General features: G+C 43.2%; 51 protein-coding genes and 12 pseudogenes (2 of these 63 running past the window's edge). 34 read left to right on the top strand and 29 right to left on the bottom strand.

Translation table 11 applies throughout. The features are described from left to right. Positions 1-610, top strand: partial view of a helix-hairpin-helix domain-containing protein gene (locus G7Y90_RS04615; protein WP_250163514.1) — the end only. Its footprint begins 1,937 nt before the window's first position; 610 of the gene's 2,547 nt are visible here — the last part of the coding sequence; its start codon lies off the left edge, out of view; it ends in the stop codon at positions 608-610. Between the two features lie 175 nt (positions 611-785). Here the strand turns inward: G7Y90_RS04615 and G7Y90_RS04620 are convergent, their stop codons facing one another. The 4 genes from G7Y90_RS04620 to G7Y90_RS04635 form a co-directional block, all read right to left on the bottom strand. Further along, positions 786-929 (bottom strand): hypothetical protein, encoded by a 144-nt coding sequence (locus G7Y90_RS04620; RefSeq protein WP_250163515.1) that lies wholly within the window; start codon positions 927-929, stop codon positions 786-788. A gap of 22 nt (positions 930-951) precedes the next feature. Further along, the gene (locus tag G7Y90_RS04625; protein ID WP_250163516.1) at positions 952-1,176 is read right to left on the bottom strand and encodes a hypothetical protein; all 225 of its coding nucleotides are present in this window, start codon (positions 1,174-1,176) and stop codon (positions 952-954) included. Between the two features lie 450 nt (positions 1,177-1,626). Next, positions 1,627-2,418, bottom strand: a complete 792-nt coding sequence (locus G7Y90_RS04630; RefSeq protein ID WP_250163517.1) for a hypothetical protein — start codon at positions 2,416-2,418, stop codon at positions 1,627-1,629. A 475-nt stretch (positions 2,419-2,893) separates the two neighbouring features. Continuing rightward, positions 2,894-4,216: a saccharopine dehydrogenase family protein gene (locus G7Y90_RS04635; RefSeq protein WP_250163518.1), complete on the bottom strand. Its 1,323-nt coding sequence runs from the start codon at positions 4,214-4,216 to the stop codon at positions 2,894-2,896. 643 nt (positions 4,217-4,859) lie between these two features. Between G7Y90_RS04635 and G7Y90_RS04640 the strand changes: the two genes are divergently transcribed. The 4 genes and pseudogenes from G7Y90_RS04640 (at position 4,860) to G7Y90_RS04650 (ending at position 5,842) form a co-directional block, all read left to right on the top strand. Beyond that, positions 4,860-5,156: an IS630 transposase-related protein gene (locus tag G7Y90_RS04640; RefSeq protein WP_349773400.1), complete on the top strand. Its 297-nt coding sequence runs from the start codon at positions 4,860-4,862 to the stop codon at positions 5,154-5,156. A 40-nt stretch (positions 5,157-5,196) separates the two neighbouring features. Further along, the gene (locus G7Y90_RS17725; RefSeq protein ID WP_284143830.1) at positions 5,197-5,430 is read left to right on the top strand and encodes a transposase; all 234 of its coding nucleotides are present in this window, start codon (positions 5,197-5,199) and stop codon (positions 5,428-5,430) included. A 5-nt stretch (positions 5,431-5,435) separates the two neighbouring features. Next, positions 5,436-5,651, top strand: coding sequence for a transposase (locus tag G7Y90_RS17730; protein ID WP_284143831.1), 216 nt, complete (start codon positions 5,436-5,438; stop codon positions 5,649-5,651). 39 nt (positions 5,652-5,690) lie between these two features. Continuing rightward, positions 5,691-5,842 (top strand): annotated as a pseudogene (locus G7Y90_RS04650) (DUF1328 domain-containing protein). Between the two features lie 87 nt (positions 5,843-5,929). Here the strand turns inward: G7Y90_RS04650 and G7Y90_RS04655 are convergent. The 8 genes and pseudogenes from G7Y90_RS04655 to G7Y90_RS04690 form a co-directional block, all read right to left on the bottom strand. Then, a pseudogene (locus tag G7Y90_RS04655) lies at positions 5,930-6,249 on the bottom strand (4a-hydroxytetrahydrobiopterin dehydratase). Positions 6,250-6,625: 376 nt separating this feature from the next. Then, entirely contained in the window at positions 6,626-6,787 is a 162-nt protein-coding gene (locus tag G7Y90_RS04660; RefSeq protein WP_250163519.1) for an N-acetyltransferase, read from the bottom strand. Positions 6,788-7,246: 459 nt separating this feature from the next. Continuing rightward, the gene (locus tag G7Y90_RS04665; protein WP_250163520.1) at positions 7,247-7,453 is read right to left on the bottom strand and encodes a fatty acid desaturase; all 207 of its coding nucleotides are present in this window, start codon (positions 7,451-7,453) and stop codon (positions 7,247-7,249) included. Then, a complete protein-coding gene (locus G7Y90_RS04670; protein WP_250163521.1) occupies positions 7,428-7,889 on the bottom strand; it encodes a hypothetical protein in 462 nt (153 codons plus the stop codon). The genes G7Y90_RS04665 and G7Y90_RS04670 overlap by 26 nt, the downstream gene beginning before the upstream one ends. A 5-nt stretch (positions 7,890-7,894) precedes the next feature. Then, positions 7,895-8,263: a fatty acid desaturase family protein gene (locus G7Y90_RS04675; RefSeq protein WP_250163522.1), complete on the bottom strand. Its 369-nt coding sequence runs from the start codon at positions 8,261-8,263 to the stop codon at positions 7,895-7,897. Positions 8,264-8,646: 383 nt separating this feature from the next. Continuing rightward, positions 8,647-8,772, bottom strand: a complete 126-nt coding sequence (locus tag G7Y90_RS18860; protein ID WP_250163523.1) for a 2Fe-2S iron-sulfur cluster-binding protein — start codon at positions 8,770-8,772, stop codon at positions 8,647-8,649. A 65-nt stretch (positions 8,773-8,837) separates the two neighbouring features. Continuing rightward, the gene (locus G7Y90_RS04685; protein ID WP_250163524.1) at positions 8,838-9,065 is read right to left on the bottom strand and encodes a hypothetical protein; all 228 of its coding nucleotides are present in this window, start codon (positions 9,063-9,065) and stop codon (positions 8,838-8,840) included. A 276-nt stretch (positions 9,066-9,341) separates the two neighbouring features. Further along, the gene (locus G7Y90_RS04690; protein ID WP_250163525.1) at positions 9,342-9,785 is read right to left on the bottom strand and encodes a ferredoxin reductase domain-containing protein; all 444 of its coding nucleotides are present in this window, start codon (positions 9,783-9,785) and stop codon (positions 9,342-9,344) included. 433 nt (positions 9,786-10,218) lie between these two features. Here G7Y90_RS04690 and ettA point away from each other — a divergent pair. Beyond that, positions 10,219-11,879 (top strand): annotated as a pseudogene (ettA, locus tag G7Y90_RS04695) (energy-dependent translational throttle protein EttA). 154 nt (positions 11,880-12,033) lie between these two features. Here the strand turns inward: ettA and plsB are convergent. Continuing rightward, positions 12,034-14,826 (bottom strand): annotated as a pseudogene (gene plsB, locus G7Y90_RS04700) (glycerol-3-phosphate 1-O-acyltransferase PlsB). Between the two features lie 255 nt (positions 14,827-15,081). Between plsB and ybaK the strand changes: the two are divergent. After that, positions 15,082-15,568, top strand: a pseudogene (gene ybaK / locus G7Y90_RS04705) (Cys-tRNA(Pro) deacylase). A gap of 107 nt (positions 15,569-15,675) precedes the next feature. Further along, complete coding sequence (locus G7Y90_RS04710) at positions 15,676-16,050, top strand: 5-carboxymethyl-2-hydroxymuconate Delta-isomerase (RefSeq protein ID WP_250163526.1); 375 nt, start codon at positions 15,676-15,678, stop codon at positions 16,048-16,050. 37 nt (positions 16,051-16,087) lie between these two features. On the opposite strand, the gene G7Y90_RS04715 is transcribed toward G7Y90_RS04710, so the two are convergent. The 3 genes and pseudogenes from G7Y90_RS04715 to G7Y90_RS04725 all read right to left on the bottom strand — a co-directional run bounded on the left by G7Y90_RS04715 (position 16,088) and on the right by G7Y90_RS04725 (position 18,569). After that, positions 16,088-16,339, bottom strand: coding sequence for a hypothetical protein (locus G7Y90_RS04715; RefSeq protein ID WP_250163527.1), 252 nt, complete (start codon positions 16,337-16,339; stop codon positions 16,088-16,090). Beyond that, positions 16,302-16,517 (bottom strand): hypothetical protein, encoded by a 216-nt coding sequence (locus tag G7Y90_RS04720; RefSeq protein ID WP_250163528.1) that lies wholly within the window; start codon positions 16,515-16,517, stop codon positions 16,302-16,304. The genes G7Y90_RS04715 and G7Y90_RS04720 overlap by 38 nt, the downstream gene beginning before the upstream one ends. A 232-nt stretch (positions 16,518-16,749) precedes the next feature. After that, positions 16,750-18,569 (bottom strand): annotated as a pseudogene (locus G7Y90_RS04725) (acyl-CoA dehydrogenase C-terminal domain-containing protein). Between the two features lie 396 nt (positions 18,570-18,965). On the opposite strand from G7Y90_RS04725, the gene G7Y90_RS04730 reads away from it, so the two are divergent. Continuing rightward, positions 18,966-19,487: a hypothetical protein gene (locus G7Y90_RS04730; RefSeq protein WP_250163529.1), complete on the top strand. Its 522-nt coding sequence runs from the start codon at positions 18,966-18,968 to the stop codon at positions 19,485-19,487. Next, complete coding sequence (locus G7Y90_RS04735; RefSeq protein WP_250163530.1) at positions 19,405-20,094, top strand: FUSC family protein; 690 nt, start codon at positions 19,405-19,407, stop codon at positions 20,092-20,094. The genes G7Y90_RS04730 and G7Y90_RS04735 overlap by 83 nt, the downstream gene beginning before the upstream one ends. Before the next feature lie 95 nt (positions 20,095-20,189). Here the strand turns inward: G7Y90_RS04735 and aroE are convergent, their stop codons facing one another. After that, on the bottom strand, positions 20,190-21,050 hold the full coding sequence (gene aroE / locus G7Y90_RS04740; protein ID WP_250163531.1) for a shikimate dehydrogenase: 861 nt from the start codon (positions 21,048-21,050) through the stop codon (positions 20,190-20,192). A gap of 441 nt (positions 21,051-21,491) precedes the next feature. Between aroE and G7Y90_RS04745 the strand changes: the two genes are divergently transcribed. Both G7Y90_RS04745 and G7Y90_RS04750 read left to right on the top strand, forming a co-directional pair. Beyond that, positions 21,492-22,160: a hypothetical protein gene (locus G7Y90_RS04745; RefSeq protein ID WP_250163935.1), complete on the top strand. Its 669-nt coding sequence runs from the start codon at positions 21,492-21,494 to the stop codon at positions 22,158-22,160. Between the two features lie 15 nt (positions 22,161-22,175). Continuing rightward, complete coding sequence (locus tag G7Y90_RS04750) at positions 22,176-23,168, top strand: aminotransferase class IV (RefSeq protein WP_250163532.1); 993 nt, start codon at positions 22,176-22,178, stop codon at positions 23,166-23,168. A 39-nt stretch (positions 23,169-23,207) separates the two neighbouring features. Here the strand turns inward: G7Y90_RS04750 and G7Y90_RS04755 are convergent, their stop codons facing one another. Continuing rightward, positions 23,208-23,405 (bottom strand): hypothetical protein, encoded by a 198-nt coding sequence (locus G7Y90_RS04755; RefSeq protein WP_349773413.1) that lies wholly within the window; start codon positions 23,403-23,405, stop codon positions 23,208-23,210. Positions 23,406-23,429: 24 nt separating this feature from the next. Continuing rightward, complete coding sequence (locus G7Y90_RS04760) at positions 23,430-23,972, bottom strand: DpnI domain-containing protein (protein ID WP_250163533.1); 543 nt, start codon at positions 23,970-23,972, stop codon at positions 23,430-23,432. 167 nt (positions 23,973-24,139) lie between these two features. Here G7Y90_RS04760 and mltG point away from each other — a divergent pair, with 167 nt between their 5' ends. Both mltG and tmk read left to right on the top strand, forming a co-directional pair. Then, positions 24,140-25,432 (top strand): endolytic transglycosylase MltG, encoded by a 1,293-nt coding sequence (mltG, locus tag G7Y90_RS04765; RefSeq protein WP_055123616.1) that lies wholly within the window; start codon positions 24,140-24,142, stop codon positions 25,430-25,432. Positions 25,433-25,530: 98 nt separating this feature from the next. Continuing rightward, the gene (gene tmk, locus G7Y90_RS04770) at positions 25,531-26,271 is read left to right on the top strand and encodes a dTMP kinase (RefSeq protein WP_250163534.1); all 741 of its coding nucleotides are present in this window, start codon (positions 25,531-25,533) and stop codon (positions 26,269-26,271) included. 150 nt (positions 26,272-26,421) lie between these two features. On the opposite strand, the gene G7Y90_RS04775 is transcribed toward tmk, so the two are convergent. Both G7Y90_RS04775 and G7Y90_RS04780 read right to left on the bottom strand, forming a co-directional pair. After that, positions 26,422-26,733 (bottom strand): hypothetical protein, encoded by a 312-nt coding sequence (locus G7Y90_RS04775; protein WP_250163535.1) that lies wholly within the window; start codon positions 26,731-26,733, stop codon positions 26,422-26,424. 156 nt (positions 26,734-26,889) lie between these two features. Next, positions 26,890-28,793 (bottom strand): annotated as a pseudogene (locus tag G7Y90_RS04780) (cation:proton antiporter); the annotation flags it as partial. Between the two features lie 998 nt (positions 28,794-29,791). Here G7Y90_RS04780 and G7Y90_RS04785 point away from each other — a divergent pair. From G7Y90_RS04785 to purC, 6 genes and pseudogenes are all read left to right on the top strand, one after another. Then, a pseudogene (locus G7Y90_RS04785) lies at positions 29,792-31,127 on the top strand (Do family serine endopeptidase). 296 nt (positions 31,128-31,423) lie between these two features. Beyond that, the gene (locus G7Y90_RS04790; protein WP_250163537.1) at positions 31,424-32,446 is read left to right on the top strand and encodes a hypothetical protein; all 1,023 of its coding nucleotides are present in this window, start codon (positions 31,424-31,426) and stop codon (positions 32,444-32,446) included. Continuing rightward, positions 32,443-32,583: a hypothetical protein gene (locus G7Y90_RS04795; protein WP_250163538.1), complete on the top strand. Its 141-nt coding sequence runs from the start codon at positions 32,443-32,445 to the stop codon at positions 32,581-32,583. Before G7Y90_RS04790 ends, G7Y90_RS04795 begins: the two co-directional genes overlap by 4 nt. Positions 32,584-33,014: 431 nt before the next feature. Continuing rightward, a complete protein-coding gene (dapA, locus tag G7Y90_RS04800) occupies positions 33,015-33,950 on the top strand; it encodes a 4-hydroxy-tetrahydrodipicolinate synthase (RefSeq protein WP_250163539.1) in 936 nt (311 codons plus the stop codon). A gap of 57 nt (positions 33,951-34,007) precedes the next feature. Continuing rightward, positions 34,008-34,265 carry a hypothetical protein gene (locus G7Y90_RS04805; protein WP_250163540.1) on the top strand — a complete coding sequence of 86 codons (258 nt, stop codon included), beginning with the start codon at positions 34,008-34,010 and terminating at the stop codon, positions 34,263-34,265. 126 nt (positions 34,266-34,391) lie between these two features. After that, positions 34,392-35,103 (top strand): annotated as a pseudogene (gene purC / locus G7Y90_RS04810) (phosphoribosylaminoimidazolesuccinocarboxamide synthase). Between the two features lie 256 nt (positions 35,104-35,359). On the opposite strand, the pseudogene G7Y90_RS04820 reads toward purC, so the two are convergent. Further along, a pseudogene (locus G7Y90_RS04820) lies at positions 35,360-36,714 on the bottom strand (short-chain fatty acid transporter). 244 nt (positions 36,715-36,958) lie between these two features. Here G7Y90_RS04820 and G7Y90_RS04825 point away from each other — a divergent pair. Together G7Y90_RS04825 and G7Y90_RS04830 are read left to right on the top strand one after the other, a co-directional pair. Further along, on the top strand, positions 36,959-37,555 hold the full coding sequence (locus tag G7Y90_RS04825; protein WP_502937397.1) for a DNA-3-methyladenine glycosylase: 597 nt from the start codon (positions 36,959-36,961) through the stop codon (positions 37,553-37,555). 53 nt (positions 37,556-37,608) lie between these two features. Then, positions 37,609-37,920 (top strand): YqfO family protein, encoded by a 312-nt coding sequence (locus G7Y90_RS04830; protein WP_045452700.1) that lies wholly within the window; start codon positions 37,609-37,611, stop codon positions 37,918-37,920. A gap of 9 nt (positions 37,921-37,929) precedes the next feature. Here the strand turns inward: G7Y90_RS04830 and G7Y90_RS04835 are convergent, their stop codons facing one another. From G7Y90_RS04835 to G7Y90_RS04845, 3 genes are all read right to left on the bottom strand, one after another. Beyond that, positions 37,930-38,301, bottom strand: a complete 372-nt coding sequence (locus G7Y90_RS04835; protein ID WP_250163541.1) for a hypothetical protein — start codon at positions 38,299-38,301, stop codon at positions 37,930-37,932. A gap of 318 nt (positions 38,302-38,619) precedes the next feature. Further along, on the bottom strand, positions 38,620-39,255 hold the full coding sequence (locus G7Y90_RS04840; protein ID WP_250163542.1) for a hypothetical protein: 636 nt from the start codon (positions 39,253-39,255) through the stop codon (positions 38,620-38,622). Between the two features lie 746 nt (positions 39,256-40,001). After that, a complete protein-coding gene (locus tag G7Y90_RS04845) occupies positions 40,002-40,205 on the bottom strand; it encodes a CsbD family protein (RefSeq protein ID WP_045443240.1) in 204 nt (67 codons plus the stop codon). A gap of 503 nt (positions 40,206-40,708) precedes the next feature. Here G7Y90_RS04845 and G7Y90_RS04850 point away from each other — a divergent pair. The 4 genes from G7Y90_RS04850 to G7Y90_RS04865 all read left to right on the top strand — a co-directional run bounded on the left by G7Y90_RS04850 (position 40,709) and on the right by G7Y90_RS04865 (position 43,850). Continuing rightward, positions 40,709-41,398: a TetR/AcrR family transcriptional regulator gene (locus G7Y90_RS04850; RefSeq protein ID WP_250163543.1), complete on the top strand. Its 690-nt coding sequence runs from the start codon at positions 40,709-40,711 to the stop codon at positions 41,396-41,398. Positions 41,399-41,638: 240 nt separating this feature from the next. Next, positions 41,639-42,601, top strand: a complete 963-nt coding sequence (locus G7Y90_RS04855; RefSeq protein WP_250163544.1) for a molybdopterin-dependent oxidoreductase — start codon at positions 41,639-41,641, stop codon at positions 42,599-42,601. A gap of 14 nt (positions 42,602-42,615) precedes the next feature. Next, complete coding sequence (locus G7Y90_RS04860; RefSeq protein WP_250163545.1) at positions 42,616-42,801, top strand: hypothetical protein; 186 nt, start codon at positions 42,616-42,618, stop codon at positions 42,799-42,801. Beyond that, on the top strand, positions 42,780-43,850 hold the full coding sequence (locus G7Y90_RS04865; protein ID WP_250163938.1) for a molybdopterin dinucleotide binding domain-containing protein: 1,071 nt from the start codon (positions 42,780-42,782) through the stop codon (positions 43,848-43,850). Before G7Y90_RS04860 ends, G7Y90_RS04865 begins: the two co-directional genes overlap by 22 nt. Positions 43,851-43,955: 105 nt before the next feature. Here the strand turns inward: G7Y90_RS04865 and G7Y90_RS04870 are convergent, their stop codons facing one another. After that, positions 43,956-45,269 (bottom strand): D-amino acid dehydrogenase, encoded by a 1,314-nt coding sequence (locus G7Y90_RS04870; protein ID WP_250163546.1) that lies wholly within the window; start codon positions 45,267-45,269, stop codon positions 43,956-43,958. A 74-nt stretch (positions 45,270-45,343) separates the two neighbouring features. Beyond that, complete coding sequence (gene ygfZ / locus G7Y90_RS04875; protein WP_250163547.1) at positions 45,344-46,117, bottom strand: CAF17-like 4Fe-4S cluster assembly/insertion protein YgfZ; 774 nt, start codon at positions 46,115-46,117, stop codon at positions 45,344-45,346. A 323-nt stretch (positions 46,118-46,440) separates the two neighbouring features. Here ygfZ and G7Y90_RS04880 point away from each other — a divergent pair, with 323 nt between their 5' ends. The 3 genes from G7Y90_RS04880 to G7Y90_RS04890 all read left to right on the top strand — a co-directional run bounded on the left by G7Y90_RS04880 (position 46,441) and on the right by G7Y90_RS04890 (position 50,243). Further along, positions 46,441-46,794 carry a zinc ribbon domain-containing protein YjdM gene (locus tag G7Y90_RS04880; protein ID WP_055123598.1) on the top strand — a complete coding sequence of 118 codons (354 nt, stop codon included), beginning with the start codon at positions 46,441-46,443 and terminating at the stop codon, positions 46,792-46,794. Positions 46,795-46,905: 111 nt separating this feature from the next. Beyond that, entirely contained in the window at positions 46,906-48,207 is a 1,302-nt protein-coding gene (gene hemL / locus G7Y90_RS04885) for a glutamate-1-semialdehyde 2,1-aminomutase (RefSeq protein WP_250163548.1), read from the top strand. 287 nt (positions 48,208-48,494) lie between these two features. Then, positions 48,495-50,243 (top strand): AMP-binding protein, encoded by a 1,749-nt coding sequence (locus G7Y90_RS04890; RefSeq protein WP_250163549.1) that lies wholly within the window; start codon positions 48,495-48,497, stop codon positions 50,241-50,243. 19 nt (positions 50,244-50,262) lie between these two features. On the opposite strand, the gene G7Y90_RS04895 is transcribed toward G7Y90_RS04890, so the two are convergent. Next, positions 50,263-50,598, bottom strand: coding sequence for an Mpo1-like protein (locus G7Y90_RS04895; protein WP_250163939.1), 336 nt, complete (start codon positions 50,596-50,598; stop codon positions 50,263-50,265). Between the two features lie 471 nt (positions 50,599-51,069). Between G7Y90_RS04895 and ppx the strand changes: the two are divergent. The 3 genes and pseudogenes from ppx to tilS all read left to right on the top strand — a co-directional run bounded on the left by ppx (position 51,070) and on the right by tilS (position 55,277). After that, positions 51,070-52,597 (top strand): annotated as a pseudogene (gene ppx / locus G7Y90_RS04900) (exopolyphosphatase). Between the two features lie 227 nt (positions 52,598-52,824). Then, positions 52,825-53,628, top strand: coding sequence for an acetyl-CoA carboxylase carboxyltransferase subunit alpha (locus G7Y90_RS04905; RefSeq protein ID WP_201539471.1), 804 nt, complete (start codon positions 52,825-52,827; stop codon positions 53,626-53,628). 230 nt (positions 53,629-53,858) lie between these two features. Continuing rightward, complete coding sequence (gene tilS, locus G7Y90_RS04910) at positions 53,859-55,277, top strand: tRNA lysidine(34) synthetase TilS (RefSeq protein ID WP_250163550.1); 1,419 nt, start codon at positions 53,859-53,861, stop codon at positions 55,275-55,277. Positions 55,278-55,482: 205 nt separating this feature from the next. Here the strand turns inward: tilS and G7Y90_RS04915 are convergent, their stop codons facing one another. Next, a complete protein-coding gene (locus G7Y90_RS04915) occupies positions 55,483-55,995 on the bottom strand; it encodes a GNAT family N-acetyltransferase (RefSeq protein WP_250163551.1) in 513 nt (170 codons plus the stop codon). A 218-nt stretch (positions 55,996-56,213) separates the two neighbouring features. Between G7Y90_RS04915 and proC the strand changes: the two are divergent. Both proC and G7Y90_RS04925 read left to right on the top strand, forming a co-directional pair. Beyond that, positions 56,214-57,049 (top strand): annotated as a pseudogene (proC, locus tag G7Y90_RS04920) (pyrroline-5-carboxylate reductase). Positions 57,050-57,188: 139 nt separating this feature from the next. After that, positions 57,189-57,671: the 5' portion of a YggT family protein gene (locus G7Y90_RS04925; RefSeq protein ID WP_250163553.1), read on the top strand. Its footprint extends 84 nt past the window's final position; the window shows 483 of its 567 coding nt (coding positions 1-483); its start codon is at positions 57,189-57,191; the stop codon falls past the right edge of the window.

A 57,671-nucleotide genomic window follows, 5' to 3' on the forward strand; every position in this document is an offset into this window, starting at 1 on the left:
TGTAACTGCTATCATCGAGGAGCTAGTCAAACCAGCACGCGACCCACGTCCTGAATTTAAGACTGCTAACTTCCGTGAAGACGTTAACAGTATTAAAGACTTGAGCGAGGGCATGCAGCTTGAAGGCGTAGTGACTAATGTTACAGCCTTTGGTTGCTTCGTTGATGTTGGCGTCCATCAGGACGGTTTGGTACATATCTCTCAGATGGCCAACGACTTCGTTGCAGACCCGATGAATCGCGTCAAGCCGGGCGATATCGTCTCGGTACGTGTCATCTCTATCGATGAAAAACGTGGTCGTATTGGCTTTAGTATGAAGCCAGAATCTGAAAAGCCTGCGCGCCCAGCAGCGAAATCGGCTGAAAGTACTGGTAATGATGAGAAAGTCAGTCGTCCACGTAGCGATCATACAAATAGCAAACGCCCAAACAGTAGCCGTCCAGCGACTGATAAGCGCCCGTCGAAATCTCGCGGTAATCGTCAGGATAAAGACAATGCTAATAACGATCGTAGCAAAGCGCCAAGGGCTGATAAAGCAGAAGCACCTAGCAAAATGGGTACGTTTGGGGCGCTGTTACAGGAAGCTGGCGTGACTAAAACCAAAAAATAGTTAATATCAATAGTGATAAAAAAGGCAGCCATTAGGCTGCCTTTTTTATGGAATGTATCTAAAAATAAAAATTGTTAATGAACACTAATAACTACTCAAAACTTAACTCGCTGAATAACCTCTTCTGCGTGATTTCAGTTAACAGCGGGGTTCATATCGTACTTTATTTCATATTCTATAATTCTTCTGTGGCTTCTTCAGCTTCTTGTAATTCTTCTTGTGTGTCTAACGAGTCTTCTTGCATCGCTTCTTCAGAATCTTGAATCAGCTCTTGCTCGGCAGCCATTGCTTCTTGCTCAGCTTGAAGCTCAGTAGTCATCGGCTGTTGCTCAGCACTGTTGTTAACGCTTGCTCTTGATAATCTGTGTCTCACTAATCTGAAATGGGCTAGACTGATTGTCTGCTGATGCATTATTTGTATTGTCACCTTCCGTCTCAAGTGTGGTGGCGGTAGCCGCTGCTTGCACATCTACTGCCGCAGTATCAGCAGGTGCTGCCATAGCCAAACTTGGGATAGTGAGCGCAGCGCCGATCAGTAGCGATAAAGATAGAGTACTCTTTTTCATTAATCAATTCCTTAATTTACAATCTTATAATGTCAGCTTAAAAAATTTCAAACTTGACGCTTATGTTGCTAACTGCTGTATACAGCAGTTGCATATCACACATTCATTTAGTAATTCAAATCTATATATTAATATATCTAACATTTAATTGATAGACAAAATAAAATCATGATAACCATTAAGAGACTATCATGATGGATTTGGATAAAGAGCTTTATAAGCTGACCTAAATCAGTGATAAAAATCTAAAGGGGAGAATACCAACTAAACAAGCGTTAGTTCAGTAGTCCATAGATTAAAATTCTAACAGACGGATGTTAGCAGGTGACTTTGTGCAACTTGTATGGTTATTGTCAGATAGGAAAATAGCATTGTTTTCTACTTTCTATATCTAATTCTTATAACAATGATGTCTCAATGAATCTTGTTCGTTTATATTTCATTAGAGTCTTATTCAATAACGATATACTTGCCAGTGTTTGGATCAACGACGCGTTGTTGAGTGCTGCTACTAGGAACACGAATGACTGGGAAGGTTTGGTTGATTTCAGTATTGTCGATGACATCCGCATCTGCTTCTTCACCAACGATTACAGTACGGTTAGCCTCGTCTTCGATAGCAATGGCTGTACCTGATGCTGTGTTAACTCGCTTGATTTGATCTTTCGGTACGATGATGACTTCTTTGACACTATATTTAGTAGGGCGGATAACACGTGTGGTTTCAACGATGACAGGCTCTACACGGCGATCTTCGATAATCGCGAGTTGTGCTTCTGGTGCTTCAGCTTCTTTTGTTTCGCTCATAATAGGCGTTGGAAACTTGGCACCGAAGTGGTTATCGCACTGCTGCATGCTTAAACGTACTGGATTGCCAGCCTTATCCATATAGACGTTGACAGGCATATCAGCGGCGATAGGGACGTATTTCCCAACCAATGCACCCGAAACACCATAGCGACCATTTGACTGCCCAACCCCTAAATCACAAGCACCTGCTGAGTAATCACTGGCTGTTAAGTTGTTTGCATTGACCACTGTTTGAGGAATCATTACTTCAGACAAGCGCATTTTTTTGACAGTCGCTTCACCTGCTTGGCGCTTTGGGTTTTGATAAGTATAAGGGGTATAAAATTTGGCCGAACCATCTTTGACAGCGGTGACACACTCCTCATAACTGTCATAGCCAACATTGCCGTGGCTATCGGTAGTCATAGCGGCGTTAGCAGAGCTTGCAAACATAGCAAGACTGGATGTTATCACAGCAGCGGTTAATATTCATTTTCATTGTATTTCCTTTTAATTAGATTGAGGTCTATTGATTTATTCCAAATTTATGATAAATAAGTAAAACTTAATTTTATTAATATGATTTTTATTGCACTAGAAAATTACTCTGACGCGCTTAAAGCCTAAATGAAATTTTAATGAGCCAATTATTCCTCTCAAAGTTGCTATGCAATATGTGTTGAAACATATGGGGTAAAAAATTGCCTAGCCTTTTTTATCCTACGTCATTCACTGCAATATGGCTGTGACATTACTCTAGAAATGTGTAGCTTAATGTATTAAAAAGGCAAGAAGTGCCAATATTTACCAAAGAATCACGTTATATTATTTATTAACAATCGCTCAAAAGATTGCACTCTGAATAATGAGAAAAAATAGGCAATAAAAAACCGTATCTCGTTGCTAAGATACGGTCATTAATTAGATATTAAGAAGTAGATTGCTTAGATTTATAAATGGGCAATCTTACGAATCGACAACTTCTAAGACCCGCATGCTCTTCTAAACGTGCTAGTAGATGATTACCCATGGCAGAGGCTGGCGTCCAAAAACCACCAGCAATTTCTTCTTTGCTGATATCTTGTGCTAAGCATAACGCTGCTTGCGCTAGCATACGCGAGGTACTGCCATAACCTGGATCTTTATCACCCGTTACTTTTGTATAGATGGTGTCTTTATTAGCCGTTTCCCCAAAGAGGCGAATGTCAAAGTAGCCGTTTGCTTGCTCTTCTGCAGACGGACCAGAACCTGACTTGGGTAGCACGTGCTTAGCTAATAATTCACGGCTCGGTTTGACCATCATAGCAGTGGCAAATCCAAACAGGCCTGCGCTCATTGCATAGCTTGATAATTGACCTTTTACACCATCTTGCATCCACATTGCTTCGTCATATTTAAAGTCACGACCATATTCATAGCCAAGCAATTGGTTGGTGCGATGAACGATACGGGTATTGATGCTAGCCATCACAAAAGGCGCAAGCCAGCGTTTGTGCTCACTATCGTATTCTGGCTTACTGACATTAGCTTGGCGCACGTTTGGCGCATCTTTGTCATCATTGAGCAGATAAGGATTTGCTACCTGCTTACGACGTGACTTGTCCTTTCCAACTTCTTCAAAAATAGTCGCCATCGAGGCAATGGTGCCACCTGATAGACCGCCTTTCGCCGCTTTGACACGCATATGAATCACATCACAAGCGCGACCAAATTTCTCTTCTGCTTGGGTTTGAGTAAAGTAGACGCCCAAATCCGATGGAATCGAATCAAAGCCACACGAGTTGACAATACGAGCGCCGCTTTGCTTTGCCGCGTCCTGATACTTGTCCATCATATCTTTGATAAAGATAGCTTCACCAGTGAGGTCGACATAATCTGTCCCATGAGTGGTACAAGATTTGATCAGCAGCTCACCGTATTTGAGATAAGGACCGACGGTTGAAATGATGACTTGGGTTTGTTTGGTCATCTCATCAAGGCTGTCCGCATCGTCACTATTAGCAAGAATAATATCGACAGTGCTGCCAAGTTTAGATTGCAATTCGTTCAGTTTTGCTTCATCACGCCCAGCAATCGCCCACGTGACATCGGCGCCATCTTTGTCTTTATTAGATAAAAACTCTGTTAAATAGTGTGCTGTAATTTGACCAACAAAGCTAGTCGCACCATATAAGATGACCGCGTAAGGACGCTTTCCATCGCTGCGCTGTTGTGTATTGTTTGAGGTATCCGTATTGGTATTGGTATCCATATTTATTATCCTTAATAGCTATTTTGATGAGTCGTGTGACGTTTAAAATTTGTTGCCATTTAACAGTCGAGTTTGAGGTCTGATTTTTTGATAGCAATCAGGTTAACTATATATAAAAGTCATGAGTCATGGGTCAGACTTATATCTGCCTGAAAAAGATATATTAAAGTATTTTTGACCAGTAAAAATGACTTGTAAGTTACTGTTTATAGCAGATTATATGATGAAAATGTTGATGGCTAAGTGATAACTAACCATCTGTACACATAACTCCCATAAAGGGATAAAAAAAAGGTTCGATGTTAAGATTTGCTACAAAGGTTACATAACCTACCGATATCATTACCAAAATGAACGTTTTCTAAAGATAAATATTGCTAATCTATGGTCGTAAGCTATTAATGGTTAAAAAATTAATAAATATTAAAAAAACAAAAAGTAAAGAAAAAGGAGTTTTAGAGAGAGCAAGGCAGTCATTAATAATAGTAATTATTTATTAATAATTGTCCATTGCATCAATCTAAATATAGTCAATTCCACCTAAAAGTGTTATAAACTAATTATCAAACCCAATTGTTATTATAAAGACCATGACTTACTCACTAGATTTTCGCAAACAGGTACTAAAAGCTTAGACGAGGGTATGACCTTTGCCGAGGCGGCTGAGTTTTATAATCTGAGCCCAACCACCATACAGAACTGGAAGCGGCGTGTTCATAGTAAAACAACCAGGCAAACCAAGCCCTATAAAATACCAGATGACGTGCTACTTAATGATGTCAAAGAGTATCCCGATGATTACCAGTATGAGCGAGCTCGTCGCTTAAACTGTAGTAAAACAGGCATTTATCATGCCCTAAAGCGCCTAGGCATCAGTCAAAAAAAAGACCTTAGAACACCCAAAAGCCTGTCCGATCAAAAGAGCGATATATCAGAGTAAGCTTAATAGCTTTAGGCAGCAAGGCTATCCCATCGTTTATATGGATGAAAGTGGCTTTGAGTCTGAGACCATTCGCTCTCATGGTTATGCACCGATTGGTAAGCCTTGTATCGATAGCTACAACTGGCAAGGTAAAAAGCGAACCAACGTTATCGGCGCTCTGTATAACAAGATGCTGTTTGCACTAGATTACTTTAAGCACAACATTAACAGCAGCATATTCTACGAATGGTGCAAACAAACCCTAATCCCAAGTCTTAAAACAAATGCGTGATTGTGATGGATAATGCCAGATTTCATAAGAAGCGTATTCAAAAGCTACTGAACAGGCATGGTCATCGTATTCTATGGCTGCCACCGTACAGCCCTGATTTGAACCCTATTGAAAAGAAATGGGCACAAGTAAAGTTTCTACGCCAAGGCTGGTTGGAAAACGACTTATCCAAGTTGTTTTATGATGTTTGTCCTAACCATAACAATTTTGTTTTGAACTGACTATCTGGTTTTCTAATAATAATTTTTAAGGAGAAGGTTATGTTTCGCTGGGCTATTATTTTTGCCGTGATCGCATTGTTAGCAAGTTTATTGGGTTTTTGGCGGTGTTGCAGGATTGTCTGCTAATTTGGCATATATTCTTAGCAGTCGCGTCATTTATTTATTGTGCATTTGTAAGCCGCAAGATGTAATTAATAACTGTAGATTGTTAAATAAAAAAGTCCTCAATTGAGGACTTTTTTTTGGTATTTAAGAATGTATTTACTAATAAAGGATTTTTATAACACTATAAAACAAACACAGCCACTATAAACGTTTCGGCGGACTATGTGTTCCATCCGTTTCGCCAGACGAATATCATGGCTGGTAATACCGCCGGTATCGCCAGTAGTCAAGCGCACCTCTACCACGTTAACGTGTTGCGCCATTCGGGATGATGCTCGAGCGCTTCGGCATGGAACGCTGCTTGATTCATAAAGCTTATGGCTTCGATGAAATCGCTAAAGTGATATGTTTTTACGATAGCATTGCCCTCGCGCTGCCAACCGGGCAATTCTTCCAGCTGCAAATTTACTTGCTTATCAGATAAACTACTCATATTAATCACCTTTATTATTATGTTGGTTTGTTAAAAAACTAGGCACTACATGTATCTGTCAAAGCTATTTTATGAAATATCAATCCTCTTTTTCAGTTGTATCATTGAGGCTATTACATCACTGTAAAGACCTTTTGTTCTATCGGCACTATAGGTCAGAAAACCCCCTATATTTGCTATCTTGCCATATTCGACGAAGAACATACAGAGGCAGATAGCACAATAATAGGAGGTAGTAGCGTATAACGTTCCATTTTTATTGGCCAAGAACCATAGTAAATGCTTAAAACATTTCTAAAGAAATTATGACGCTTATTAGCATACTGCATTTTCTATGGCTCATCGCTAAAGAGTGGACTATAGCAAGTCTTGGTAATCAGGATGTTTTGCTGATATATGACGAGACAATGAGCACTGTGGTACCACTTTTTATTTTGTCCACAGCATAGTTGAGGGCATGCTTAACCAATGCTGAGCCAATGCCGCGCCCGCCTAGCGCCTGAGGTACGATAGTGTGATCATAAACTAATTTCGTCACGCTCTTGATAGCTTATAGCCAGTATGACCGTCAATAGAGGTCTCAAAGCGTTTACCCTGTTCATCATGGGTGATGGTTAGGTTTTGTTCAGGTTTTGATTTTTCATGGATATTCTCCGTTATTATTGATTATCATTAAAATTATTGGTTTTTTTTAGTATGGATCAAGCGTATTTTAAATGAAGAGAGCTTGAATGACCAAATATATTATTCACTAAAGTTATCCTTTCGATTCACATTATAGTTCTTTACCGTAAGTCGATAGAGTAATGTTAAGACTAAGGCGGGTCGACCAGTGGTCTCCATAGAGCTGCACATCAAGCAAAATAAGGCTTGGCGCATGACAGGGGGAAGATACTTACCCAATCCACGTATAGCGGGCAGCTCTTTTGGTCTTCTGCTACGGCATGATTTGTTTCAGCGATTGACGTATTTTGTGAGTGTAAATAAGACTGCCAGCTCAGCATTGGCTTGCTAAGTGGCGGATACGTCCCAGCATTTGCCGGAATTGTGTACCAAAGCGCCCAGTATTATAGGGTAGATTGTACTTGCGACATATCGCCTGTAATTGTGGTGCGATACGAGCATAGTGACTGGCTGGCATATCAGGGAAAATATGGTGCTCGATTTGATGCGATAAATTACCCGTCAAAATGTGAAACAGCACTGCCCTGAATATTGCTGGAGCCAAGAATTTGACGCACATACCAGTCGCCTTTAGACTCATCGGCATCGAGATGGGTATAGATATAGGCTTGTTCGGTAAAGTGTCCACAGAATATCACCGCCCATGTCCATAGGTTACGAACGATATTGGCAGTAACATTACCGCTCAGTGTGGTCATAGCACTACTTCGACCTAATGTCAGCCCTGCTAACGTGGGTAGTACAATATGATCTTTGCCCACTTGCCGGGCGATTTTGGCAAATAATGCGCGAGATTTCTGTTGCATGGTTTGGTGTCGATCAGGGGAGTCCGCGTATTCGTCGACACTGATTTGAATATCATGAAAGGCGACCGCCCACTCAAAACCTAAAGCCAATATCGCTGTTTTAGACATATTATGGCGATCGCTTGGCGTCCAAGGTTGCTCATCAGTCACGCGAATTAAGTGATAGCCAACATCATGGTCACGACCAACGATATTGGTAAAAGTATATGCAAGTAATTATGAGAGTGTTGCCACAATGGGGCAGGACAGACAATGTCCCAATCAAACTTTTGGCTATTGAGATACGGGTGCTGCATCCAGTCATACTGACCATGCATAACATTGTGCCCAAGCTCCATATTATTTAGAATTTTGCTGAGACTCAGTAGTGAGGTGCCCAATAACCAAGTCGCGACTATTTTACGTTTTGACTGCATGCATCCAGCCGCTGCTAGTAAGCCACGCGCTGTCATTTCACTATAGACTACTGCGGCATACACTCGTTTAATGTATCGTGCGTCATCATTACCTAACGAATCCATCACGCTTCGGTAAAGCACATTTAAATGAGGGCATCAGATTGCGCCTTCGGTAAGGGCGCTCCTGTCAACGTTGTGTAGCGAGTCACTGCTTTGCTTTCTGCTGTTTTGCATCAGTTAGTGTGGTCAAAACTGGTACAGCAGATTGTGCCGTAGTGACGGGTGGTAGCAAGCGCATAGATAATCCTTAACCGAATGGTACGGAGAGTCGGTACTGGGTTCGGTTCAATAAGTTGTTTAAGTTTTTTACCGTAGGCTATAAGGTAACAGCAGGCTGTGTTTCTATCTTATAAGCCGTTATGAGCATTTATTTTTATCACCGTGTTGCTAAATACCAGCACCACATCAGTCATGGCAATGTTGATGCAGTTTGAATAGATTCATAACCATCACTGCTCATTTTTCCTGTGTGAAATTTTTGACCATACCGCTGACTTTATGCAGCGACACAACTGGCAGATACCTTGTCTACAACCATGTGCTAAGCGAATTCCTGCGTCCTCTGCGGCATTCAATAGGCTACTGTCAAACTGCCGTTGCCTCGCCCGTAAATAAACAGTGTGTTGTACCGCGTTTTTTTCTATCGAGGTTTGTTATCAAAATCGAAATCAGGCAACGCATGACCAAAGTTTTCTACAATGATATTATCGCGCAGGTTTTTATTGTGCGGTAAGGTTACCTTCGCCGCTGCTTTATATAAGCCAGTCAACAGAGCCTGTGACCCCATGATGCAAATATTTGCGTATCTGCCAGCGGTAGGTTTAATACCAACAAACTGTCTACGCTCAAGTGTCGCTTGCCAGCCCAAATAAGTATCAGATTTCTCGGTATTGACCAGAATAGGCGAAAGCTAGATACGCTGTGCTCAGTTGTTGCCATTGGTTTTGAACGCGAGCATTTCAGTGCGACTGTAATATAGCAACGTCACCTGATGTCCGTTGTCCAGTGCTTGCGTGATGAGTCCTAACATGGGCGTAATACCGCTGCCACCCCGATAAATAGTAAAGAATCAGGTTTTTCGGCAGCTGATGTTGTCTGTACCTTTATAGATGATTGTGCCAAAGTGAAAGAGCCACTGGGGACACTACTGTTGATGACACTGCCAAGTGCCATATGTTTGGTTAAATAATTCGAAACTAAGCCTTGGCTTAATAGCAATGGTAATCGCAAGATAAGGTGGTTGCTTTTTGCTATCGCCACTATTAATACTGTTGCCAGTAGTAACGTCGTGCCACCAGAGCGGTTGATGCGCCAAACCTAATGAATAGCTGCGCTGATGATACACACCTTCAATAAGAACGCTTAAGTTAAGGTGTTGCCCACCCTGCCAACCACGTTGCGAACCCACTAATTGCCGTCGAAAAGCATGATTGATCTCAAATCTGAGCGCTATTAAGTCATCGCTAAGGGTATACCGCGCAACAAGGCGCAGCTTTGGGACAGTGAAAGACCAAAACGGCTGTAAGTGTGATCCAATAAAATCGATAAATGCATGTTGAATCATTTCAGGGCGATAGCCGTTGGTCATATTGTCAGTACCTTTATTAATACTATTAAAATGATTGACAGCATAAATAGTGTGTTCACCTGTGCGCCAATTTAGCGGATATCACTTAGGTCAGGTTGATTGAATTTGTTAAGATATCCTAACATGCTAACGGCTATGATTAAATTTGCGAAAGTTTTGATGCTATTTTTTGTGGTCTTTATAAAACAGTTATAAGTCAGAATGTTAAGCGAAACGGTTAGATAGTAGGTTTCGTTACCGCTTTTAGCTAGAAAGCTGAGCACTCTGTGACAAAAGCCGTAAAATCGTTAAAACAATCTGTTGGCTTGCAGGGTATGCGCCACAATGCGATAATGGCTTATAATTTGTAACCCTGATTTTGAGGTGCAGCACGCTTGGCATCATTGCTAAGTATGATTTGCTCGCCTCTTTTATGCAGTCTATCGGAGTGTTAATGGCTCAATATATTTACACGATGAACAACGTGTCAAAACTTGTTCCGCCTAAGCGTGAAATCTTAAAGAACATAAACCTATCGTTCTTCCCAGGTGCCAAAATCGGTGTCCTAGGTATTAACGGTTCAGGTAAATCAACCTTGCTACGCATTATGGCGGGCGTGGATACTGAATTTAGTGGTGAAGCGCGCGCGCAGACAGGTACCAAGATCGGTTATCTGCCGCAGGAACCACAGCTTGATGACAGCAAAGACGTGCGTGGTAACGTCGAAGACGGTATGCGTGAAGCCTTAGATGCGCTCGCACGTTTAGATGCCATTTACGCAGAATACGCTGAACCCGATGCTGACTTTGATAAGCTTGCTGAAGAACAAGGCAAGATGGAAGACATCATTCAAGCGTGGGATGCCCATAACTTAAATACCCAGCTCGAAAAAGCGGCTGATGCCCTACGTCTGCCACCTTGGGATGCGGATGTTAGTAAGCTGTCTGGTGGTGAAAAACGCCGTGTGGCACTATGTCGTTTGCTATTGTCACGCCCTGACATGCTGTTACTTGACGAACCAACCAACCATTTGGACGCTGAGTCCGTAGCATGGTTAGAGCAGTTCTTGCAGAACTACAGCGGTACAATCGTTGCCATTACCCATGATAGATATTTCCTAGACAACGTCGCTCAGTGGATTTTGGAGCTAGATCGTGGCCATGGTTATCCGTATGAAGGCAACTATACTGAGTGGCTCGAGCAAAAGAACACGCGTTTAGAGCAGCAGAACAAGCAAGAAGAGTCATTGCTAAAGCATTGAAAAAAGAGCTGGATTGGATTCGTAAAAACCAGAAAGGCCAACAAGCCAAGTCTAAATCTCGTGTACAGCGCTTTGAAGAGTTGAACTCAACAGAGTTCCAGCAGCGCAATGAGACAGCTGAAATTTATATTCCACCGGGTCCTCGTTTGGGTAATAAAGTCATTGAAGTGAATAACATCTCCAAATCATTTGGTGATCGTCTGCTTTATGAAAACCTAAGCTTTAACGTGCCAGCTGGTGCTATTGTCGGTATCATCGGTCCAAACGGTGCGGGTAAAACCACGCTATTTAATATGATTACCGAACGTGATACGCCAGATACGGGTTCAGTCGATTTGGGCGAAAGTGTTAAAGTTGCCTATGTTGGTCAGGTACGTGACAACTTAGATGACAGCAAAACCGTTTGGGAAGAAGTGTCTGACGGTCTTGATATTATTACGGTTGGCGATTACACCACGCCAAGTCGTGCTTATATCGGTCGCTTTAACTTCAAAGGCTCAGATCAGCAAAAGCACGTCGGTCAATTGTCTGGCGGTGAGCGTAACCGCTTACAGCTAGCGAAGACATTGAAGCAGGGCGCGAACGTATTGCTCCTTGATGAACCGTCAAACGATTTGGATATTGAAACCTTACGTGCGCTAGAAGATGCGATTCAGGTCTTCCCAGGTACGGTAATGGTCGTCTCGCATGATCGCTGGTTCCTTGACCGTATCGCGACTCATATCTTGGCGTTCGAAGATGAAGGTCCAGTTTGGTTCGATGGTAACTATTCTGAGTTTGAAACGTATCGCAAAAAGACGATGGGTGATGCTGCCACTCCTAAGCGTATGAAATATAAAAAGATTTCGACTTAGGGTTGTTTAAAAGGTAGTTACTTAAAAGATAGTTGTTAAAAAAAACAGCTACTTAGAAATTTCAAATTTAAAGATAAAAAAAGGCCTCTAATCAATTAGAGGTTTTTTTGCTCGATATCAGTTTAGCTCATTAAATATTATAGCTGGTTGCAGATTAACGCTTACGGCCAAATTTACGCTGCTTTTATTACTAATCTCAGTAATCGCATGAGTAATTTCTTCTTCATCTAAGCTGGCGACTTGCTGCAAAATCTGCATCATGTCAGGCGTTAGCACGTACTTAGCATGACGAGCAATATCATTGATACGATGATCGAAGGTCAATACGCCAGTTTCATCATCTTTTTGCAAGTAATCAAGACGAGTCAAGGCACTGATGAAGCTGGTGAATAAGGCGCGGTCAAAGAAATCAGGAATATCATCTGCATATAGTACAGATAAGCGCTGACCCAGCAGATGACACAGATCAACGACTTCGCTTTCGGTTAGATTGCCTGAGCCTTGCTGGGCGAGTAGGGCAAGCGTCATAAAGTAACGCTCAAGGCTCTGTCCGACAGGCGTAGCTAGCACTTGCAGCTGCTGATAGCATTTGCTGTTTGACTCAGGGACGCTAAGTACGCCATCGCTCAATTCGACAATTAGACCATGCGAGAGTAGGCTGTCGACTTTTTTGTTCAAGGTATCAGCCAAGCCATGTGCGGGATAATATAAGAACAGCTCGCTTTGTAAAAATGGATAGAGTTGCTTAGCAATATTGTCCAAACGACTACGCTCGATACGACCGTTCCGCGCCACTAATGCTGATAAGAAAGACAGTAAAATAAACACATGCAGGATATTATTACGGAAATAACTGAGCAATGCCGCTTGCTTGCCGGCAATTTGAATGATGTCGCCTAAGATATGCGGCGTACGTTCAATGAGCTTTAGTTTGATACCATAATCAATGATTTGCTGCGGACTCATATCTGTAATGACGGTATCGTCTGAGTAGGACAACTGCTGAGCAAGACCTTGATAGAGGGCAATTTGCTCACGGCAGATTTCTTCATCTAAAGCCGCTTTAGGCGCTGATAATAATACCAATGATAATAACGAAACGGGCGTCACAACCGCCGCCTTATTGATATGCTGCATGATTTTGACGCCAATGTTATCGACCATCGCACTGGCTTTATCATCGAGCGGGGTATCGGTGCGATCCGTCGGCAAGCTATTGGCTGGCACATCGAATTTTGTCATAAAGTCGCTAAGATGCAGCGGTGTGCCAAAGCTTAGATGTACATTACCAAAGATACGCTCAATTTTACGACCAACTTTGAGTAAGCCTAGTAAAGATTCAGATTCTTTTGGCTTGCCTTTTAACTCACCAACATAGGTACCACCTTCCATAATACGCTCATAACCGATATAAGTCGGAATGAAAACCACTGGCTTCTCAGAATGACGTAATTGACTGTGCACTGTCATTGCTAGCATGCCCATCTTCGGTGGTAATAAACGTCCTGAACGCGAGCGACCACCCTCAATAAAGTATTCAATCGGCGTGTTACGTGTAATAAGGGTGTGCATATCGCGGAGGACGGCAGTATAAAGTGCATTGCCACGAAAGCTACGACGTATATAAAAGGCAACCGCGCCGCGTAATAATGGCCCTAATACGGGTACATCTAGGTTGTCACCAGCAGCGACATAAGGAATGCTTAGACCACGCTTGTAGTGAGATGACGTAAGATAGCAATAGATAATCGACATGGCTACGATGACAAGGCACATAGACCAGCTCATAGTCAGTCGCAAGCTCACGTACACGCTCGAAATGATGGACTTCTACGCCATCATAGAGTTGCGTCCATAACCACGTTAAAAACTTATAAAAACCGCGCACGATGGAATGTGAATAGTCATTGACCATCTCATTGGCGTAACCTTTAGCCAAGACACGGGCTTCACGTACACTGATACCAGATTCTACGGCTTCTGCCTCTATCGCATGTTTGATAGCTGGTGAACACCAGCTTATCTACTAAGTTGCGTCTGTCTGATAAATCAGGACCGAGCATACTGGCACGCTGCTTGTCTAAATAAACCGTAAGCCGCTGCTGTAGCATACGTACCAGCTCACGATTGCTGTCAGCGGTCGCTACCAAAGCATAGTTTGGTGCTTCGTCAGCATCGCCCACGCTACTCGTGATGTCTAAATGGCTGTCTTTTGCAGGACTTCTTTTACAGTGCCTTCTTTTATAAAGTTCTCTTTCGAATCAACGGCTAGTGAATCAAAAATAGAAAACCCTTCTTCATCACCTTTAAGGCTATCATTGATAAGGGTACGTAGATCTTGAGGTGGATGGAACTGTACAAAGGTGTCACGTCCCATTACTCCGATATTAAAGAGCTGCTTGGTGATGCTAGGGTCTTGCCAGTTGTCAGCGGTCAGCAGCTTAAACAGTGAATCCTCTTTTTCTGGTGCACGTCCCCATAAAATAGAGACGGGCACCAAACGTACTTTTAGCTCTGGATGTTGCAAAACAGCAGACACCAAACGTGACAGGCGCGGTGATAATTGGCTGTCTTTGGCGCTTGGATGGTTCAAAAATATGATGGCTGCGTTTTCTTTGATATTATGGGCGGCATCATGTACCCCAACCAATGCTGGTGGTAAGTTATGCTCTTGCGTCTGCAGGTCAATCAAAATACTGTTGGAGCGCGAATAATCTTGCACATAAAATCTTAGCGTTTGATCGTCTGTATCGAACTCAGGTAATTCACCCAATAACTTAGGTTTAACAGCGACATCGAGTAGCTGCCCCGATAGCTTGCGATAAATTTGATTAATCGGCGCATTGGAATAAGGCTTGGGGGCGATTGGATTGACGTCAGTATTAGAAGTGCTGTCGGTTGTGACTGGCGCTTTAAAAATCCGTTTTTTTAAGAACTTCGGTATCATAATCAGTATCAAAAATAGTCAAGTATGTTGCGCTTATGATGCCATAAAAGCCATCAAAGCGATATATAGTGTCTGTATATGCTAATATTAATACGGTCTGGTTACTATATAGTGAGTTAAGCCGCTCTTAATAAGCTCAAATAATTGAAAGTTAATGTATTTAGCGCAATAATAGTTCGGCGACAACCAAGAGTCACTATAGAGTAATTATGTTTACATCTACCCATTAATATCATTGATATAAGCTGAAATATTATGACACCAGCGATTAATCTTGCCAAACAACGCGCTCTGAAATATCAATTACACGAATATGTCCATGACAGTAATGCCGCCTCTTTTGGCTTAGAGGCGGCAGAAAAGCTAGGCGTGGATGTGTCACAAGTGTTCAAAACCTTGGTGGTGTCGACAGAGACTGGTGCGCTTGCCGTTGCTATCTTACCCGTATAAAACGTTAAACTTTAAAAAAATGGCTAAGGCGCTATCTTCGAATAAATTGCTGACCTGCAAAAAAGTGCAAATGGCGGATCCTAAGCAGGTAGAGCGTAGTACGGGCTATGTGCTAGGTGGCGTCAGCCCATTGGGACAAAAGAAGCGCTTGCCGACTATCATAGACAGCTCGGCTGTAGAGCAGACAACGATTTATGTCAGCGGTGGTCGCCGTGGTTTAGAAATTGAGCTGCTACCAGCACAATTAGCTGAGACCCTTGCTGCTTGCTTTAGTACTATTATTGATGACTAAAAAGTTACTGATGACTGAAAATCGTTGCCGCTAACGGGCTGTTCAATCAAGTCTGAAACGATAGCTAATATTTTATCCCCTCACTCATATTTTATAAGGACATATTCATGCCACATCTAACCATTCAAATGACGCCAAATGTCAGTATTGCTCATGAAGAATCATTGCTTAAAGCGTTAAATAAAGCGTTATGGGACAGTGGGCACTTTGGCACGCCGACTGATATTAAAGCACGGATCGTACCTATTGAGACATTTTTGGTAGGCGTTGAAGATGATGAGCAGGCGTATGGCTTTATTTATGCGCATCTAAAACTAATGACTGGTCGTGACATGGTTATTCGCAATCAGCTAGCAGGGCTGCTGGTGACGATGATAGAGCAGGAGATAGGCGCAGAGCAATCAGGGCGAGCAGCCTTACAGATATGTGTGGAAGTTGAAGAAATTAGCGCGGTGTATCATAAAAAAATACTGGGTAGCTAAAATGCTGATATCGTCCGAAACAACGATTCATCAATTGTTATAAGTACTCACATAGCGATTTACTGGCATATGTGGGTAATATCATTACCTCAACCTTATAACCAGCCGTTTTACCTTCAGTCGCCATCAAGTTGCGGGCAATACGTAAGCGATATTCTCCGGTTGCGGGTAGGCAGCCTTGATACACGATACCGCCTTTGCTACCATCTTGCGTACCGTTTGGCATATGTAATACGCCGACATTGGCTGTCTCAGGCGTACCAGTAAGTGGTACAATTAATAACGGCATATTGCCAGCTGGTGGCATCAAAGCGATACCAGCGCTCATCTTCATTGGGGCTTAATTTGCCAGTGACCGCACTACTGATCGCGCCTTTGGCAAATTTAATAGGAATGTCAGGGTTTTTAGCCAGCTCCGTAGCACTAGTTGCGCTAAAACTGATCAGTGCCGTACTGAGCAGTAGCACTCTATAAATGATGAAGCTAAGGAAGTTTTTTGATGATCAATGGGTAACATGATTGGCTCCTAAAATGGCTATTTATCTATAATGAGTTACTCGTTATCCCTCATCTATGATGTATATTATATCGTAGGCTTTATGAGAAGGTCTGTGTTTTAGTAAGCATAAAAAAGCGCCTACATGCTAGGCGTTTTTATTAATTATTGCTTAATTGTGATGCTATCTTAGTCTAAAAAACTTAGTCTAGAAAAGCAAAGTTCTCAATCTTCATTGCTGTCATGCTTTCACTTGGTGCAACCATGGCTTCGGCATGCCCCGAGGTACGTGGTAACAACTTATCAAAATAGAATTCAGCCGTTTGGATCTTAGCTTTGTAGAATTCTGGTGATTCAGCGCCGCCATTTTCTAGCTTGTCATAAGCGACCGCTGCCATACGCGCCCAATGATAACCCATCATGACATAGCCTGAGTACATCAAGAAATCGTCTGATGCAGCAGAGATGATTTCACGATCTTTACGTGCCATTAGCATCAAGCGGACAGTCAATGTATTCCACTCAGCACATAGCTTGGTGAGCGCCCAAACGAATTTACGCATGTCTTTATCAAGTGCATACTCACCACACCATTTCATGATGCTTGAGGTGTAATCACGGATGATTTTGCCTTTAGACTGCAAGATCACTTTACGACCGAGTAAATCCAATGCTTGAATACCAGTTGTACCTTCGTACATGGTGGCGATACGAGCATCACGAGCAATTAGCTCCATGCCCCATTCTTTGATATAGCCGTGACCGCCATAGACTTGCTGACCATGTTTAGCCGCTTCGATACCTAGCTCAGTTAGGAAGCCTTTTAGGATTGGTGTGTAGAAACCCAATTTGTCATCCCATTTTTCAAACTCTTCATCATCGCCATTGATGATACCTTGCGCCATTTTATCGGCATAGCGCGCAGAATGATAAATCATTGAGCGGCCACCTTCGGCAAAGGCTTTTTGGGTCAATAGCATACGACGTACGTCAGCATGGTTGATGATGGCATCAGCAACTTTTTCAGGCTCTTTCGTGCCTGATAATGTACGCATAGAACGACGATCTTTTGCATACGGTAGCGCATTTTGGAATGACAGTTCAGTATGCGCCAAACCTTGGATGCCTGTACCGATACGTGCCGTGTTCATAAAGGTGAACATAGCTTTGAGGCCTTTGTTCGGCTCACCAATGAGATAACCAACCGCATCATCAAAGTTTAAGACACAAGTCGCTGATGAGCTGATACCCATTTTGTGTTCGATCGACCCACAAGTCACGCCATTACGCTCGCCAATTTCACCTTCAGTAGTTGGCAAGAATTTCGGTACGATAAATAATGAGATACCGCGTGTGCCTTCTGGTGCATTTGGCAAACGTGCTAAAACAATATGAACGATGTTTTCCGTTAAATCATGCTCACCACTTGAGATGAAAATCTTAGTACCGCTAAGCTTATAAGAGCCGTCATCTTGTGGAATGGCTTTAGACTTAACTTGACCCAAATCCGTACCACATTGTGGCTCAGTCAAACACATGGTGCCTGCCCAAGAGCCTTCGACCAATTTATGCAAGTAGGTTTCTTTTTGCTCATCGGTACCATATTGCATAATGGTATTGATACAGCCAGTTGATAGACCAGGATACATTGCCCATGGCCAGTTCGCCGTACCGATCATTTCAGCTTTAATTAAGTTCAATGAGGTCGGTAAGTTCATACCGCCGTACTCTTCAGGGTAAGAAATACCTTGCCAGCCGCCTTCTACAAATTGATCATAAGCTTCTTTAAAGCCTTTAGGGGTTGTGACAACCCCATTCTCAAAATGACAACCTTCAGCATCTGCTGGCTGATATAAAGGCGCTAAGACATTTTCAGCAAAATCTGCCATCCCTTGAAGAATCATATCAACGGTTTCAGGATCGGCATTTTCGCCATTGTCCAAATCTTTATAATGAGTTTGAAAGTCGAAAACATCATTTATTAAAACTTGATATCACGTAAAGGTGCTTTGTAAGTTAACATAGTCGCTCTCTTTAGTTATTCGCTATCATAAATGGCTAGCTCGGTATTTGAGCCACGTTTCATGTAAAAGGGTGTTTAATTATTTGGGGTAAGAATAGACGATATCACGGCTCGTCATTCAGATTTATCAAAAACAGCTCATCCATTTTGATTACCGTTAAGGCATCCTTGATAAAAAACAGCTGTCGCGGCGTTACTGTCAGTATAAATCTTCTATAGCGACAAATATAACTAATAACTAATATTCATAATTAATATTTTAAATCAAAACATTAATTTATGTATTGATGAATTCGATTTTTATTAGTGTCTGTGGTTAAGTACCTATTTATGATAGATGTGACCGTATCAGAAAAATATTTTTTAACTGCATTTACGATATAAGGAAAGCCAATTATGAGCGCATCCAAGCGCGAGGCAACGCGAGCATCTTGGCTGACAGCGTTATTTGCTCGCATAAAGGCTTTAATTGATGGCGAGCTGGCGCATTTGCTGACAGTGAACCGTAGTAAGAGACCGTGGCATATGCCGATTATCGCGGCGATTGCGATTAGCTTCCCCGTGTTTGTGGGCGCTTATTTTGATGCTTTATCGTCAGGCATTAAAGCGTCTTTGGGGGCGATGGTTATTTTGAATATACCGTTAGTGGGCAAGCTGCCGTATCGATTGGTGACGGTGATGGCTTGGGGTTTTGCCATGTCGCTGTGCTTTGCGCTCGGTCTAATTGCTCAGCAAATCCCGCTATTAAAACTGCCGATATTTACGCTAATGGCGTTTGGTATTGTGATTTTTGGACGTTATTATCGTCAGCCACCGCCAGCGGGACTGTTTGTTGATGATGGCAGGTGCTATTGCGCTATTTATACCGCTGCCTTTGGAAGACATCTTACGTGCAACTGGACTGGTGATGCTTGGTAGTGGCTTTGCTTTAGTGATGGCGTTGCTGTATTCGTTGTTTTTATTAGCAACGCGCCCAGCGACGCCGACGCCTACTTATCGCTACGAGCCAGATACCATTACTGAAAGTTTGATTGTCGCCAGTTTTGTCAGTTTAGCCTTGCTCATCGCCGTTACTTTACAGCTGTCCAACCCCTATTGGGCAGCAGTTAGTTGCTTTTTGATTATCCAAGGTATTCATTTGCGTACCATGTGGATTAAGCAAATACATCGTTTATTCGGTACATTATTGGGTGTAGTTTTGGCGAGTTGGATGTTGTCTTGGGGATTATCAATATGGGGTGTCGCACTGGCGATACTGACGATGATGCTTTGTATCGAGACGTTGGTGGATCGACATTATGGTTTGGCAGTCATATTTATCACGCCGCTGACGATATTTATTGCAGAATACGGCAGTGGCCTACCGTTTTCTGAGTCTGCCTATCAAGAAGTGATTCGCACGCGCCTTTTTGATACTGTGATTGGCTGCTTGGTGGGTCTGAGCGGCGGAGTAGTGATGCATTCAACCAACTTACGCATACCGCTACGGTGTATCGAAAACTGGCTGCTGGCGCGCTTTGGCTAATTGATGAGTGTCAAATCATCAGTACGTTTGAAATAAAGTATTAATCAAAGTCGCATGAGCTGAGTTCATGCGGCTTTTTTCATATCAATTTTCGATTAACGACTTTGTAGCGTTTCGGTCGCTTGCGCAACATCGATCGTATGACCTGTCCAACGCTCAAAACTTAACGCTGCTTGCCCGATGAGCATGCCATAGCCATCAGAAATCTGTGCGCCACGCGCAGAAAAATGCTGCAGAAACGGCAGCGTGCGTCCGTACATCATGTCATAAGCATAATCACCGTTTAGCGTGTCGCTTAGTGGTAGCGTATCTGCTGATAAACCAATAGAAGTCGCATTGATAATAATATCAAACGATCCATTTAATTCAGTCGTGCGACAAGTTTCAATCTGCTGCTCATGAATAGCAGCGCTTGCCGCGCTAAGCTCAGTGACTAACGCTGTTGCCTTGCTCAGCGTGCGATTGGCAATCGTAAGATGTGCGATACCAGCTTCAATTAATGGCAATATCACTCCACGTGCTGCGCCGCCTGCACCAATGAGTGCCACACGTGCACCATTCAATGGCCAACCCAAACTTACGATGTGATCGACCAGTCCTTGTCCATCAGTATTATTGCCATACAATGCCTCGGTGATCGGCACGCCACTTTTTACCAGCGCTTTATTTAGTAACAGCGTATTGACTGCGCCTGCAACTTTGGCATGCTCCGATAAACCACCGCGCGCCGCGCAGCAGTCATAAGCGATTTGTTTAAAAGGTACAGTGACGTTGGCTCCAACGCCGCCGCCCTGAAAAAACGCCTCAAGTACCGCGGTAAAACTGGCTGCATCATCGGGGCAATATTGGCGTTGATAGCTAATCTCAATACCCGTCTGCGCTGCAAATAACGTATGGATTTCAGGGGATTTGCTGTGGGCAATGGGATTGCCGATAACGATAAAATGCTGGGTCATAATAGGTCTGCTTGCGATAAGAGGCAAAAATTGATCAGTAGAAGGGCATCGATATACAATCATCATAAGGGATAACACGATATTTGACAAATCAGTGGTCTAACGAGTAAACACTTGAATAGGTAGGTTTTTTGACAGATTAGGTCTTTAACAAATCTGTACTGTCTGGGAGCGTTATCCGTAACGTAAAGGGTGGTCAAGTGTTAAGCAGTTGGGTAAACTAGAGAGTCTGAAATTTTTATATTATTTTGGCAGTTGCATAACTATCAGTAACTGAACTGTCAAAAATCAAGCCATAAGAAACTAACATAACAAACTGAGTCATAAAATACCAAGCATAAGAACGCTTGTTTATAAAATATAATGTCCATTATCAGCGGCCTATCTGCCTGCTCGTTAATACTATTTTGAGAATCATCTAAAAGTGTGAGTAAATTGCCCATGTGGAATAATAGCCTACAGACCTTCTTGGTCGGTACGATAATGGCAGTCGGCGTGTCGCTCAGTGGCTGTGATAGCAGTAAAGACGACGCCCAAAACCAAGATGCCGATATGAGCGAGCAAACCGTCGCTGACGATGCGCTAGTACAGGACAATGCTGCGACGAACGCCGATTTAGACGGTGCTACTGCTCAGCAAGGTACACAAGTGAAATATGACGTTGCGGGATGGGGCACTAAAAATGTAGCGTCACTGACCGTCGATAATTTAGATGAGATTAAGGCGACTTTTGGCAAGGTCATGAGCACTGATGAGAACAGCCTCGACTATGCCAGTAATCCAGCTGCCAAATATCGCTTTATGGATACCGATGCGCCGTATTTGGATCTGATTGATTCTGAAAAATATCTCGAACTGGGCTGGTACTTTGCCAATCCTACTGACTCTGATAAAGAAAAAAAGATAAGCCAAAACCATGCCGAAAAAGCGCATAAGCTTGCCCGCCAACTGATGGGTGATGAGGGCGGACAACTGATTTCTGATATGCTTAATGGTCAAATTATCAAAAATAAAGTCATCGGTGGTCAAAAAATAGAACTGGCAAAATGTGAGTTCTACAGTTGTATGTTGGTCATCAATAAATCTGCTGCCCAAACAGATAAGAAGTAAGCTGTGCTTGCTATCATGCCGCTCAATAATTGGCTATGCATACATCCATCAAGTGCTACGACGGATATCTCAGACACAGTATCGCTAGACAATCGTGGGTTGGCATATGGCGATGGGTTTTTTACCACGATGGGGGTCATCGATGGGCAGATACTGTGGTTGGCTCATCATCAGCAGCGCCTTATTTCCCATGCTGAAGCTTTACAACTTGAATTAGACAGTCATTCTGTCATGGCTTTATTGCAGACGCATGCCGAGCAACTACAACAAGGCATGCTGAAACTGATGGTGACTCGCGCCGTGCAAGATGTCCGTGGTTATGGCTATGTGCCAACCGCATCTGGTAGCGATTGTGAGATTTGGCTAAAATCCTCTGCGATGACCGTCACTACGACTCAGCAATTACGCTTGCCTGATGGGTGCTCAATCCCGATGCAGCCTATCAGTTCTGCCATTTGCCTATCTTCGCAGCTTGCCTGCTTACCGCCGCCATTAGCAGGACTCAAAAGCCTCAATCGCCTCGACAATGTGCTGGCAAGTGGTGAGCTGCAAGCTATCAAAGCCAAAGTATTGGAAGACAATATTAAACCAAGCATCAGTGAGGGGCTGCTACGAGATATGATTGGTCGTTGGGTTGAAGGTACGATGAGTAACGTCTTCTATCAGTTGTCAGACTCGCCTTTATCAACACTATCATCAGAAAAAATGTCATCAGAAAAATTGTCTACGCTACCGCTTTATGAAGACAATACAAACTATCTAACCACTGGTCAATGGTATACACCATCCATGGCGAAATCTGGCGTCGCTGGCGTGATGCGGCAAGTGCTTATCGATGCGTTATCAACTAGCAAACATCCCGTCATTATCAGATCATTAAAAGATGAGGATTTGCCACAGTTAAGCCAGCTGTTCTTTTGCAATGCGCTGCGTGGTGTCATGCCAATGAGTAGCCTGACGTTATTATCGGGTGAAATGGTGATTTTAAGCGATTCTAATCGTATTTAAAGAAAGTAACCTAGAGCTAAGCATTATAGTGAAAAGCGTTTAATATAATTTGCAATAACGCCCACGACCAGTAAATTCAATAATACCTCTATCACGCAACACTTGTAATTGCTGACGGATTTTATCTTTAATGTGATTATTTTCAGGATGTTTACGCTGTAATTCATCAGCAAAAGCATAAACCTGATTGAGAGAGAAATTAGCATCCAGTCTATCAATACATTGCCAAACATCCAGTGTCCAACCACGCGAAGCTGTAGATTACTGACGTAGAAACAAGGTTTTTTGAAATTGCTCGGTGACATTATCGCGTGGTATGACTTGCTGGTTTTTCACCAAAAATACTTTGCCTGATTCGGGCACTTGTCGTAAATCAATATTGCAACCAACCCAACCGGCACGTTTAGCAGAGACTAATAAAGGCTTACGTTTGACAATCATATCAGGCTTAAAAAAATGCTTAGGAATAATCAGGAAGTTGTTAACGCTATATTCTTGAGAATAGGTTAAAAAGAAAAAGTTAGGATTGTTGTCGCTACTGATACGCTCAATCATGGTGTCATAAGCGCCATCATTGATAATGTTGCTTAACTTTGCTTGCTTACTTTTGAGCTCATATTGCTCATTACAATTTGCACAATAAAAGTCAGCGACAGGCTTGTTGTTAGTAAATTCCGCCAATGGTTCAGCATCGCAATTAGGGCAGTAACTTTGGTTGGCAACCCAATCCTCGCTTAATACACGAATTTTTTGAGGTTCGGATTTGTAGTTTGCAGCGAGACTTTGATTAAAATGTAGGTTCATAACCAGTTTTCGTTATTAAAGAAAAGGAAAAACACCAAAAGAAGGTAGAAACATTAGCCCATATCAGCAGGCGTAAATACCAAGATAATTCATAAGCTAAGCAAATACCATTGAAAATCGTACGGTTCAGTGCTAAATTCTAGCAAACTTCTGCCTCGCGAGTTGCCATGAGCAAGCCTACATCTGAAACGCCTCCTGAACGCCCTAATGAAACGCCATCGAATAAACCGGATAGCAGTGTTGAGGAGCGTGTCGATACCACATTACCGGACACGCAACCAGCAGTCGATGGGGTAGAGGAAACGCCAGCGACAGATGTGTCACTCATCAGTGGAGCGGCTAAGCCACGCGAATATAAAGCGGATAATCAATCTTTCTTTATGCAGCGTGGCTATCAAGTGTTGCTAGTGCTGGGGCTTATCGCTGCGTTTTTCTTAGTGATGGTCTATCAGACATTGTTTGGGCGGATTGAGCAGCCAAAGCAAATGGTCACCATTGAGCAGGGTCAGAGCTATTATGGCTTACTGCCGCAGTGGCAACAGCAAATCCCGCTGTTTTCTGCTACGATTGCCAAGCTCTATATGAAAACACAAGTCGATGGCCCCTTACATGCTGGTATTTATCAATTACCAGAAAACCCTACCTTTGCTGAAACGCTACATATACTTGGGCAAGGGGTAAAAGCATCGATGGTAAAAGTGCAAATCATCGAAGGCAAAACCTCTAAAGACTTGTATCAGACGTTACGGGACAATAAAGGCATCAAAAAAGAGGTGCTGACTGACGATAGTGGCAATGATAGAGACAATGCTGGTATTGCTCAAGCGTTGGATTTGGTCGGTATATTGCCAAATGAAGTTATCAATAGTAATGACCCTATCGTCAATCACAATCTTGAAGGTTGGTTTGCCCCTGATACTTATTATTATGGGGAAGGCAGCACTGATAAGCAGGTACTGACCGATTTATATAAGCGTCAGCAGCAAGTATTGACTGAAGCGTGGGAAAATCGTGCGCCCAATTTACCTTATAAGACGCCTTATGAGGCGTTAGTGATGGCCTCTATTATCGAAAAAGAAACCAGTGTGGCAGAAGAGCGTCCTTTGGTCTCTGCGGTGTTTAGAAATCGTTTAGATAAAGGCATGCGAATGCAGACCGATCCGACCATCATCTATGGTATGGGCAGTCGCTATGAAGGCAACATTCGCCGTAAAGACATTGATGAAAAAACGTCTTATAACACTTATCAAATTGACGGCCTACCGCCAACACCTATCGCGCTACCATCGGCTGCCTCTATCGAAGCGACCTTGCACCCAGCAGATAGTGACGCATTGTACTTTGTAGCGACGGGTAATGGCGGGCACAAATTTACCAATAGCTTGGCGGCGCACAATCAAGCGGTAAAAGAATATCTCGGCGTCATGCGTGAGAAAAAATCACAAACCCCGCCGCAGTAATTTAATCCTCTATCTTTTCTTCAAACCTATCGTGAAATGAGCGTTATGCAACTGTCGACATAAAGACATAACGCTCATCAATGACATAAGGTCATATCATGTCAGCATCTATACAAGACCACGTATCTCAAACAGTCCAGTTGAGAGCAAAGCAGCCCAAAACAAGTCAGCCCAAAGCAAGCAATGACATTAATGATATCGCACTCAATCAAGGGCGTTTTATCAGTTTTGAAGGTACTGAGGGCGTAGGCAAAACGACTGCCATTGAGCAGCTATGCACACGCTTAGACGATAACAATATTGCGTATCTGCGTACCCGTGAGCCGGGTGGTAGCCCGTTTGCAGAACGTTTGCGCGCTATATTATTGGACCCTGCGACCGACATCAATGATGATACAGAGCTATTGCTACTGTTTGCGGCGCGCTGCGACCATATGCAGCAAGTGATTCTGCCAGCGTTACAACGTGGGACGTGGGTAATATGCGATCGTTTTACCGATTCTACCATTGCTTATCAGGGCTTTGGGCGGGCACATGGCGATGCGGTGGTACGAGCCAAAATTGAATCGCTTATCGAGCAGTTTGTGCCGCAACTACCTGAGCTGACATTATGGCTGGATTTGCCCGTATTAGAAGGCATGACACGCGCTAATAAACGTAGCGCCGCTGATAGATTTGAGCAGCAAGCGACCGAGTTTTTTACTTGGGTGCATAAAGGCTTTAACACGCTGGCGACTCAGTACCCCGAACGGATACAGCGCATTGACGCATCAGGCAATGCCGATGAGGTGAGCGCGCGAGTATGGCAGGCGGTACAAGGCAGATTTGATGTTTCGTAACGGATTTTATAAAGCCATTACCTAGCCAAATAAAAAGCCCCAACATTGCGTTGGGGCTTTTGTGTTTTATAAACTGTTATATTCTATAAAGTATCAAAACAGTCATCAAGATATTGTCAAAACTGTGTTAAAACAAAGCTGTGGCAACGATTATTTATCCTGTTTATTCACAGCTTTATTATCTGAAATTTCTTGAACATTGTCTTTGTTAATGTTGTCTTTAGTAATATCGCCATCAGAGCTTGCATTGGTTGTATTATCTTGACCAGAGTCGGGTAAACGATTTGGATCAAGCGCGCCCTTCTTAGTTTTAGGTGCGTTGCCATTACCATTCGTACTACTATTGTTAGACACCTTATTTTTAGGAATTGCCTTCGAAGTCGCTGTCGAGTTGGCTGACATGACGCCTTTATTAACGACGTCAATAGACTCATCTTTTGACGTTATTACTTTGTCATTCAAGGTGTCTGGCGTGGTTTTAGTTTCAGCACTGCTGCTCGAATGGTTTGATACCTCGTCATCTGCATTTTGCTCAGCGACTCTCTGCTCAGTGATTTTCTGCTCAGCGATTATTTCTTTAGCGCTGTCGCTATCAGTGGCAGTGGATTGTTCTGTTGCATCAACACTATCATCGCTCAGCTCTTTTCTTTACGCTTTTCAGGCGCTTTTGAGCTGGACTCAAAGTTAGCATCAGCTGCCAGTCGCGCCTGCTCTTGTTTAGGTGTCACGTCGACAGGTTTTGGCTGTACTTCATCTTCTACCACCAGTGAGATGAGCTTGCGATCACGTGGTACGATGCCGTCAAACTTATCGGTAATGACGTGTAGCTTGCCTTCTTTGTCGATTGTATACAGCGGCACGAATTGCTTGTTGTCGGCTTTGTATTGCTCAAAGCTGTAGCTGTCGGTGATGTTGGTAATCTTGATACGGGCTTTTTTCGACAGCATGCTGGCAAGTTTGGTATAGGTGACGTCTTTGCCAAACAGCCACTGCGAGTGGAAGTTACCTTGCTTATCATCGCGCTCGCTTTTGACCTTTTCGTCGCTGAACTTGAGACGGTACAATTTGCGCTCACCAAATTCATGACGATAATGAATCTCAGACAAGGTATTCATCTCTTTGTCCATACTCATGGCAAACAGACGACCGATACCGATCAGGTCAAGATGATGATCGGCATGATCAGAGATAGGGTTGCCAAAATAAGTACGTAGACCACTCATGCGTGCGCGGGCAATATTGGTATAGTTGTTGTGTGCGACGATGACATCAAAGCCCTGATCTTTTAGAGAAGTTGCTACCAAAAGCGCAATGGGATTTGAGCCGACGATTAAGATACCATTGGTCTCAGGTTCACGGACGCCAAGCAAATTTCCGACTATTTTCGCCCCCAAGCCCTGAATCATGACCGTACCAATGATGACCATGAATACTAACGGTACGAGCAGCTCAACACCTTGGATATCGTATTCTTGCAGACGAATAGCAAACAGTGATGAGATGGCTGCAGCGACGATACCACGTGGCCCAATCCAACTAATCATCAGCTTTTCATTGGTCTTTAAGTTTGAGCCAATAGACGATGCCCAAACGGATAAGGGTCGCGCCACAAACATGACGATAGCAAGTAACACCAGACCTGCGAAACCAACGCTAAGTAAGCTTTCCAGCTCTACACGTGCTGCAAGGATAATAAACAGCACAGAGATAAGAAGGATGGTTAAAGATTCATTGAACTCTAAAATCGTATCGCGTGGAAATTTTGGCCAATTCGCCAATGCCACGCCCAATACGGTGACTGTCAATAGCCCAGATTCATGCTCTAAATGGTTCGATACTGAAAATAACACCAAGACAAAGGCGAGCGTAAAGACATTGCGTAAAAATTCAGGAATCATATGCCGACGCATCAAGAAGGCAAGCAGCCAAGCGCCTGCCATACCCATCGCTGTCGCTAATACCACGATTTTGGCAAACAATAAGATACTGCTGGCTTCGCCGCCTGAGATGATGTATTCATAGACCAAAACCACGGCAATAGCGCCGATTGGGTCAATGATGATACCTTCCCATTTGAGGATATTAGAGATCGTCTTATTGGGACGCACACTACGTAATAGCGGCATAATCACCGTTGGACCCGTGACGCACACGAGCGCACCGAACAGCAAAGCAATCAGTGGATCGACATCGAATAAGAGATAAGTCGATAACGCCACGATAGCAATGGTGATAAGTACACCGACCGACACCAGCATTTGCACTACGGTGCCCATGCTGTTAATCTCGTCAAACTCTAACGTCAGAGAGCCTTCAAATAGGATAATCGCCACGCCCAAAGAGATGAAGGGGAACATCAGCTCCCCCAGCACCAAGTCAGGATCGAAGACTCCCAGCACTGGGCCCACGATAATGCCAATCAGTAATAAAAATAAAATGGACGGTTGCTTTAAATACCAAGCCAACCATTGGGCAGCAATGCCAATCCCAACCACGCCAGATAATAATAGGGCGGTATCCATAAATTGATCCTTTTATAATCTTGTCGTATTTTATAGCTATCAACCGCTTTTTTGAGTAGCGGCTGCCAGTAGTATAGTAATAAGTTGACGCTACTCGCTATAGAGACAAATCTCTATAAAACGTAAGCGACGACAATGGTATCCATCATGAATCACAACATGAGCCAGATATGATATAACTACTATAGAGTAGTAAAGACAAAAGCATTGCTAGAAAAAATCGTCAATCTCATATAAATCGTATATGGCATCAAGCTCGCTCAGTCTATTATTGATAGTACTGTCACGCGACTTTTTTTATCCATTTATCTTGAATCGACCATCGCATTATTCTAGTGATGCAAAAGATGAAAAATAAGGGTGATAATAGCCAGCTTTATAAAACAATAGTCAATAATGATTATTTATAGACTTTAGTTTGCTTAAAAATTTATTTGGCTTGCTATCATAACATGCTTTTATTTCATGCTGAGCAAGGCCGTATCTAGTACGATATCAGTAGGCAGCGGTAAAAATATACAATAACTGGGTCAAATAATCGCGCCTTGGGTTATCCTACATGATCGGAATAATGACAAAATAGCACGATGACTTATCATACAGTAGCTGCCTTTATCATGCACCTAGCGAGGATTATCATTGTTTTGGGGTGTTTATATAAGGAAAGGCTAATGGTCGATGGCATAAGGGTATAAAAAACAGTAATCTAATAAACGACTAGATGGCGACTAAAAAGGTTGGCCGTCATAACATTCAGTGCCGATGCAACGTTTGTCATATACGGATTTGGTTAAAATTAAAACATCGTATACACGTCACTAGCGATAGTAGCCAAAACATAACCATTAAAAATAACAACGATTACTTATATGGAGGACAACATGCCTATCAATATGCTTACAGCGCAATCTAAGTTTTATGTGCCGCATTGGTTAAAACGTAGTGCGCTGGTGCTTGCTGTCAGTACCTCGGTGGTTACTGGCGTCACTGCCACCGCCATGGCGAGCGCTCAAGCTGTCGTCACCACGGCGGATTTTTCTGACTTAGTACAGCAAGTTACCCCAGCCGTTGCCCGCGTAAATGTCACCAAGACCGTCAGCGAGGCTGAGCTTGCCCAAGCCCAAACAGCCGAATTGTTACGGCAGTTCTTTGGTGATCGTTTACGTATTCCTGATCAGGCTACCACGCCAGCGATTGAGCATGCTTATGGTACTGCCTTTTTTGTCACAGCCGATGGTTATATGCTGACCAACCATCATGTGGTGGAGGGCGCTGATAAAATCACTGTCACTCTTACGATAGAACGGAGCTTGATGCAACCTTGGTTGGTAGTGATGAGCGCTCTGATGTGGCAGTGCTAAAAGTCTCGGGTAACCAATTTCCCGCTTTGCCTATCGGCGACTCAAATGCTCTGAAAGTAGGGGAGCCAGTACTAGCCATTGGTTCGCCATTCGGTTTTGATTACTCAGCATCGGCGGGCATTGTCAGTGCTAAATCACGCAGTTTTTCACGCGATACCAGCGTGCCATTTATCCAAACAGACGTGGCATTGAACCCGGGTAACTCAGGTGGTCCACTATTTAATCAGCGCGGTGAAGTGATTGGTATTAATTCGCGTATCTTTAGTGGTACAGGTGGTTACATGGGTCTGTCGTTTTCCATTCCGATTGATGCGGCGATGGATATTTACGAGCAGCTAAAAACCGATGGCGAAGTGGTGCGTGCTTATTTAGGTATTTATCCGCAAGACATCGATCGCAATTTAGCAGAAGCTTATAACCTAGATCGTCCTCAAGGTGCACTACTGACAAGGGTATCACCAGACTCACCTGCACAAAAGCTGGTCTAAAACCTGGCGATATCATTTTGCAATATAATGAAGTGCAAATTATGCGCGCCTCAGATTTATTAAACTTGCTCAATCGTGCCAAACCGAGCGATAGCTTCCGCGCACAGATTCAGCGTAATGGTAAGCAGATGACCATCAGCGGCAAACTCACTTATGCGCCCAATGATGTGAGAGCACAAGGCGGCGATCAGCAGAATGATGAGGTGCAGTTAGGCTTGCGTTTACGTAACTTGACCGCTGATGAGCAAGCAGAAATCGCAGTGGATAATAAGACGGGTATTTTGGTCACCACAGTTGACCCAACGGGATTGGCGGCGCGCTCAGGTCTATTGGCAGGTGATGTGATTACCAATTTCCACCAAAAGCCAATTAAAAAGGTCACGGATTTTTCAAGCGCCATCTCATCATTGCCCAAAAAAGGCGTAGTGACCATTGAAATTATCCGCCAAGGTATTCCCGCGATTATTGGTTTACGTATTGAGTAAGCTTTGATAGCTTGGTAGGAATAATGGGTAGTCGGGGCAGCAACTGAGCATGGCATAACAGGCGCGTCAATAATTCTACTTGTCTATGATAGAGCTCGACCCCTATAATGGCTGATTTTTTTAACCATGACTTAAAATAATTTAACACTGTCACTAACTTATTCATGGAGCGATTTATTTATCGCTCTATACGTTCTAATATAGGGTAAGCCAGTTGCTAGGCTCATACCCTCTCGTAACCATCAGGTAATTATGACTGACCATGTTATATCCTAAGTATCTCTACGACAGCAGTATTGCTTGCGTATATTATACTGTGGTCAGGATTACAAACGTTCAATGCCAATCCTACCAAACGTTTTATGCGTATTTGGTTGAAGTTGGCACTATATTATGCTGCCTATACTATGCCCGTTTGGGCTTTGCTGTTGGTGATAGGTTGGTCGCAAGACATGCTGCCGATACTAGCGCAGCTATCACTACCACTCGTGCTAGTGGCTGTATTTGCAATGGGGTTCTATTTTTATACCGTGGTGATACAACCCAATCGTTTACGTTTAGATCATCATGCAATCGACTTAGATTTATCCACACCGTTGACGGTTGCCGTATTGGCTGATTTACGCATAGGCTTGTATAGCGGCAAGCCGCGTCATATCCGTAAACTGGTTGCTACCATCAATGCGTTACCAGCAGATGCGGTGCTGATTACGGGCGACTGGTTGTATTATCCAAGTGCTGATTTAGTGGGTCAGCTCATGTTGTTTAAAGGGGTTAATAAGCCTATTTATACAGTGATGAGTACCTCAGACTTGCGTTATCAATCGATTAATACGACCAAGCAAGGACAGCCGCTATTAGAAGATACGTTGTCCAGTGCCTTTGATGTACTCGATATTAGCTATATTGGTCAACAGTGTACCTCGCTGCCACTTAAATGTACTGGGGCTACTAATGCGTTTCCAGTAATGCCCAGTGCGAGCTATTCTAAAAATAATAAAGAGGGTTTTAGACAGCAAAATTTGGAAAATAGCCCAACCGTCGCCGTGCTTTGCGGCTGGCAAGATGTTCCTAAACAGTTTGCTGATATTGAAGAGGCAAATGCGTCTGATAAAGCCGCACTTGGTGCTGAAATTGCTAATACCACGAAGCCCGTCATCATCTTGGCTTCACGATTTGATAGTATTAGCGATTTGCCAAAATCCTTACAGCCACGACCACTATTGATTACTGGGGCAGCAAAGGCGATTCAAAAAAATATATGGTTGGCACAAAAACAAAAAATATTGAGCGTAGTAGCGAGCAGTCAACCCTGTTGAATAATAGCCGCATGGGTAAGCAGCGGGGTTTATACCAACATGGCAGTGCACAGATATTTGTCAGTAGCGGTATTGGCACACGAGGGCTGCCTTTTCGCTTGTATCGCCCCACTATCGATGTGTTGACGATTCGTTAACATGATTCAAAAGACTTATCAGCGCTGATTCATTGCGCTAAACTGAGAGTCGAATAATAAGGCTGTTGGTTTATAGCTTGTAATGGCATGTCAGCAATTCAATTGATTGAACGTTAATTGATTGATAGCGGTCAAATCAAAATATGCTACACTAGCAGACGTTTTTATATTCTATTTTTAGTATTAAATAAGCGTTGTCGGTCATTGGCAAAAATAAGGCTAAGACGATTTTTAGCATCTATATTGCTAACGCTTTTATCATAGAAAAAGATTGATAATAAAAAATACTTCGCAATAAAGCAAGATATTGCCAATGTTGCCTATGAATGTAACAATATGAGTACAGGCGTAGACGTAATCATTGACACTTGCCAACGACCTATCATGTGACAGCTTTGAAAGAAGCTAGGATAATACAGTAAGGCACGGTTATGAGCACAGCATACGACGAGATCAAAACCCGACTACAAGGCTCAATGGTAGCCTTGGTAACGCCCTGCATCCTGACGGCACGGTTGATTATAAACGTCGCGGATCTCATAGATTGGCAGATTGAGCAAGGCACGCATTGTCTCGTTGCCGTTGGTACTACTGGCGAGTCAGCGACATTATCTATGCAAGAACACAGCGATGTCATTCGCTACTTTGTTCAGCATGTCAAAGGTCGTGTACCAGTGATTGCTGGCACAGGCGCCAATAATACGATGGAAGCCATTAAGCTGACCCAAGATGCTGCCGACGCTGGTGCAGATTGTGCGCTATTGGTTGCGCCTTATTATAACAAGCCGCCACAAGAAGGCTTATACCAACATTATAAGGCTATCGCGCGCGCGGTGAATATCCCGCAGATGCTTTATAATGTGCCAGGACGTACGGTCGTTGATATCGCACAAGAGACCGTAGAACGTCTGGCTGATATCGATAATATCGTCGCGATTAAAGATGCCACAGGCTCTATCGCTCGCGGTGAGCAATTGATCAAAGCAGTTGGCGATAGAATCGTCGTGCTATCTGGCGATGACAGTACGGCGCTTGATTTGATGACATTTGGTGGTAAAGGTAATATCTCAGTCACTGCCAACGTCGCCCCGAAAGCGATGAGCGAGACTTGTACAGCGGCGCTTCGTGGTGATTTTGATGCGGCTCATAAAGCACATGATGTGGTCAAGCATTTACACCGTGACTTGTTTATTGAGTCAAGTCCTATCCCAGCCAAATATGCGCTTCATAAAATGGGTATGATAGATACTGGTATTCGTCTGCCTTTGGTATGGTTGGCTGAACACATCATGCCACTATTGATGACGCCTTGGTGCGTGCGAACTTATTATAAAATGATGCGTGTAAATGCTAACTCAGAGAGATAATATGATGAAAACATCATCACCGACTGCAAAATATTCCCTGCGCTGCTGACCTTAATATTGGGAAGTACCTTAGTATTGAGCGGTTGCCAAAGTGCTAAAAACTTACTTGGTAAGCGTGACAATGGTAGCTTAGAATATCAGCAAAGCAAGAAGCTTGTGCCAATAGAGCTGCCTGCTAACAAAGAACCAGCGCCTTTTGTACCTTTGTATGCAACTCCTAATGCTGGTGCAAATACGCTGAAATTACAGAACGAATCAGGTAATCAGTACCAGCTGCCGAAGCCTGAGCGCGCTGTCAGTAGTCTTTCGAATTGAAGCTATTTCCTTATTTATACCGCTGACATTTTACAGTGATTAATGTAAATATTATTCATTCTGTCATACAAAAATCAGCGGTCGCTGCGCGTTTTTACCACATAAGCTTGAACAGGAACTCCCATAATGCAAAAGCAACAACTGCTGTATAAAGGCAAAGCCAAATCTGTCTATGAAACTGAAGATAATGATCTTTTGATTCTACATTTCCGTGATGATACTTCAGCGCTTGATGGTAAGCGTATTGAGCAATTAGCACGCAAAGGTCGTTAATAATCGTTTTAACGCTTTCATCATGCAAAAACTGGCTGATGCTGGTATCGAAACGCATTTTGAAAAGCAATTGTCTGAAGATGAAGTATTGGTCAAGCGTTTAGAGATGATTCCAGTTGAGTGCGTGGTTCGTAACTTTGCTGCGGGCAGCTTGGTTCGTCGTTTGGGCTTAGAAGAAGGGCAAGCATTGACGCCACCTACTTATGAGCTGTTTTATAAAGATGATGCGCTGGGTGATCCAATGGTCAATGAGTCACTTGCTGTGTCTCTTGGCTGGGCAACCGAAGCACAACTGGCAAAAATGGAAGAGCTGACTCATCAAGTAAATGAGGTGTTAAAGGCGCTATTCGAAGCAGGTGATTTGATACTAGTTGATTTCAAACTAGAATTTGGTGTGTTCCATGACCGTATCGTCTTAGGGGATGAATTCTCACCAGATGGCTGCCGTATTTGGGATAAGACGACTAAGAAGAAGCTGGACAAAGACCGCTTCCGTCAATCATTAGGCGATGTCATTGAAGCTTATGAAGAAGTGGCTAACCGTATTGGTGTGCCATTAAGCTAGATATTTGATTGGCACTGCACTGCAGGTCAATCTTTAGCGTAAAAAAACTGAGCCATGTGCTCAGTTTTTTTGTGATTTTAAATTAATCTTCGTGTTTATCTTACGACTAATAATATAAAGGCTTTGACCTAAAGGTAGTCGTTATTATCAAATATGGCTATTCTGAATAGCTCCACTGCTATTTGATTTACTTCATTATTATCTAAAGATAAGAACAACCTCTATTAGAATAGTTAAGGTTGGAGTTTAGGATTTATTATAAAAACAAGAGTCCTAAACCAATCACAACACCACTGACAATCAGCACGATGACACAAAAACCCATGATATCTTTGGCTTTTAGACCTGCGATCGCCAGTGCTGGTAATGCCCAAAATGGCTGAATCATATTTGTCCAAGCATCACCCCATGCTACAGCCATAGCAACTCGTGACGGATCACTGCCCAACATTTCCGCCGCTTCTAACATGATTGGTGCTTGTACTGCCCATTGTCCACCACCTGAAGGAACAAAAAGTTGACGAGTCCTGCACTGAGGAAAGCAAAAAGTGGTAGCGTCTCCGCTGTTGAAACGTTGACAAACGCTTCTGACATCACACCTGCCAACCCCGAAGCTGTCATCATTCCCATAATGCCTGCATAAAAAGGAAATTGGACGATGATAGCGCCTGCACCTTTAACCGCTTCTTGAACTGCAATCAAATACTTGCGAGGTGTACCGTGAAATATAATACCAAGAAACAAGAACATAAAGTTAACCAAGTCGAGCGTTAGAGCAAAACCGTTCTGTGCAAAATAATACGTGATAAAGGCGATGCCCAATACACCAATGACCATTGATAAAATCCAGCTGTTTTCTAAGCGTTCTGCTGGTGTCATATCCGATTTGGCTGGCAGATCCTCAGGGATAGGATCTACTAGAAGTTTTGGATCTACCGTAATCGTATCTTCTTTTTTTGGCATCATCAGACGGTTTAATAAAGGGACGATAATCACCAATGCTGCGACGATAATTAGGTTATAGCTAGCAAAGATGGTCGCACTTGTTGGAATAACACCGATTTTATCAACGAAGGGATGGCCTGCTGTTGCAATGGATAATGGAATCGACCCAGAGAATCCGGCATGCCAAATGATAAATCCAGAATAGGCGCTGGCAATCAATAAACGGTAATCGACATTTTCGACACGCTTGGCCAGCTCTTTGGCAAATAATGCCCCAATGACCAAGCCAAATCCCCAATTAATCCAGCTTGCTGCAAGCGATACTAAGGTGACCAGTATAATCGCACTACCTGGCGAGCGTGCGAAACTGGCAAGTCTACCCAGCCCTTTTTTAAATATGGGGCTGCTTGCTAATACAAAACCAGTTACTAGCACCAAAACCATTTGCATTGAGAATGCCAGCAAAGCCCAGAAGCCTTCACCCCAAAACGCCACCATCTGTACCGGTGAAGAGTCGGTTAAACCTAAGCCCATTACAAAAATAACCAAGGTTAAAATAATGACGAACAGAAATGGATCTGGTAGATATTTTTCCATCAAGCTATTCGAGAAGCGTGTAATCCCTTTCATTTTTTGACTTCCTTTTTGTCTAAGTTTACGTTTCATTCCTCATTCCAATGTTACCTCATTCTTCCTTTTTTATGCTTATTCATTCAGCAAAAATCATCTTTTTGAATGCTATATCGACCTTGCAAGGTTTGTTTAAACATTCCTTAAACACTGTGTGCCATACCTTGCTGTATTTTTATGCTAACTTATTAATTATTCAATCATATAAAAAGCATAAAAGGTTATTACTAATGTCAACGCCTCAAACTTCCACGGCGCAGCCTACTATTTTAGAGTCATCATGGTTTACTCGACCAACCTGTGGGTCGCTGCTGACTTAATAGGTAAAGTGCTATGTAGAAAGCTGTCAGATACGGATGGCACGACTAAAATATTGCGTATGCGCATCTCAGAAACCGAAGCTTACATCGGTGCGGGCGATCCCGCTTGTCACTCACATGCTGGCAGCCGAACGCCGCGCACTGAAATCATGTATGAGCAAGGTGGCGTTTTTTACGTGTATTTGACTTATGGCGTCCATCATATGCTCAATTTAATCAGCGGTGCTATCGACTCCCCTGAGTCGGTGCTGATACGCGCAGGGTTTTTAGCAGAAGATAGTGACCGCCTGCGAGATGAGCAATTATTGAGCTTAGATCAACAACTGATTCATCCCAAGCAATTTGCTGGTCCTGGTAAGCTGACCAATCGTTTACAAATCGACCGTGACTTGTATGGCAAATCCATTCATCCAGCATCAGCCGTTTGGATAGAAGAAGACGGTTGCAATCCGCCAGTATCGCTGCGTCCACGGATTGGCATTGATTATGCGGGCGAGGCAAAAGAGTGGTTATTACGCTACATTTGGACGGACCATCCTTCGTTATCCAAAAAATAGTAAGATTGATAGTTGATGGCTGTTTTTCTAAATCGACTGGAAGGAAGTAATACATGTATAAACTGACGGTTTTTATTCCAGATACAGCATTAGAGCAGGTAAAGTCCGCTTTATTTTCGGCGGGCGCTGGGACGATTGGCAATTATGAACAGTGCTGTTGGCAAGTGCAAGGGACAGGGCAATTTAGACCACTGGCAGGCAGTAATCCGAATATTGGAGCACATGATCGACTGGAAACCGTTGAGGAATGGCGAGTAGAAATGGTAGTGGCTGATGCTGATATTAAAGAGGTCGTCGAGGCGTTAAAGCAGGCGCATCCTTATGAAATGCCTGCCTATGATGTGATTGAAGTATTAGACTTTTAGGGTCAGCTCTCAGTCTTTTTTGATTTTAATCACGTTATAACTCGGATAGCCAAGCTCGATTTTGTAATCTTCACTGCCGCGTTTGGCTTTTACTTTTATTTTACTGTCACCTTTTTTGTATTTGACGTCTTTGACTTGATAACCCATATTGCTGACTTTATTCGCAGCCCTTTGCTCGATAGCAGGCTGATAAAGCTCTTTATCAATGGAGTTGATGGTCTTCTTGTGCTTTTTGTAGACCTTACTGTCTTTATAAACATCTTCGTAAAGGTTGCCGTAAGCATTGTAACTAGGTGCGGTGACACAGCCAGTCGTTATCGTCAGCAACACTGCAATCATACTAGCTGTAGTAGTGGTTTTTAATAAAGTATGGTGGTTCATCAAATCCTCTTATGATGTCAAAAATATTTTTGCTTCTTTTATAAAAAAGGGTCAAATAAACCAAGGGCTGGCTTATTTGACCAAAGGCATCAAGTAAGAAACGATGCCAAAACTTTATTTAATAGCTTTATTTTACTAATTTCATTTTTAGCGCACTTAAATATAGTCGGTTCAATATAATTTAGATTCAAGGAAGGCAAGCGAAAATACTATAAATAGACTAAGCGAGCCTGATACCGTATCTGATTTATATAGGATTGACTATAACTATCAATTGAATGGAGGACATGTCCTAGTCTTTTTCAATCTTAATCACATTTAAGTTTGGGTAACCAAGTCGTATTTCATATTCTTGCGAGCCGCGCTTGGCTTCAATCTCGAACACGCCGCGTCCGTTCTTTTCTTCCAGCTCAATGTCGTTGACCCGATAGCCCATGCCTTGTATTTTATTGATTGCACGTTGCTTAATTGCTGGATAACGCGAGTCTCTTTTAATGCTATCTTCGATATCATCATTTTTATAGTGCTTATTATTCTTATGCTTGCCATTATTTTATATTTGTCTTTTTTGTAATGGTCATTGTCATATCTATCGTCTTGCCAAACATTAGACCAAGCTTTTTTATTTGAGCTAATAAGCTTTAGATCAGGATACGTGTATTTTAGCTCGTATGCTTGATTGTTCTTTTTGGCATAAGCGGTCATTATGCGATTGCCACGGTAGTTATCGGATTTGATATCCATAACCTGATAGCCTTTACGGCGCAGATCAGCGCGTAGCTTTTGACTAATGCGGTTGTAGTCAGCGTTACCATAATCATCATTACCACCATATACTGGGTAATTATCATACCCTGAACCGACGACGGCACACCCAACTGAAGTACCCAATAATGTAACCGCAAGACCAGTAGATATAATGGTCTTAATTGAGAAAGGCTTTAGAATTTTCATGATCCAACATCCTATAATATTTTTAAATTACCCGTCGCATCATTGCTGGTGATAGCCGAGCACGTATGCACTCTATAAATTTTTCATATAATCGTATTCATAACTTACTGGCAAATTAATTATTACCATTAGGCGCTTTGAAATATTTTCTTACATTATCTATCATAATGGACAAAGCTTGATGATTAGTGTCTTTTGCGTTAATAAGTTGTAATCAGGGTAACGAATATGAATCATGTAAGCATATGCTTACACGTAATGACGCTTACGCGACTTAACATCAGGTTAGGAATTAGGCATTATAGTCACACGGCATTAGGGAATGTGACTCAAGGATTGAGTTGACCGCATTAAGGATAATGATTCACTTATTAGCATCAGGATGATAATGATAAGTGGAGTAAGGACACATACCCTTTGCTGCTATCAGTAGTTAATGCTGGTAGTTGTAGTAAAAAGGGCAGGATGCCCAGTATCACAATATGCTGAATATTATGCAAGGATGCATGGGAAACAGTGGTGATAGGTAACATGGATGGTTAACAATAAAACCGCATAACAGTTAATTGCTATGCGGTTTTATCGTGTCTGGACTTTGAGTTTTATCTTTTAGAATTATTTGATATAAATCAAGTTGGTGATCAGTCCAGCATAAAAAAACCGCATTAGAAACTAATGCGGTTTTCGTTTAAATAATCTGCTTATAAAATTTTTATCTTAATACTTCTTACAAGCATGATTATCTACTAGTATTTATGTTCAGTACGCCATGCGTCTACTTCACGTTCAGCATCATCTTTGCTGTGACCATAACGTTCTTGAACTTTTCCGACCAATTTATCACGGCTACCTTCAACGTGTAATAAATCATCATCAGTAAGATCAGCCCATTTTTGTTTTACTGAGCCTTTTATTTGGTTCCATTCACCTTTTAGAGTATGTTCGTTCATTTTTATGTTCCTTCTTTTATTATAAAATTGGTTATTGAGACAATTATTCCATCTGTCTTTAATCGACATTTTACTCAGCTGCTATCAGTACTTATTAATCAGCTAACTGGTGATATCTAATATAAGTGCTCACCATCGTCATGTCTGTATATGCAATGTTGAGAGTGTTGCTCCATTATTGAGATCTGCACAGCTATGTTATGCATCGTCCATTTGTGTAATGAATGAAGTGTTTTATCAGTGACATACGTAAAGAGGATCAACAAGTCTGGCGATGATTTATAAAAAATGACGTCGTAACACGCTGTAAATATAGGAATAAAAAAAGTAGCTGTCATCATAAATGTGGCGGCTATTTTTTTATGATTGTTTTAGGATGGGTTAAAACGAATCATCAAGAATAAGTAAGGTTAAATATTTAGTAATAGACTTCTTGTTTAAATGGCTATAGCCTTATAGTTGAATAATCGTTGTCTTGTAGATTAAGTTGGGGCAGGTTGATAGTGAATGTACTTAACAGCGTAAGTGCTAAAAAACCGGAAACAAAACGAGAGCTGGCAAAGGCGAAAACGCGTCATACGTTACTGAAAAGTGCCTTGCAGCTGTATAGCGTAGAGGGCGCTTTTGGTATGAGCATGAATAAAATCGCGAAAGGCGCAGGTATTGCTCAGCCAAGTTTTTATAATCATTTTGATAGTTTAGATGCGTTGCAGCAGGTGTTAGGCGAGCAGCTTAAAGACAACTATTTATCGCCGATGCGCATGGCGTGGGTAGATATGCTTAGAGACTATCCAACGTTGTCTAAAGAGGACTTCAATGAGCGTTGTCAGGAATGCCTAACATTGATTTTTGATGCCGCCTTTCAAAACATCACTTTATTTCAACGTTTGCTCGAAGACAGTCTGCGCTTTGATTCAAACATAGAACGTAACGGGTTGGGAAGTCTAATCATAGAGATAAGAGAAGAGTGGACCAAGATATTTATAGCGGGGTTGCAGTCAGCCGAGTGCTCTTTTGACGAATCTGACGTTCATCTCTGTGTCGATATCGCTGCCGCCCAAGTCCATGAATTGATATTGGGATGTCATCAACAGCGTTATTCACGGCAGCAAGCCATTGAAGTGTTGTGCAAAAACTTTGATGGGCTTTTTAATAGTTTTTTCGCCAAAGATAGGCACAGAGTAGATGGCTAGTCATTCAGCTAATCAATGTTGCACTTTGACTAATTCTCAAGATTTTTAAGATGAGCAAATTTAGTAACCATATTAACTTATAAAACGGAATTTATATAGTGAAAGCGATATAGTCGATTCAATTTAAAAGCAGTACAAGGCAACCGAGTGTAAATGTCTATTTAATACGTCAAGCGAGGTTAACGCAGTAATATTTTTATAGTGGAATGACTATAGTAAAAAATAACAGGGAGCGCGACCATGGCTAGTGAAAAGACTCACACGGATGAACAAACACATTTTAGAACCTGCAATTTATGCGAAGCGATGTGCGGAATTGTCATCAAGCACGATGGAAAAAAGGTATTCTCGATTAAAGGCGATAAAGACGATCCATTTTCTAAAGGGTATATTTGTCCAAAAGCGACTGCTTTGCAAGACTTGCATGAAGACAGTGATCGCCTGCGTCATCCCGTTGAGAGAACGGCTAACGGTTGGAAAGAGATTAGCTGGCCTGAAGCTCTCGATAAGGTTGCTGCCGGTATTCAGTCGGTACAGAAAAAACATGGTCAAAACGCCTTCGGTGTTTATTTAGGCAATCCTAATGTCCATAATTTGGGCGGCATGTTAACCATTAAGCATCTATTAACCAGTATCAAGACGCGCAGTCGCTTTTCTGCGACTTCCATCGACCAGTTACCGCATCACATTGTTAGCATGCATCTGTTCGGGCATATGCTGCGCATCCCTGTGCCTGACGTCAATCGTACCCAATATATGCTCATCATTGGTGGAAATCCGCTAGCGTCTAATGGCAGTATTATGACCGCACCAAATATGCGTCAAAAACTAAAAGATATCAAAGCGCGTGATGGTAAAGTGGTAGTCATTGATCCAAGACGCACCGAAACGGCAGATATTGCTAGCGAGCATCACTTTATTCGTCCAGCGACCGATGTTTTGCTCTTGCTCGCCATGCTCAATGAAATTTATCTCCAAGGGTATGCGGACAAGGCACGCGCTAAAAATAATAGAGCGGCGGCGCTCGCACCAGAGATTGAGCGGCTCGCAGACTTTGCTCGAGACTATAGCGCAGAGTCCGTTGCTGAGATTACTGGTATTGCGGCAAAAGAGATTAAACGACTGGTCAAAGAGTTTTGTGAAGCCGAAAGCTCGGTTTGTTATGGGCGCATGGGGCGTCTCGGCAAGAGTTTGGCTTACTGAGTCAATATCTAATTATGCTGATTAATATTGTCACAGGTCGCTTGGATGAAGTAGGTGGTCTAATGTTCCCCAATCCTGCGGTCGATGTAGTCAATAACTCAGGCCCAGGTTATTTAGGTAAGCGCCATAGCCGCGTGAGTAACTTGCCTGATTTAATGGCGATTATCCCGTCGTGGCAATGGCGGATGAGATGTTGGTAGAAGGGGCGGGGCAGTTAAAAGGCTTTATGACTATCGCGGGCAAACCTGTACTCAGCACGCCAAATGGTGAAAAGTTAGATACGGCTTTTGCCAACTTAGACTTTATGGTCGCTATTGACTACTTTGTCACAGAAACCAGCCGTCATGCGCATATCATTTTGCCGCCGGTATCACCACTAGAGCGCGATCATTATGACGTCACCTTTAACAATTTTGCCGTCCATAACGTCGCCAAATATTCAAAGGCATTGTTTGCTAAGCAAAGAAGTGCCAAACATGACTGGCAAATCTACTTAGAGCTGGCAAAACGCTTGGATAAAAAAGCCGTACTTGCAACCAAAGTCGAACGCCTAATAATAAAAGTTTTGGGTCCGAAGTTTGTGCTTAATCAAGGTCTAAAACGTGGGCCTTATAAGGGTCTCAATCTAAAGCAATTGAAGAAAAATCCGCATGGGATTGATTTGGGAGCGCTCAAAACCATGCTACCACAAGCGTTAAAAAACAAAGACAAGCAGATTCATCTTAATGTTGATTTTTATCAAGCAGATTTAGAGCGCGTACAGGAGATGATGCAGGACTATGATGACAAGCAAATTCTATTGATTGGTCGTCGTCATGTACGCAGCAATAATTCGTGGCTACACAACAGCTATCGCTTGGTAAAAGGTAAGCCGCGCTGTACTTTGATGCTGCATCCTGAAACAGCGAAAGAGTACGGTATTGAGGATGGTCAAAACGTAAAAGTCACGTCGCGTGTGGGTAGTGTGACGATCGTAGCAGAAGTGACGGATGAGCTGATGCCAAATGTCGTGAGTATCCCTCATGGGTGGGGTCATGGCCGTAAAGGGGTAAAACAAAAAATCGCTCAAGCGCATGCGGGCGTCAGTGTCAATGATTTGACAGACGATACCTTAATTGATCAGCTAAGTGGTAATGCGGCAGTCAATGGTGTACCAGTACAATTGGAAGCGATTGAGCCAGAAGCGACTGATTTGGAGACGACTGATTCTGATACTGATTTCGATATGAAATCAGGGAGCGCTGCATAAAATAGTTCTAGAATAAAAGTCTTCCATATAAGAAAAAAGGCGCTTACTTATAATGGTAGCGCCTTTTTTACGTTTCTTATTCTTACGTTTCTTATTTTTACGATCCTAAGCCAACAAAATCAAATCGACTGGCGGTGTCTCACCTTGTATTAATAAGCTGATCGCCTGCGCCGAACCGCAAGCATGCGTCCAGCCAAGCGTACCATGACCCGTATTAAGCCATAAATCAAAACTAGCATCCACATTATGACTGCCATGACGGACTTGACCTCTGTGCGCGCGCCCAATTAACGGCACATTAGAAGGTGTCATTGGACGTAGCCCTGTCCAATATTGCACAGAATTGGCAATGATACCTTTGGGAAACAACTGCTGCACACGGCGGGTAATGGCTGCACAGCGCGTGCTATTCAAATCCAAATTGTAGCCGTTAAATTCTGCTGTTCCAGCGACGCGTAACTTGTCACCAAGGCGTGATGTCACCAGCTTAAACTCATCATCAATGAGACTGACAAAGGGTGCTAGATGCGGGGCGCGGGGGTTGATTTGATAAGTGGCCGAGTAGCCTTTAGCAGGGAAAATAGGTAGATGAATATGCAGCGGTTTCATGAGCGATACGCTATAGCTGCCCAATGCCAGTACATGGCTGTCTGCACTAAAGGTTTGCGCGTTTTCGCCCTTGGGTTTAATGGTAATACTATGGATATGCGGGCGAGCAGAATGGGCGTCAGTGTTTAACGCCAGAATCTCGGTATCGTATAAAAACTTAACGCCAGCCTCGATGCAGCGCTCGGCTAAGCGCTGGGTAAATAAATGGGCATTACCCGATTCATCACGGCTGGTATAAGTAGCACCTTTTAGCTTATGAGCAATAGGGTAAAGCGCAGGCTCTAAGTTAACGGCATTATTGATATCGATGACATGACGCTCACAGCCTAACTCTTGCATGCGCTCCGTTGGCGCAATGGCGGCATCAAATTCCGCTTGATTGGTATAAAAGTGCATGATGCCGCGCGTTTGCTGCTCGTAATCAATACCGATATCAGCACGCAACTGTTGTAGTGCATCCCGTGAATACAAGCCTAAACGTACCATTTGTACCAAATTGGCATCGGCTTTATCTGCCCGGCATTCTTGCAAAAACTGCATCGCCCACTTAAGCTGCGCCTTATCAGCACGCAAGCGATACAACAGCGGCGCATCCTCGCGAAACAGCCATTTAAGGGCTTTCATTGGAGCCGCAGGATTGGCCCAAGGGGTTGCGTGCGAGACAGATATTTGCCCACCATTGGCAAATGAGGTCTGCATACCGGCAGCTGGCTCACGCTCAATGACGGTCACATCGTAGCCTGCTTGGCGAAGATACCATGCGGTGGTCACGCCCACCACACCCGCTCCGAGTACCGCAATATGGGTCATAGATTACTCTGCTGCTTTTTTAGTAAAAATGTTTTTACGAGTGCTGCTTATTACGCGTCATTCATCATGTCGTACTATTTTTGACGCGCAACATCGGCTTGCAGCGCTGGCGGTAAGTTTAATATCGTAAGCTCACTCTCGGCTAAATGCTCTGGACGGGCAACGACCAATGCTTTAAAACCATTACCATTAATAGTGTCATCGGCAATCGCATTAACCACATGAATTTTTTCTAGCTTGTCACCGGCTGCTGGCACGTCACCTGCGCCGCTGACATAATGTAAAAACGCTTTTGGCGCTGCTTTAAAATAAATACGGGCAATCACTTCTTGACCAAGATAGCAGCCTTTATCATAGTCCATACCACCGCGCTGATGCAGACGCAGCTCTTGTGGCTGAAACAGACCTTGGGTTGCAGCAACTATCCAATAGTTGCCAATGGCAAGACTCGCTTGCATCCACGCTTGGGTATCGGCTGGCGTATTGTGGTCTTCTTGATGGCTAAAGGTTGGCACGTCATCAAGCACGCAAGGATAAATGGGCGCGGGCGTACTGGTGTCAAATTTTGAAAAGGCACCGAACTTTTTTAAATGGGCTTGAAAAGCCTCAGCACAATCGGCACTGATAACCACATCATAATGCTTTTCGGCTTGTTTTTTTATCCACAAACCAAAATCAATGCGACCTTTTAAATTGCTAAGCGCCGTTGCTTGATAACTGAGTCCGAGTTTGGTGACATCAGAGGTTAGCTGACCCTGTAAGAATTTTTCTGCATCTTCACCTTGAATCGTTAGTTGAACAAATTGTGGCAATGTTGATGGGAGGGTCGATACGTTTGATTGAGTCATTATTATCCTATTAATAAGTCGCTATCGTTATCAGTAGCCATAGCCTCAGATATTGTGGTGAATACTGAGTTGTTAAAGTAATTGCTAACGTAAATACTGAGGTTTTTACCATCTAAAGATATATGGCTATCAAACCAAATTTAGTTAAAGCAGAGTACCACAAAACACTGTGTGATAAAAAACGTCCGCTGTAAGACATGAGCGAATCTATCAATTAGTCACAGCACCGCATTTACGAGCGAAGCGATTGGTTAAAGCTGGCGAGTTACGGTACAATGTTAGCTCTAGAATACACCCAATTTATCACGGCTGACGAGGAAATTATGAGCTTACCCAATTGCCCAAAATGCGATGCTGAATATACGTACGAAGATGGTGCGTTACTGGTATGTCCCATGTGTGCTCATGAATGGACTGCGGCTGAAACCGATGCGGCGCAAGCTGAAGAGCAAGACGCGGTCATTCGTGATGCGGTCGGTAATGAGCTGCAAGATGGCGATACCGTCACCGTGATTAAAGACTTAAAAGTCAAAGGTTCATCGATTGTTATTAAAGTTGGTACCAAAGCAAAAGGTATTCGCCTGCTGCCCGATGCATCTGATGGTCATGATATTGACTGTAAACTTGATGGCTTTGGGCCAATGAAGCTTAAATCATCTGTTGTTAAAAAAGCATAAATTATTAAATGTGCTTTAAAAATCTGCTAAGCATTAACAACAAGCCGCAAGGTTATTTTTAATAAAATAAGACAGAATCAATATTAAAGAAATAATAAGTAGAGAATAATTATGAGCACTAAAAACGAACAGCTATTTGCGCAAGCCCGCAAACATATTCCTGGCGGTGTAAACTCGCCAGTCCGTGCCTTTGCTGGTGTTGGTGGCACGCCTATTTTTATGCACCGTGCTAACGGTAGCAAAATTTATGATACCGAAGACAATGCCTACATCGATTATGTCGGCTCTTGGGGTCCAATGATTTTGGGACACGCGCACCCTAAAGTGATTGATGCGGTCAAAAAAGCAGCTGATGATGGTTTGAGTTTTGGTACGCCAACGCCGTTTGAAACGACTGTTGCCGATAAAATTTGCGAAATTGTCCCAAGCGTGGAGATGATTCGTATGACCAGTTCTGGTACAGAAGCGACCATGAGTGCAATTCGTTTGGCTCGTGGTTATACCCAACGTGACAAAATCGTTAAATTTGAAGGGTGCTATCATGGTCACTCAGACAGCTTATTGGTAAAAGCAGGTTCGGGTATGCTTGATATCGGTGAGCCAACATCAAAAGGCGTGCCAGCGGATTTTGCTAAGCACACCATTACCATTCCTTATAATGACCCACAAGCGATTAAAGATTGCTTTGAGAAATGGGGCGAAGAAGTCGCCTGCGTTATCTTAGAGCCGATCGCTGGCAACATGAATATGGTCATTCCAACACAAGAATTCCATGATACGTTGCGTGCCGAGTGTACTGTCAATGGCGCAGTATTAATCTTTGACGAAGTCATGACGGGCTTTCGCGTCGGCCTTGGTGGTGCACAAGCACATTTCGGCATTGATCCTGATTTGACCTGCTTTGGTAAAATCATCGGTGCAGGTCTGCCCGTTGGTGCTTTCGGTGGTAAAAAAGAAGTGATGTCTTGCATTGCGCCACTCGGCGGTGTCTATCAAGCTGGCACATTGTCAGGTAATCCACTGGCAATGCGTGCGGGTATCGCGATGTTTGAAGACTTAACCGTAGATGGCTTTTATGATGAGTTAGCAGCGAAAGTTGATCGTCTGGTAGACGGTTTTCAAGCGGCGGCTGACAAACACGGCATCAACATGCGTACCAATAAATTGGGCGGTATGTTTGGCATGTTCTTTGTCAAAGACAATGAAACTGACACGCCAAAGAACTTCGATGACGTGACAGAGTGTGATATGACGGTGTTTAACACGTTCTTCCATGGCATGTTGGATCGCGGTATTTATTTGGCACCGTCTGCTTATGAAGCAGGCTTTATGTCAATTAAACACAGCGATGAAGACATTGATATCTCTATTAAAGCCGCTGACGAGATTTTTGCAGAAATGGCAAAAGCGTAACTGTTTATTCAGAACCTTATTCATTCAGGACTATGTTCATTTAAGACCTGTTTAGAATGTATGTACTTACAAGAACCAGTATGAGAGATCATGCTGGTTTTTTTTGTGCCCAATATTTATCCTTTTGTGATTTTTACTATAAGAGATAAAGATTTTTTGACGATGATTGCATAAATTAAAAAACTAAGACTAAGACTAAGACAGTTCCTTCTTTGGGTGATTGCAAAATAACAATAAATTATGCTATTCTGAGATGAATCAAGATAATTGAGCAAGGATGCTAACTGATGACTACAAGCACTAATGATATGCCTAGTAGTAATACGCCACCGCTATGGCAAGCCTCGTATGAGAAATATGGAATAAGAAATAATTTAGATGTATTAGAGAACAAGCACAACCTGCTAGATTTATTGCAACCCAAGATAGATCAGCATAGTTGTTCTGTGGCTTTTAGTATGGGGCCCGCCACCCTTACCTTTGCACAATTGGATATTGCCAGCCGCCGCTTTACTGCTTTTTTACAAGCACAAGGAATCAGTAAAGGCGACCGTGTCGCTGTGCAATTACCCAATATATTGCAGTATGCCGTGGTGTTACTTGGTTGTCTGCGAGCAGGCGCGGTATTGGTGAATGTCAATCCGATGTATACCCATTATGAATTGGCGCATCAGCTGACGGATGCTCAAGCTAGTGTGCTGATTGTCCTCGATGGGATGACCTCTGCTTACGATCAGTTAGATGATGCAGTCAAAGCGCAACTGTCATTAATCGTACATTGTTCCGTCAATCCGAATGCTGCACCTGCTGATAACGATATTGCTTTGCTTACCCAACTTGAGCCGTCGACCGATACTACTCGTCAATTCAATCAAACCAACCAAACCACAGCCGATAATGCTGCAAATGATATCTCAGAGCAGAATGTAAGCTTTGCCCATATTATGAGTGCATACCACGCTGAGCAATATCAGCCTGTTACTATCGAGCGTGAAGATTTAGCTTTATTGCAATATACGGGTGGCACGACTGGCAAGCCAAAAGGTGCGATGCTCACGCATTACAATGTCATGGCCAATGTCTGTCAGTGTTATGCGATGTTTGGTCATGCGATTGAAGCGGGTCGTAGCGAGCAGATCAAAATACTCAATCCGTTGCCGCTCTATCATATCTTCTCATTTACCGTTTGCGGCTTACTAGGCATTTATGGCGGCTGGGAAGACATACTGGTCACCAATCCGCGTGATATCGATGGATTAGTCAATATCATCGAGCAGCATCGTCCGCATGTCATTCCTTCGGTGAATACTTTATTTATTGGTATGCTGCATCATCCAAAGTTTGCCAACCTTGATTTTAGTCGCTTGGCACTATCTATCGGTGGCGGCACCGCAATTATAAAAGCGGTATCTGATCAGTGGCAACAAGTCACTGGTATGATTATCAATGAAGGTTACGGCATGTCCGAAACTGCACCAGTTATCTCTTTTAATCCACCTGATATAGATCATTTCAACGGTAGCGTTGGTCTGCCACTTGCGATGATGGATATTAAAATCATTGATGAACAAGGTGCAACTTGTGCAATAGGTACACGGGGCGAGGTTTGTATTAAAGGCCCGCAGGTCATGCGTGGTTACTGGCAACGAGACAATGCAGATACTTTTACAAAGGATGGCTACTTTAAATCAGGTGATATTGGTGTGCTAGATAAACATGGATTTTTGACACTGGTGGATCGCAAAAAAGACATGATACTGGTTTCAGGATTTAACGTCTATCCAAACGAAGTGGAAGCGGCATTGACAGAGCATCCGAAAGTACTTGAAGTCGCGGTGGTTGGTATTGCAGATGAGCACAGCGGTGAAGTACCCAAAGCGTTTGTGGTTAAAAAGGAGTTGAGCCTAACGGTAGAAGAGTTACAAAGCTTCGCAAGCGAGCGTTTAACAGGTTATAAACGCCCGCAGTCATACGAGTTTATCGATGAATTGCCCAAAACCGCGGTAGGAAAAATATTACGTAAGTCTTTACGTTAGTTGGGCTAGTGGTGAGTTATTATCGTCCGATTTTATCAAATTTACGGTCTTTTAAGCTGAGTCTACCGCGTAGGACATCACTGTACATACGAAAGTCGCTAGCAAAGCTTTTTAGCGGGAATTTGAACGAGGCAGGTTTGTTTTTTTCAAAGAAAAAATGACCGACCCAAGCGCAAGCATATCCAGCAGCGATGCCTTTGAGTAATGGTTTTGGCGAAGCGGTTTTGACCGACTTTGCGAGTCCCAATAAGCCAAAGCTACTACCGGCGAAATGTAAGCGGCGGCAAGCCATGTTTTGATGTTCAGCTAAATAGAAGTCATAAAATTTCTGCTTTGTTGGGCTGACGGTTGTCATAATGTTTTTTTTAGTATTGCTGACCGCTTGAGCATCAGCGTTTTTGGTAGTGTTTTGTGTGGTCGTTTGATTCATTTGTTTAGCTTCCTTGCTAATCGTTTATTGAGTATAGATATTAGGGCGAGTAATTAGAGTGCTTTCTGTTTTAATAAAGCGGCTAGGCGGTCATTAAGTGACTGTTATTTATTATAATATTGGTCGTTTTTTAGCAAAACGCTATCCTTAACACAAGCAATGGATGTTTATGGCGCATTCGTTATTTTGTTAATGATACGCTTGCTGCTTAATTAGCATTTGGGTCACTTGCCAGTGTTTGGCATAAATGCTTTAATGGCGAAAATTGCATCAAACACGTGAGCATCTTTGTATAGATGGCACTATTTGGTGCAGCTACGATGTTTATATGACTCAATCGTCTGATTTTTAACCCATATCCTCTCCCTTTTATCCAACACGGTAACGATTCCTCTTATGCCTATTGACTACCTTACAAATCCGCCGCTTGCTGATGATGAAATGATGGCAGCCATTGATATCGGTTCCAATAGTTTTCATCTGGCCATTGCGCGTCTTGACCATGGTGAGGTGCGAAAAGTCGTTTCTATGTCTGAAAAAGTCCAGCTCGCCGCAGGCTTGGATGAAAATAATATCTTAAGTGCGGCAGCTGCACAGCGAGGTCTTGACTGTTTGAGCCGATTTGTGGCGCGTTTGGATTCGGTACCACCCGAACGCATTCGCGTGGTTGCGACCAACGCTTTACGCCAAGCCAAAAATGCCAATGACTTTATTGCCCGTGCCAATAAAATACTGCCGAAACCTATTGAGATTATCGCGGGACGAGAAGAGGCGCGCTTGATTTATTTGGGCGTCTCACACACCAATGCCAGTAGTGACAAGCGTTTGGTCATCGATATTGGTGGCGGTTCGACAGAGTTTATCATTGGTCAAGAGTTCGATCCGCTGTTGACCGAGAGTTTGCAGATGGGCTGTGTCGCCTTTACCCAGAAGTACTTTGCCGATGGTCAAATCACGAAAGAAGCCTTTAATAATGCGATATCAGCCGCTCGCAAAGAAGTGTTAGCGATTCAGGGTCGTTATCAAAAATTGGGCTGGAGTAGTGTGGTTGGCTCGAGTGGGACGATTAAAGCGGTACGTAATGTGCTGGTCTCTAAGGGCTGGGCTGATGAGCAAGAGCGCATCACTTATAAAGGTGTCAAAAAGTTAGAGAAACTGTTGCTTAAAATTGGCAACGTCGATGACATCGATTTAGAAGGCGTTAAGGAACATCGCAAAGCCGTCTTCCCAGCAGGCGTTGCGGTACTGCGTGCAGTCATGAAAGTGCTGGGTGTCGATACCATTAGTTACTCAGATGGTGCACTACGTGAAGGTGTGATGTACGACATGCTTGGACGCTTTGCTAGCGAAGATGTTCGTGACCGCAGTGTGCTGGCGCTGATTAAGCGTTATTCGGGGGACAAAAAACAAGCCAAACAAGTGGTGAAAACCAGTCGTCATTTATTTGAGCAAGTGAAGGAGAAGCTCGCCCTTACCAATGATGATTGTGATTTACTCAGACGGGCGGCTTTCTTGCATGAGGACAGGATTGGCCATCAGTCATAGTAGTTATCATAAGCACAGCGCGTATTTGCTTGAGTATTCTGATATTCCAGGATTCTCGCAAGTCGATCAAAAGCGCATGGCACAACTGATGCTCAATCATCGTCGTAAGCTCAAAGCCGATATGTTAGAGCAGACCTGTACTATCGGTGGTAATCAGCTTGTTTATCTTTGTCTGCTGCTACGTTTGGCTGTACTGGCGCATCACAGCCGCAGCGATCATGAATTACCAGAATTACAGTTACAAGCCATGGATGATCATTGCTGGCAAATCACCGTTGCCGATAGCAGCGAGCACTATGCTTTCTTATTGCCGGATCTGCATACTGAGATTGAGCAGTTTGCTAAATGGGGCGTGACGCTGAGCGTGGTTGAGGGCTAGATAGCGCTGGTTTGTACTGAGCGATCAACACGGTGCTGTTACTATTGTAATGAGTATGCTATAGATTAACGTAACAAAAGCGGCTTTGTCAGTAATGTCATGCCATTTAAGATGTGCTACTATAGCTTCTATTGAGTTTACAACTGTACTTTCATTATCTAAAAATCGATAACGATATTATTCTTAAACATAAATACATTAAGTATAATTATTAAAGGGAAGCGTCTATGAGCACTGTCTGGGATAGTGTGCAGCTTGCACGGCACGCCAAGCGTCCATTATTTATGGACTATGTTAATCAGCTGTTTACCGAATTCGATGAGCTGCACGGTGACCGTGCTTTTGCTGATGACAAAGCCATTCTTGGTGGTCTGGCGCGTTTTGATGGTCAGCCTGTGATGGTAATTGGTCAACATCGCGGTCGCAGCACCCGTGAGCGTATTGCTCATAACTTTGGCATGGCCAATCCTGAAGGCTACCGCAAAGTGATTCGTTTGGTCAAAATGGCTGAGCGTTTTAATATCCCTGTGATGACCTTTGTGGATACCCAAGGCGCTTATCCGGGTATCGGCGCTGAAGAGCGCGGACAAGCGCAAGCCATTGCCGAAAGTATCGCTGTTTTTTCTAGCCTAAAAGTGCCTATTATCGTGACTATCATCGGTGAAGGCGGCTCAGGTGGGGCGTTGGCTATTGGCGTTGGTGACAAAGTCAATATGCTACAAAATAGTATTTATTCGGTTATCTCTCCGGAAGGCTGTGCCTCTATCCTGTGGAAAACAGCTGAAAAAGCACAAGATGCTAGTGAAGCCTTGAAATTAAATGCGATTAATTTATATCAGATGGGGCTGATTGATGCCGTCATTGAAGAAGGTGAAGGCGCACATATCAAGCCGCAGCCAGTCATGATCGCCTTGAAAGCACTGATTGCTGAGCAGTTAAATGAGATTAAAGATTTAGACGCACACGCGCGTTGTGAGCTGCGTTATGAGAAGCTGAAAACCTTTAACTCAGAAGTGATGTTGCCTGCTTAATTGGTCGCTATGACACCTCTGTCACAAAGCCTCTATTCATGGACACAAAGCTTTTCATATTAGAGACTGAGTCTTAATGCTAAAATAAAAACGTGTCATTTTATGGCGCGTTTTTTTGTGGCTGTTAATATAGGTGCTAACTGACGCTGTAACTGATGTCGTAGCTGACGTATGAGCAGATTCATTTATATGTCAATTCATGTATGCATGCTAAATAAATAAGGCTGATTATGACCAGCAGTGCAATCCTCTCGCATCCTATGAAGCCAATCGCAGACTTGCCTGTCGATGCCGATCTGGCAAAAGCATTATTGAGTAGTATGGCTGAATATGGTGAACAGCTGCACGGTCGACGGATTTGGCTGGCGTGTAGTGGTGGTCGTGATTCATTAGCATTGGCTGCGCTGTGTGTGCAGCTCTATCGCCAAGGTAAGTTGCCATTTTTGCCACAATTGCTGCATGTGAATCATGGTTTGCAAGCAGATAGTGAGACTTGGGCGATGCATGTCGCTCATTGGGCAGCAGTGCAGCAGATACCGTGTCGGATTTTACGTGCGCAAGTGAATGGTTATGATGAGCAAGCCGCAAGGCAGGCTCGTTATGATGTCATGCGAGCGCAACTCAATCAAGATGATGTATTGCTCTTAGCGCATCATGCCGATGACCAAGCAGAGACGGTGCTGATGCGGCTGATACAAGGCGCTGGGGTGAATGGTCTGTCTGGTATGCAGCCGTGGCGTATCCAAACGCAGGGCGCACAACGTATGGCGTTATGGCGACCTTGGCTGACGGTCAAACGCGGCAATATCAGCAGTTATGCTCAGCGCCTAAAGCTCCCTTATATTGATGACCCAACCAATGATGCTGGCGATAATGTACGTAGTGGGCTACGCCTTGACATTATGCCAGTATTGGCGACCTATAATTCCAATGTCATTGATAATATCGCCCGTAGCGCACAGCTATTGCGTGATGCCCAATTGATAATCAATGCACAAGCGGCAGAAGATTTACAGCAGATAGAGGTAGCATCATTACAGCTATCGTCTGCCCAGCGTGTGCTAAATATAGACAAGCTACAAGCATTACCCATTTATCGTCAGCGGCAACTATTGCATCATTGGCTCGGTCAAGATGAACCGTTACCGCCTGCTAAGCAGCTGGTCGATGATGTATTTATGCTAAGCCAACGTGAAGATCCTGATCACCAAACGGCGCTTTTTTGGCAAGCTCGCAAGCAGTCCTATACGATTTGCCGCTACCGTCAGCAGCTTTATCGTCTCAGCAGCGATTGGTTGACATGGCTTGAGTTGCCGCTTACCAAACAGATTCAACCCTTATCTAATTTTGTTGTGGCTGATGCTGATTCAGCGGCTGCCCAGCCTGTGTCAGTTACCTTACGTAGTGATGATAACTTTATTTGGCAAGTGCAAATGATGCCAGATGCCTTGGTAGAGCTATTAGACAGCGATCAAGGCGATGAGAGGTTTGAGATTACCTTTGCACCATTAGGTCGTCAGCAGCGTGTGCAAACTGCATTGGCATCACGTCCACAAGCGGGCAAAAAACTATATACAAACGCTTGGCGTGCCTGTATGGTTGCGAGAGAGTTTGGTGGTGGTCAGTGCCGTATCCGTACAGCAGGATAAAGAGTGGCCATTATTGCTGGTTTCACCTTTTGAGAGCTGGATACTAGGGACGAGTAGATCGCTAATAGACACGATAGACAATACTGGTGTTTTAGACAGTGCTATTAGAAGCAATGTTATTACAAACCATGTTATTAGAAACAGTCTAAGTATCAATAACGCTTTTTAATATTTGTAACCTAAGCCTTTTAGGAGGTCAGGTTATCTAGGGCGTTAGGCCATCAAGTTTTCTAACTATTTTGATATCTATTATTTGCGTGCTTTTGTAGCATTCTTCACTCTTTTCGCCATTAGCTACAAAGCCAAATTTTTGATAGAAATCAATAGCAGCCACATTGTTTGCTAATACCCATAAATAAAAATGGGCATGTATATGAGATTCTAAGAGAGCTTTCAATGATACTGTCATTAATTGAGTGCCTATACCCAATCCTTGATAGTCGGGCAAAACATACAACGTGGTAATTTCATAATTTTTATTATTAATGAAGTACCCAATAAACCCCAAATTATGATGATGAGCATCATATGCTATCCAGACAATAACATCAGGATGCGCCATTAACTCCTGCCACATTTTTGTCTTATTACATAAGTTGTTTTTATCATTGATATAGGACACTGGTAGCAAATCTAAATAGGCTACATGCCAACTTTTGAAGTGAATGTTAGCAATGTCTGCATAATCCTCAGGGTTGGCTTTACGAATGAAAAACATAGTACTCTCCGTCACTGATTTTATATAATGCCCTTGTTAATTTAACCGTTTGGTTGTGCAATAGTACATGGCAATTAAGTGATTCAACGGAGCTTACAGCCGGGTTAGATGCCGTCAATTTATCAAACGATGCCAGTAGCAGTATGGTAAACTGAGTGTCATTTTACCTATCATTATGTTAGTTTGAATACCTTTGGATTTTTGAATAGGAGACATGTATGTCAGTATTAGATAATAAGAAAATCAGCTTTATCGGTGGCGGAAATATGGCGCAGGCTTTGATTAGCGGGCTTGTCAGCTGCGGTGTCAAGCCGAGTTTAATTACCGTTGCTGATCCTAGTAGTGAGGCGCGTGAGCAATTGGCTGCTAAAGGATTGAACACGGTTGATCCAACTGCTGATGCAAAAGCTGCCGTTATCGATGCTGACATTGTGGTGCTGGCGGTCAAACCGCAAGTGATGAAAGCGGTAGTCAGTAGCTTTGCGGATGTCTTAGACAAGCAGCTGGTGATTTCAGTGGCAGCAGGTTTGTCAACTGAGCTTCTATCTGACATGTTGGGTGGCTATGACAATATCGTCCGCGCGATGCCAAATACCCCTGCAATGATTCAAATGGGCGCAACGGGTCTGTACGGTACTGATAATATTTCTGCTGAACAAAAGCAGTTAGCAACGGCGGTGATGGAAGCATCAGGTTTGGTCATGTGGGTCGATAATGAAGAACACATGCATGCGGTAACCGCCGTATCAGGGTCAGCACCAGCGTATATGTTTTACTTCATTGAATCGATGGTCGATGGGGCAGTCGCTCTTGGGCTGGATAAAGAGCAGGCTTCAGCGCTCGCTATGCAAACCATGCTAGGCGCGGCAAAAATGGCGATGAATAGTGAGGATGCACCTGCTGAATTGCGTCGCAAGGTTACCTCTCCAAATGGGACAACCCAAGCCGCCGTTGAGTCAATGCAAGCCAATGATATCGGTGGTCAAATCGTTGAGGCTATGCAGGCGCCTGCTATGACCGTAGCCAAGCCTTGAGTGAAGAGATGAGTAAATAATCATCCCTATATCAGGCGCGTTATTTGCTACAAGCGCATGACGCGCCTGAGCGTTAATACTAAGCACCAATACCAAGTACCTAGTAATGACAGTCGTCATCCCAAAACCTGTTAATAATGTCACATTGAGTAGCACTTCATGAACAACATGTTATTTCAAATCTTTGATTTGGTCACCACCTTCGTCATGATGTTGGTGTTTATTCGCTTTATGCTGCAATTTGCAGGGATGGATGCCAGCAACCCCATGATTGCGCCAGCTTATAAAGCCACGCACATTGTCGATGTGTTTGGGCGTATTTTTCCAACCGTCGGGCAAGGGCGTATCAGTATTGCGGCTATCGTCCTGATGTTTTTGATTCGTTTGATCGATATCTCTGGAAAAGCAGCACTGACCCATAAAGGTATCGCTCCTGTACCGTTATTTTTCACTGGTACTATCAGCTTGGTATTAGACTTTTTACGTATGTGTCGCTATCTCGTCATTGGCTCCATCATTGTCAGCTGGATTGTGGTATTTACCCAATCTCAGCATCCGATTATTGGTATTATTGTCGATTTAGCGGAGCCAATCTTGGCACCATTTCGTCGAATCACGCCAAACTTGGGCATGATTGATTTA

The organism is Psychrobacter sp. WY6 (assembly GCF_018448495.1).
In the GTDB taxonomy this organism is placed as follows: domain Bacteria; phylum Pseudomonadota; class Gammaproteobacteria; order Pseudomonadales; family Moraxellaceae; genus Psychrobacter.

Bases quoted from the DNA above. Each gene is read 5' to 3' on its own strand.
- G7Y90_RS04620 (WP_250163515.1), bottom strand. From the start codon at position 929: ATGACTACTGAGCTTCAAGCTGAGCAAGAAGCAATGGCTGCCGAGCAA.
- G7Y90_RS04625 (WP_250163516.1), bottom strand. From the start codon at position 1,176: ATGAAAAAGAGTACTCTATCTTTATCGCTACTGATCGGCGCTGCGCTC.
- G7Y90_RS04630 (WP_250163517.1), bottom strand. From the start codon at position 2,418: ATGTTTGCAAGCTCTGCTAACGCCGCTATGACTACCGATAGCCACGGC.
- G7Y90_RS04635 (WP_250163518.1), bottom strand. From the start codon at position 4,216: ATGGATACCAATACCAATACGGATACCTCAAACAATACACAACAGCGC.
- G7Y90_RS04640 (WP_349773400.1), top strand. From the start codon at position 4,860: ATGACCTTTGCCGAGGCGGCTGAGTTTTATAATCTGAGCCCAACCACC.
- G7Y90_RS17725 (WP_284143830.1), top strand. From the start codon at position 5,197: ATGGATGAAAGTGGCTTTGAGTCTGAGACCATTCGCTCTCATGGTTAT.
- G7Y90_RS17730 (WP_284143831.1), top strand. From the start codon at position 5,436: ATGGATAATGCCAGATTTCATAAGAAGCGTATTCAAAAGCTACTGAAC.
- G7Y90_RS04690 (WP_250163525.1), bottom strand. From the start codon at position 9,785: ATGACCAACGGCTATCGCCCTGAAATGATTCAACATGCATTTATCGAT.
- G7Y90_RS04710 (WP_250163526.1), top strand. From the start codon at position 15,676: ATGCCACATCTAACCATTCAAATGACGCCAAATGTCAGTATTGCTCAT.
- G7Y90_RS04715 (WP_250163527.1), bottom strand. From the start codon at position 16,339: ATGCCGTTATTAATTGTACCACTTACTGGTACGCCTGAGACAGCCAAT.
- G7Y90_RS04730 (WP_250163529.1), top strand. From the start codon at position 18,966: ATGAGCGCATCCAAGCGCGAGGCAACGCGAGCATCTTGGCTGACAGCG.
- G7Y90_RS04735 (WP_250163530.1), top strand. From the start codon at position 19,405: ATGATGGCAGGTGCTATTGCGCTATTTATACCGCTGCCTTTGGAAGAC.
- aroE (WP_250163531.1), bottom strand. From the start codon at position 21,050: ATGACCCAGCATTTTATCGTTATCGGCAATCCCATTGCCCACAGCAAA.
- G7Y90_RS04745 (WP_250163935.1), top strand. From the start codon at position 21,492: ATGTGGAATAATAGCCTACAGACCTTCTTGGTCGGTACGATAATGGCA.
- G7Y90_RS04750 (WP_250163532.1), top strand. From the start codon at position 22,176: ATGCCGCTCAATAATTGGCTATGCATACATCCATCAAGTGCTACGACG.
- G7Y90_RS04760 (WP_250163533.1), bottom strand. From the start codon at position 23,972: ATGAACCTACATTTTAATCAAAGTCTCGCTGCAAACTACAAATCCGAA.
- mltG (WP_055123616.1), top strand. From the start codon at position 24,140: ATGAGCAAGCCTACATCTGAAACGCCTCCTGAACGCCCTAATGAAACG.
- tmk (WP_250163534.1), top strand. From the start codon at position 25,531: ATGTCAGCATCTATACAAGACCACGTATCTCAAACAGTCCAGTTGAGA.
- dapA (WP_250163539.1), top strand. From the start codon at position 33,015: ATGAGCACAGCATACGACGAGATCAAAACCCGACTACAAGGCTCAATG.
- G7Y90_RS04825 (WP_502937397.1), top strand. From the start codon at position 36,959: ATGGTTTACTCGACCAACCTGTGGGTCGCTGCTGACTTAATAGGTAAA.
- G7Y90_RS04830 (WP_045452700.1), top strand. From the start codon at position 37,609: ATGTATAAACTGACGGTTTTTATTCCAGATACAGCATTAGAGCAGGTA.
- G7Y90_RS04835 (WP_250163541.1), bottom strand. From the start codon at position 38,301: ATGAACCACCATACTTTATTAAAAACCACTACTACAGCTAGTATGATT.
- G7Y90_RS04840 (WP_250163542.1), bottom strand. From the start codon at position 39,255: ATGAAAATTCTAAAGCCTTTCTCAATTAAGACCATTATATCTACTGGT.
- G7Y90_RS04845 (WP_045443240.1), bottom strand. From the start codon at position 40,205: ATGAACGAACATACTCTAAAAGGTGAATGGAACCAAATAAAAGGCTCA.
- G7Y90_RS04855 (WP_250163544.1), top strand. From the start codon at position 41,639: ATGGCTAGTGAAAAGACTCACACGGATGAACAAACACATTTTAGAACC.
- G7Y90_RS04860 (WP_250163545.1), top strand. From the start codon at position 42,616: ATGCTGATTAATATTGTCACAGGTCGCTTGGATGAAGTAGGTGGTCTA.
- G7Y90_RS04865 (WP_250163938.1), top strand. From the start codon at position 42,780: ATGGCGGATGAGATGTTGGTAGAAGGGGCGGGGCAGTTAAAAGGCTTT.
- G7Y90_RS04870 (WP_250163546.1), bottom strand. From the start codon at position 45,269: ATGACCCATATTGCGGTACTCGGAGCGGGTGTGGTGGGCGTGACCACC.
- ygfZ (WP_250163547.1), bottom strand. From the start codon at position 46,117: ATGACTCAATCAAACGTATCGACCCTCCCATCAACATTGCCACAATTT.
- G7Y90_RS04880 (WP_055123598.1), top strand. From the start codon at position 46,441: ATGAGCTTACCCAATTGCCCAAAATGCGATGCTGAATATACGTACGAA.
- hemL (WP_250163548.1), top strand. From the start codon at position 46,906: ATGAGCACTAAAAACGAACAGCTATTTGCGCAAGCCCGCAAACATATT.
- G7Y90_RS04890 (WP_250163549.1), top strand. From the start codon at position 48,495: ATGACTACAAGCACTAATGATATGCCTAGTAGTAATACGCCACCGCTA.
- G7Y90_RS04895 (WP_250163939.1), bottom strand. From the start codon at position 50,598: ATGACAACCGTCAGCCCAACAAAGCAGAAATTTTATGACTTCTATTTA.
- G7Y90_RS04905 (WP_201539471.1), top strand. From the start codon at position 52,825: ATGAGCACTGTCTGGGATAGTGTGCAGCTTGCACGGCACGCCAAGCGT.
- tilS (WP_250163550.1), top strand. From the start codon at position 53,859: ATGACCAGCAGTGCAATCCTCTCGCATCCTATGAAGCCAATCGCAGAC.
- G7Y90_RS04915 (WP_250163551.1), bottom strand. From the start codon at position 55,995: ATGTTTTTCATTCGTAAAGCCAACCCTGAGGATTATGCAGACATTGCT.